This window comes from Cytobacillus firmus NBRC 15306 (assembly GCF_001591465.1).
In the GTDB taxonomy this organism is placed as follows: domain Bacteria; phylum Bacillota; class Bacilli; order Bacillales; family Cytobacillaceae; genus Cytobacillus; species Cytobacillus firmus.
Window position 1 is genome coordinate 1 of sequence record NZ_BCUY01000010.1, and the last position, 57,671, is coordinate 57,671.

Genomic DNA, 57,671 nt, shown 5'->3' on the forward strand with positions numbered 1-57,671 from the left:
GTTCTTACTGATATTTAAGAAATGGATTCGGAATAGGAAAGACCTTTAAAAGTCATGATTATAAGCCTCTAAACTAAAAGTCATCTTGTAATCAACTAAATGAATCTCTTTCAACATAGCTTTCAGCATATTTTCCATTTCGAGCATTTCGTTAATAATCTCCTTAAATGTGAAACAGTTTGTCATGTTGGAGTTATCAAAGCATAAATAATAATTTTCATTGTCTTCATAAATCGCAAAGCAATCATTATCCTTAAACACTTTCAAGGATTGACGTAGGAGATTATCGTTTTTCTCCAATTTAGGTATTCTAATGTCTACTGTATCTATGACGGTATAGTCATTTTCATTTCCTACTAGGCCGATTACACTCTTCGGAAGTTTAACTGTAAAACTATTCCAATCCAATCTTTTTTGAGGTAATCTTTCAAAATGGTCTTTTCCCATGGTTATCGCTCCCTTTTAGTTTGCTAAAGTCACTCTTTAGAGAGAGTTACCTCGCTTCGAAAATAGTAAATCAATTGTTTTTGCTTCCAAATAGTCTACTCGTTCAGAGCGTTTGTACATGGAACGCTATGAAGTTTTCAAAGAACATTTTCAACTGTATTTCTTGTTGATGGACTTATTATAATATGCAATAATATAGGTGTCTAACTACTTTTTTAGTCATTATAAATAGCATAAATGCATAAAAATATTCACTTTACATTCAAAATATCAATCAAATTTGTGGGTTAAATTAGCTAAAGGGGAGGGGTTGCTTTCGAGTAAGTTTAAGTAGTCACTTTTTATAGTGATAGCAATGATTCCAGCAGCTTTTGCTTTATATGACCAAAAATTTGTGAATAAATCCTAATTGTGAACATTTTGTGAACATTCATGAAGGAGTTTTGGAAATGAAGGAACAATTTGAAGACTTGAGGGCTTCGAAGAAGGAACGAATGGAAGCAATACAATCCATTATTCAAAAGCACGATGTTCGAAATCAGGAGCAGCTAGTGAATTTATTGAAAAAGATACATAAAATTTCGACAAACCAATCCGCTGTATCTAGAGATGTAAAGTCCTTGGGCTTAGTGAAGGATGAAAATACTGGTTGTTACGTTCTCAGCCAAGAATCTCGACAAAAGCAGCTTTTTAAAGAGCTTGCAGTAAAAGCAAGGGAAGCAGAGGTGGAAATATTTGATGGTCCTGTTGAAGGGTTGTTGTGTCGAACTTCTTCTCAAAAAATCGAATCAGCTCCTTTGATTGCATCATACATCGAAAAGATTTTCTCCACCGACCAAATCCCTGTGGCTGCTTTTTTTAACAATTCAGGTTATATTTGGTTAATCTTTCCGGAGAAGAAGAAGAAAATAATTCAAAAGAATCTTAAAAAGATTTTTCTATTGATTAAGAACGAAAAGGGATAATGCCCACTTAGCATTATCCCTTTTCACTTCCTTTTGATTTATTCGCTATACCTTGTGGTCAAATAGTGCTTGATGCTGTCATTGATGAACTTGGTGATTGACTCGATTTGATTTTGATGCTGAAGCATCTTGATGATTTGGTGAATGTTCTTTTCTAGATAGGTTGTTGTTCGTACATGTGTTTCCGAAAAGGATTGTTTTTGGGAATGCTGCTTTAACCTAAAAGGCTTTCCATCCAGCATAAAGTGGCTTTGTTCTTCTTGATTCAAATCCACACTCTTATCCGCTGATTGGCTATCATTCAATTCCTCGTCTTCATACTCACATTCTTCTTCAACTTCTTCATAACCTTCTTCCAGTTCCAACTCCTCTTGCTCCCAAGCAAGCGACGCAACGGGTTCGTTTGCTTTCTGAAACCGGCTTAGGTCAATGTTTCTTTTTCTTCTTGCTCCATAGTATCCCATGATTTTTTTCATCTCTATTCGTATATATATTTACGTTTACGTAGATGTTTATGTCTACATAAACGCATTATTTTATTGTTTTTATATCTGTGTGCTAAAGAAAAATAAAAAAAAAATAAAGTTTTATAGATGGAATGCTAATAAACGATTCCTGCCTGTTCACCTTTAGCATTGCAAACAGGCAGAAACTCTTCATCAGTAATCAGTTGGGAACAGCATCATCTGGCTTTGTCCGTCATCAATGCACCAGATGGTGCTCGGTATTGGAACTGTGTGTTTGAGTTCAATGAGCCATTGTTTACTATATGACGGTTGTTCTTGACGATGAAGAACAAGCTGTTTCTCATCCTCAATAAAAAGCTCAAACACTTGAAGGTAGTCTAGCTCATCTTCTTCCATTTTCCGTTCATCAATCAAGTTCCACAGACGCATGGCAATTTCCGGATGAATTTCTTTTGCAATGCTTCTCGTCATGTATCGGTTGCTAGTCTTATTAAACATTTTGTCTCTCCTCATCGTTTCAGACACTCTTCCATTCTCTGTTCTATGGTCCCTTCCAGGAAGAACACTATGCTCATTTCATGTTCATTCATCAGGCCTAGTCGGAAATACTTTCTATCGGCTGCGGTCTCGTATTCGACAAATTCTATTTTTAGTATTTGATTGGCTATGAAACTGGTATCCTGTTCATCCTCCAAATGATAGATGCAGGAATGTGTTGGTAATCGAAAGGCTATGATGGGTTCGCCATTACTTTCTGCCTCAAACCATTCGAAAAATTCCGTTTCGATGATGTTTAAGTAGGGAAGGGGAATAGTACTCCTTGACTTCAATTCTTCTATATCTGCTATACATTGGATTATTTTCATCAGGTTTCGCTTCCTTTTACAGTTTGTCTACGGCATTCTGCTTTTCCTGCCGTGTGGTTTGGATGTAAAACTTTGCGGTCATGTTCACTGTGGAGTGGCCAGTTAGCTTGCTCACAGTCGTCAAGTCTACCCCTTTCCGAAGCAGTCTTGTTGCGAAGGTATGCCGAAATAGATGAGGATGCAGCTTCATTCCTAGTTCCTCTGAGATTTTGGCCAGCCAATCCCGAACAGCATCTCGATGCAGTTTACTGGAACGCTGACTTACCAGCAGGTATTCACTATCACAAAACTTGGATTCTTTTCTGTCTTCTTGCTGGTAAGACTTTATTAGTTGGAGGACATCTTGACGGAGGCTTATTTCTCTAATCTTCCCACCCTTTCCCCGAACGGTTAGGGTAGCTGCCAGCACATCTATATCCGTTAGCTTGATGCTAACCAGCTCTGTTACTCTTACACCTGTATATAAAAGTAAGTAAGCGATGAGCTTGTTTCTTCGGCTAACCTTTTTACTGTCCTCCAGGAAAAAGAGTAGTTTCTCCACTTCCTCCTCAGATAAAGCCGTAACAACATGTTCACTGCCAGATGCAATTTTCACCTGGTCTCTTTTTAATTGGATATAGCTATCTTCCACATATCCATTTTTCAGAAGAAAGTCATTGTAGACTTTTAAACTGTTAATCTTTTTATTAATGGTTGCAATGGCAAACTGCTTCTCTAGCAGCTGCTGTTTATACCGAACGAACGAGAACCGGGAAAGCGGCTGGAGTTCCTCAACCGCCTTCTCCTTTAAAAAGTCATTGAATCCATTAACATCTCCAACGTAGGATTCAATTGTTTTTGGTGCTCGTCCTTCCTCTATTAACCATTTCTTAAATTCTTGTGCCAGGTCATTCAAAGAGTATCCCTCCAAAAACAAAAAGAGCTATGAACGCATTAACTTTGCATTCATAGCTCTTATTTCCTTATTAATTTAATGATGGTTTTTACTGTGCATCCAATGCAGAGGGCAATGGCATGAACAGGGGAAACACTTCAATTCCAAAACCTCCTTTTTCATTTTATTAATTACCACTCGTTAATTCTTTTACTACTTCTGCAGCTACTGCCACTAGAACCGTCACAATTACCTTTTCCCACATTTATTCTCACCTCCTTCAAATCACTCAACTCCCGACAGTTATATAATTATGACGTGAGTTATTAACCTACTAATTGAAGCAGTTTACTTGGCTTGATTGGATTTTCTAAAGTACAACTTAGGTTCTTTTAGTTTTGTCGTGAGTTTCAAACCAGCTTTAAGTAGTTTTGTCGTGAGTTCACTCGTGAGATTCGATTACAGCCTGCAGATAAGCAATATAGTTTTGGACCATTTCCCGTTGAAAGGAACTCGGAATGTAATTAATAGCTCGGTCGATTTCTTCCTCATCTATTTCAATTTCCGAGTCCACAGCTTCTTCTAGTAGCTGCTCAACCATATCTTCTTCAGTTATCATTTCGTTTTCATAGTAGCCTGTGCTTGGGTCAAACTCTCTGTACATTACCTCACCATTAATTGTGATTTTATGAAACTTCATTATTTATCATTCTCCTTCTCTACTAGTTTTCTAAGGACGGGTTCACCATCTTTTAAGACAACCTGTAAACACGATTCCTTTGTATCAGGATGGAGGGCTACTGCTCCTAACCACTCTGTACCTTCATTATCATAAAATACCATTGTTTCAAAAATTAGTGTTTCCGGCATGTTTTTGATTAGTTCTTGAGGAACCAGGGACTCGTCGATTTCATCTAAATGCAGTTCTGTTGATTCATAGCTGACTTCTTTCAAATGAGCGTTAACATTAAAATTAACTTTTAAAATGCTCACAAACCAATTCAATTGTTCCACCTAGCCAGCCTCCTATCAGAAGTAACCTTTTTCTTTAAGGGAGACATACTTTTCTTCACACACAACGAGATGGTCAATGACTTCAATTCCAATAATCTTTCCTGCTTCGACCAATCTTTTCGTTACCTCAATGTCCTCCGTACTTGGTGTAGGGTCTTGTGATGGATGGTTATGTCCTACGATGACAGATGCAGCATTAGAAAGGATGGCTGCCTTCATCACTTCCCTTGGATGTACGATACTAGCGTTTAGGCTACCAACATGGCAGATGTTGATTGCAGTTGGCTGATTTTTCGTGTCCAAGCAGACCACAACAAACCGTTCCCTATCGGATTCAACTAAAAATTCTTTCAATAGCTTATAAGCATCCTCTGGGGACGAAATTCTTCTTTTCTTGTACAAAATGCTAGATTCCCTTACTAACTTCAGGCTTACAATGTTGATTCGCTTTGCAGGCTGATTGAATGGATTCCCTTTCTCGAATAGCTCCATTTGCTTCTGTTTCTTAACCTCATACTTTTTCATAATGATTCCTCCTCAAATAGAAATAGCCCTAACTCCTCGGAAGGAATTAGGGCTTATGCTAATCTTAGTCACAATAATAATATAAGCTTATTTTTCTATTTGATTCGGTTATCTACTAAAAAGAAAAGCCCCGCAGAGATTTCTCTCCACAGAGCTTTCCATTCAGTCTAGGATTATTTGGATGAACAAGAAACCTATCCACTTGTCCCAATAGCCATATCAACTCAGTGTCTCTACTAAGCTTTCATCTTGCGACAAATTCTAGTAAACTTCGTGAGTTACAGGCACTCTCCTTATTACTCAGCAGTTACTTTACCTTTGATGTCAACACCATTTGATTTAAGGTCTGTTCCTGTTACTTCAATAGTAGTTAAACCTTTAACAAGTGTTGAAGTTGTACCCAATGTGATAATAGCAGATTCAGTACCTGAAGCTGTTGCTGTAGCATTTCCAATAGAACCACCATTAGCAAATAGGAAGTCTGCTTCATCAACAGTACCAGCTGTTACTGGTGCGTTAAATGTTAACAATACTTTCTCACCAGTATCACCAATACCATTGTTGTTAGCATCCAATAACTTAGCAGTTACTAGTTTTGGAGATACAGAAGCTGTTTGCTCAGTTCTGAAACTGATTGATTTTGCAGAATCAAGCGCATCTGCACCATATGCAGCTGTATTTTTAACATTAGTTGTAACTGTTACTTTGTAAACTGCATCTGCACTTAAGAACCCTACTGGTTTAATTACAATCTTTTTAGAATCTGCAGAATCTACTTCCACTGTGTAAGCTGAACCGTTAGTAGCAAGTGGTGTACCGTCTTTTTCAACAGTAATGTTTGCAGCTGTTACAGTAGATGCATCGACAGGTGTATTGAATGTCAATGTAAGTGGTGCATTAACCGCAACACCAGTTTGACCATCAGTTACTGAAGAACTGTCTAACGCTAAATCTGTAGCTGCAGTACCAGTACGGAAAGTAAATGTTTTAGCATCTGCAATATTTCCAGCTGCGTCTTTAACATTTTCAACCTTAACATCATACTCAGAGTTAGTTGCAAGTTTAGCACCAGTATTTAATTTATAAACAACACCTTGGTTGAACGTAACAGTTTCTGTATTTCCTAATCCAGTTACAGCTTTGTTCACAGTTACTAGATTATTAGCTGTGTCAACTCCTGTTACAACATATGTTCCAGCTAATGTACTGAAAGTAATGATATTACCTGCAGTAAATTTGGAAGCATCAGCTACCTCAAAAGTTTTATCAGAGTTAGAAAGAGCTGCTACTGCTGCAGTTGTTGTTGTTGCTTTCGTAGCATAGTTGATTGCATCAATGCTATATGGCGCAGCTGTACCGTCAGACTTTTTCACTACTTTAACATTATCAGCATTTAGTGACGCACTTTGTAAATCACTCTCAGTATCGTTGATAACAACTGCTAGATATGCTTCATCTACAGCTACACCAGTTGCAAAGTTAGCAGGTGAAGAAACTGTCGTATCAACTACTGGTTTAGTACCAGTTGTGAAAGTGAATTCAACTTTTTGTACATCATTTCCGTTTGCATCTTTAACTGATGTAGGAATTGTGATGCGGTAAGTTGAATCAGCAGACCATGCAGCTGTTTTATCAACTTCAATTGTTTTATTGCTATTTACTAATGAAACAACTACAGCCGCATCTGTTTCAGCAGTATAAGTACCATTTGCATTTAGTTTTTCAACTACAACTAAATCATCTAATACATAACTTCCAGCATCTGTTTTTAGTGCTTGGTCAAAGTTAAAGTAGAAGTTCGTAGTGTTTGCAGATGCAATATTTGTTACTCCGCTTTCACGAACGGTATTAGTAGTTGAATAAGCTGAACCAGATTGTACTTTAGTCAACTTAGTTGCCGCTGCTGCTTCTGAATTGAATAATACTTTATAATCTGCAGCTAATGTGTTAGCTGCTACGTCAGCTGCTGTTTTCTTAACAGTTAAACGGTATGTTTTGTTAGCATCTAATTTGTTAGAAGCTGAAGGTTTTACTGTTAAAGTTTTACCATCTTGGCTTAGTGTTGAAGTCCAGTTTGAGAAACTTGCTACTGGAGTATTATTATTTGAAACATCTTCAAGAATAACGTCTGTACCTAATACTAATTTAGCAGCATTCATTTTTTCACTAAAATTAATAGTGAATGTACCATCAAGTGCTACTCCATCAGCAGCGTTTGCCGGTGTTGAAGAAACGATTGTTGGTGCTGTGAAATCTGAAGTTGTAAATGTAGTAACAGATTTAGTCACTTTAATTCCTTTAGCAGTTTTCACTCCATCAATTGTTACTTCGTATTGATTGTTTTCTGCTAAATCAGCACGTGGAGTAACGATAACATAACGTGAACCTTCTTCATAGCTCACTGTAGCATCTACAGTTGAACCAGTTACTTTATCAACAAGTTTAACAGTTGTTCCATTTACAGTTGACGCATCAACTGCTGCTGAGAATTGTGCACGATATTTGAATGCATCATTTCCACCAGAAGATGTGATTTTGTTATAAACAGTTGTAGCACCATTTGTTGGAGTAATATTTTGAACTCCTACTGGAGTGATTCCATAGAAAAAGTTATATGAAGTAGCTGTAAGTTTGTTTCCAGCTAAATCAGCAATCCCAGCGCCAACTTCTAAGCGATAATCATTGTCTGCTACAAGATTCGCAGAAGGAGCAACAGTTACAGAAGTTGCCGTAATTCCTGATAATGAAACAGCTACATATTCTTCTTTAGTAATGTTATATAATTTAACATTAGAAGTTGATAATGTATTTGTATCCAAATTTTTATTGAAAGTTAAAGTAATTGCTTCAGTTGCAGTATCAACAACCGCACCCTCAATATTAGTTGTTCCAGTTACCCCATGAGTAAATGTAGCGTTTGTAATAATTGGGTTTGCAGAAACAGTGAAGCTAGTAGTAGACTTTTTAACTGCTACTCCCTTAGCATCTTTAACTCCATCAACTGTTAGTACGTATGATTTACCAGGAGCAAGTGTGTTACCAGCAGAAAGCTCTACTGTAGCAACTTTTTTCTCGGAATCATAAGAAACAGTAGCAAGTTGTTTTACTCCATCTTGTGTAAGGTAAACAGTGCCTGTAGTAACAGTAGCAGCGTCAACTGCATCACTAAAGTTCACTTCAAATTTAGAGTTAGCAAGTACGTCTGTTGCCGGAAGTGATTGTTTAACATCATTAGCGTTAATCGCACAAAAGCAACCTGAAAAATCCGAGTTTCTTCCATAATGTAAGTCCATGCGGCTCAAGGAGTTTCCAACCCTACATCAAGTCATCCATAGTTGCTCAATACAGAAGAACGAGAAAGTTTTCGCATAAATACGAAATCAATACAGACTCAATCATGACGGAATCAATAGAAATCTGTGTTGCTAAGAGATGTCCGTTCCCCCAGTTCCCATTCACCCCCGACAACTAAAACCTCACGCATCCGATGGGAGCCAAGCAATCCCCAAAATTCCCTAGTTCCCCTAGCATAAAAACAGAGAGATAAAAAAAATAAACCCTCTCCATAAAAGGTAAGGGTGTTGTCCAACTTCCTCCTGGACAGGATTTTGTGTAGAACCTCGAATTTTCTCTGTTCCGCTCTAATAAGCCACTTGGATTATCCTGTCAGCAATTCAGGACGCTTCACTAAGAAATAGAGTTTACCTAATGTATTATCGGCCTGCTGGAACATCCACTTTTTGTCGTCTTCCATAATTAGCTTCCACAATAATTGACCATAGAAAAACGCTGATGTTTGCTTATCTTGTATCAGTTCATAGATAGGATAAAATACGCTGCCTTTCCAATGTTTTGGTGGGAGATAGCTGGAATTAAAGACTTCCTCATTCTCAATAATATTTGTTAAATGGTCAATGATTAAGCCTAGCTTCACCTTATCCATCTGCTTGTAATAAAACAAGAACTTGTCATTGTGAGGTACTTTATCCATTCTCTTTCCTTCAATTGAAAACAACATTAGAATCCCTCCATCAGCATGTAATTGGTAATCCTTGCAATTTAAAGATAACACAGGTATTATAATATGTAAATAGATGTGATTACATGTGATTGGAGTGTTTGAGATGATTATTGAAAAAAATGTATGGATACTACGTCCAATGCCACACAGCATTAACAGAATGAAACAATTCTTGGATGGAGGCTTCATTGCCATTGGTTATCCAGCTGGAAAGTCCTTTAATGGAATGAGTTACGATGAATTAAAGGATATACTAGACCAAGAAAAATGGTCTGAGGGAATCGGTAATGTTAACTTGTTTGTGCTCATGATGAAGGTTGGGGACTATGTCATTGTTCCTGATGATAATAAAAAGGATGTCTATATTGGTGAAATTGTTAGTGAATATTACCATGACCCAAAGGTTGATAAACCAAATCAAGGCTCTTATCCTCATCAACGAGAAGTAAAATGGTTCTTTGATAAGAAGCCATTATTAAGAAGCGAATTGCCAGAGGAACTTAAAGGCTCGTTAAGATATCCAGGAACCATTGCTAATATCACTAAACATCGTTCCATTGTTGAGAAACTAATAAATAATGAATCAAATACTATACAAGACGAGAATAGTAGCCCTCTCCTAAATAAAGCCATCCATGTATTAGAGGAATTACTCGATGATTCCAATACAGAAATTCGATTAAGAGCTGCGGAAGCAATTGTTAAGTATTATTCAGAAAAAAAGTAAATCCAAATATCAAAGAACCAAACAAAGAGAGAACGTATATGGATAACAACCTTACTCCTTATAAACCAACTGCTAAGATACTAGCTCACACAAAATATGGTGGGGGAACTGGGGGAATAGCCGAAAGCCCTTGTCCTGCATGGATTTCGCTTCCCCTCGGCAGTGGGACGATGAACGGGGGGCGGGGGAATAGAAAAACAGCTAGCCATTTATTAGCTAGCTGTTCGTTTTGAGTAAGCTTTCTATTTCGTATTCAAACCCATATTTCTGAAAGAACTCGATGACTGCCACTTCAAACAACTCCCGCTGCTTGATGTTGCGTTGGTTGCAGTATTCCACCGCCATATCCTGCAGGCTCTCTGACATTTGTATCGTTTTACCGCTTGTTCTTCCTGGAATGATGTAACGGGGAATCGTATCACTTTGCCCCATTGGCATGACTAGCTCCAGCAACTTCTCCTTGTTCTTCTCTAGCATGTCAAACAGCGGGAGATAGCTTTGCAATTTATTTATAACGTCATCGTTCACTTGCAGTTCTTTTGTTTCCACTACTTCAAGCTTCACTTCCTGAACAGGCGGGACTTCAACCTTTTTAGGTTCTATTCTATCTACATGCCCTGTCTTCTTTTTATAATTTTTATCATCTGGTGACCATTGATAGCCTTTTGCCGTCATGTATTCGGCTAACTCCTTGTAATCTTTGAATCCAGCTTTCTTACAAATTTCCTCAATCATAAAGTCAGGTTCTTTCATCATGTCGATGACAATGGTTGCTTTCGTGTGTGGCATGGCTTTGTTTTTATATTCTTTTGCTGATGGCAGTTTTGGGACATATGTTTGCTTGGTACTGTCCCATGTGAAATTTTTTCTCCGCATGTACATATCAACGCTTTTATAATTCGTGTGTCCGAACATCTCTGCTAATTCATCCCTCGTTAGTCCTGCCGCAAGTCCCTGTAGGATTTCATTGACTCTTTCATCGTAAATTGGCTTCTCTACTTCTTGTGTTGCCATGGTTATCATCCTCCTATTATATGGTTCCAACAAAGGGAGAGGTTGTTGCCCCTCTCCCGCTACAATAATTGTATAGCTTGTGCCAGTTGCTCCTGATTCGCATGGACATACACCGAAGTTGTCTTCAGGTCGGCATGTCCTAGCAGCTTCTGAATATGAACAATGTGAACATCATTTTTCACCAAGTTGGATGCGAAGCTATGTCGCAATACATGGCAAGTGATTGTCTTTTTCCACCCTAACTTTCGAGTCGTTTCATGGAGAACACGATTCACATACACATCTGACACCCTGCCGGTTTTTGCTAAGGCAAAGAAGTAGTTGCTGTCTGTTTTGGGTCGAATGGTTTTTAGGTATGTTTTCAGTATCGGCATTAGCTTTGGGCTAATCGGTACTTTTCTTTGCTTATTGCCCTTTCCATGTTCGACAAAGATGATTTCTTTATCCAGGTCAACATCTTCCAATGTTAGCGAAAGGCATTCCGTAATACGAAGCCCTGTGTAAAAGAGGAACTGAATGACCGTTTTTATCGTTGGATGCTGGACCGCTTGGACTAGTTCCTCATACTCTTTCACATCCATGTATGTCCGCTCCTTCTTTGGTGCTTTTAATTGGTCAATAGGAGCCACAACATTTTCCTTTGTCCATCCTTTACGAATGGCAAATTTATAGAATGACCGTAATGTATTTAGATGGCGGTTCACACTCGCTGGTTGATAGTTTCGTTCGACACGCAGCATCGTCAAGTAGTCTTCTAAATCCTGCGTTTTTATATCATCCAGCATCACAAATCCGTTATACTTCTGTTCTAGGAAGCGGTTGGTCATCTCCAAATCCTTTGTATAGCCGCTCAATGTTTCTGGACTGGCATTTCTAGCTGCCATACCACGAATAAATTCTTTTTTATAATCATAAAACCATTTACTCATGTTCTTTTCCCCCTTTTATTTACGAGGAAAAGGATGCAGCTCCTTTTCCTCGTCTTATTTCATTACTCTCAATCTAGTCGGTTCAATTGTGGGTATGCTTGGACTTTCTTTTTGGTGTGTATTGATAACGTGATAATTCTTCCTCAGATATAATTTTACGTATGCCGTAGTTCTCAGCTAACTCTTTATTCATCATGACCGTATATACTTTATCTCTTCCTTTTGAGTCAGGAGTAGTTGGTAAACCGCTATTTGCTCGTACCTGTGAATCGATTGGTATTTTGCCTCGATTCGTGTATTTGCCGCTTTCTGTTTTTAAGTAGCCATTTTCTTTCCACTCTTTGCAGATAACCTTCGGGTCTGCGTAATTGCCCTCTTTTAACAGTTGTTTGAACTTATGCGGGAAGATGGACACCTCTACCTCATCGTCCCGAAAGTTTATCCTACCCCAGCATTCGTTTCCATTGAATGCTTGTGTTTCAATGATGAAATACTTGCTGTGCTGCATGACTCTTTCAATCACATATTCATACGATTTATCAGCCATTTCTCGTTCGGCAGCTGATTCTTCTTCTACCTCATGTAGTATCTTCATCATGCTTTCGATATCTAGTGATAGGTTAAGAGATTCGTTTATCATTTCCGCTGTTGCTAGAAGGATGCCGAACTTCTCTGATACTCGTGAAAGGAAGTCTGTTTGTGGCAGGTTTTCTTCACAGTAAGCCTTCCAACGCTCACACCGTTCAACTACTTTTTCCACTCCAAGCTTAATTAGGTATTGAACAAATGCAATGCCCGCATGACCGTAGTTGTCAAGCAATCCTGTCTTTAGGTTGTTGGAGTTCTCTGCTGAACTCGTCCAAGTGATATTGCCAAACTCGAACGCCCGCATTCTCAAACCCGCATTTTCATTGGTCTTTTCAAAAAGCGAATGCTCAGCGGTGGAGATAATGGTGGTTGACCAGCTGCGTTGTTTTCGTAACTCTCCTTCTTTGTTCATCCGTTCTTTTTCTCGATTTTCTGCAAACATATAAAGGAGCGATGTGTAATCCTTCATCGTGTTCATAGATGCTTCATCAAGTACAATTGGAATCCCATAGTTGTCACGAAGCAATGCCACAATCGCATTATGGGTTGCACTCCAGCTTTTAATTAGTCCCTTTTCATTTTTGCTAGGTCTTCCGAATGGTGATACAGCTAATTGAGCAGCGGTTGTTTTGCCTTGCGTACTATTACCATAGATATGGACAATGAGTGTGTCCATATCTTTTACTTTTGAAAGCAGTCCAACAACTGGTGCAGAGAAGCCGAATGCTAGTGCTAGCTCAAGGTGATGGTTCCCCATGACTTCGGATTGGATGATATCTAACCAGCCTTGCAGCGTTCCTTTTGGCTCAATGTTGTAATCACCGCTATAGATAGAAGCAGGAGGATTCTTCCCTATTATCGAGTGATGCTTGAAGTAAAGTTGGTCTTCTTTATCTGCCCATCCCATGTGATTGTGTACCGTTTCATAAGGAGCCGAGTCTTCCTGTACTCGCAGGAACTGCACCATCGGCTTGACGTTGCTGTGAATCACATCGATTCCTTTACGGCTCAGCTTTTGAAATTCATTTGGTTGTAGGATTTGGTCTCTCAGAATATCAATGGTTTGATATTGACCTTTATACAAGTATTGCAGGGTTAATGTTGTATCATTGGTTTCAGCTACTTGCCGAACGTTGAGGACTTTTATGAACTTACTTACAAATTGCCATTTCGTATTTCCATCCTTGTCTTCCACTTCTACATACAGCTTGTCTTTTGTAAGCATCCACTCGCTATTTCTCCCATATGTTTCTGCCTTTTTCTTCTGTACCATGCCCTTTCCTCCTATGAATATCAATTTTCTGCAAACAAAAAGACGCCCCAGCATACAAAGACTTCATAGAATCGGGCATACTTCTCCCAGTTCTCATTGAAATCTTTGTTGCTAAGGCGTCTAGTATCAGGCTACTGCCTGTTATTGACTTGAGTTAGCTTGCACACGGACATAGTCCAGCAGAGGCTTCCTTGTTTGCAACAATCAAATAGATTGCTATTAAATTGTATCCATATCTTAAATTATCCATATTATATTTGTCAACTATTTTATTTGAAGTCCCATAGCCTACAATCGGCTATGGGACAATTAGTCTCAATTTATATCAATAAATATTTATTGATTACGTTCTTGGTATTGGTTCATTAGATATTCTGTTACACTATCATTTATGAATTTGGTTATAGACTCAATCTGTCCCTGCTTCTGTAGCATACGTATAATTTGATGCACGTTTTTCTCAAGGTATGTCGTGATTCTGACATGAGTTTCATTGAAAGATTGCTTTTTTGGCTGCTGCTTAACATGAAAGGGCTTGCCGTTCAGATAGAGCTGCTCTTGGTCTGCTTGGTCATTGTCAAAATGAGAATCCCATTTATCCGATGATTCGCTTTCATCAACCTCCACCTCTTCTTCCCCTTCTTCGAGTTCCTCTCCATATTCCATTTCTTCCTCTTGCTCTTCATTACTTTCCCAGTGTAGACCAGATGATGATTCTTCATTTCGGAACCTGCTTAGGTCGATGTTCCTCTTTCTTCTCGTTCCATAGTAACTGCCATGATTCATTGCTTTTACTCCTCTCACCCTTTTTTATCGATATCGACTCTACATCCACATCTACCCTGACGTAGACCCATTATTTTATTGTTTTTATCTGTGTGAGGTTATAAAAGGTAAAAAAATCGAGGGTATTACGTTTGTATTCGGATGAATGCTTCCTGCTTGTTTGCGGGTGTATTCGCTAAACAAGCAGGAGTCACTCATTAGTATTCCTCTGGGAACAACATGATTTGTCCCTCTCCATTATCAATGCACCAGATGGTACTCGTTAGCGGCTCTGTCTCTTCCCATTGAACCATCAACTGCTCCTTGTAAGGAGGTTGCTCTTGACGATGAATGATGAATTGCTTGCCATTCAGTTCCGAAAGTTCAAAGACTTGGAGATAATCCACTTCCATTTCCTTCTCTTTTAATCTATCAATCAAGTGCCACAAGAATAGAGCCATTTCAGGATGTATGGCTTCTGCAATTCCTCTTGTCATGTATCTTTCATTTTGATTCTTAAACATCTCTTACTCCTTCATGTTTATTGGTCTAGCCATCTTTCAAATCTTTGTTCGAGTGTTCCTTCCAGGAAGTACACAAGATTCATCTGGTGGTCGCTCATGAGTCCAATGCGAAAGTAAACACAATCCTCCAATTCTTCCTTCTCAACGAACTCAATATTTAGTATTTGATTGGATAGAAAAGTGGTATCGTTTTTATCTTCCAAGTGGTACATGCAGGCGTGTTGTGGCATTTCGAACTCTATTAGCGATTCGCCTGTTCCTTCTGCCTCAAACCAAGTCACAAATTCTGATTCGATGGCATTGACGTATTCGAGAGGAATCCTACCCAATTCTTTTAATCTCTCTATTTCTGCAATCTTTCTTATTCTAATCACCAATGATGACTCCCCTTTACAATTTTTCGACTGCGATTTGTTTCTCCTCTCTAGTTGTTTGGATGTAAAACTTTGCGGTCATATTCACCGTTGAGTGACCAGTCAATTTACTGACCGTTGTCAGGTCCACTCCTTTTCGCAGAAGTCTAGTTGCGAATGTGTGCCGGAACAGATGAGGATGAAGGTTCATGCCTACCTCATCGGAAATGTTGGCTAGCCAGTTCCTAACCGCATCTCTGTGCATCTTATTCGCTCTTTGGCTGACCAACAGGTATTCACTTTCACAGAAGCGGGAACTTCTTCGTTCTCCTAGCTGATATTGCTTAATTAGTTGCAAAACGTCTTGCCGCAAACTGATTTCCCGAACCTTTCCACCCTTTCCATGAACAGTTAGTGCAGCTGTTAAAGCATCGACATCTCCTAGCTTGATGTTCACTAACTCAGTTACTCTGACTCCTGTGTAAAGTAGCAGATAGGCGATTAGCTTGTTCCTTTGGCTTACTTTTGTATCATCCTCCAGGAAGAACAGGAGCTTTTCCACTTCCTTCTCTGATAGAGCAGTGACTACATGTTCACTTCCAGCAGCCACTTGAACCTTATCTCGTTTGAGTTGGATGTAGCTGTCATTCACTACTCCTTTTCTTTGAAGAAAGTCGTTGTAGACCTTTAGGCTATTTATTTTCTTTTGGATGGTGGAGATGGCAAATTGATTGTCGAGTAGATATTGCTTGTATCGGACAAAAGAGAAGCGAGAGAGCGGCTGTTGTTCGCTTGCCGCTTTCTCTTTTAGGAACTGTTGGAACCCTTTTACATCTCCAACATACGATTCAATCGTTTTTGGTGAACGTCCTTCTTCAAAGAGCCACTGTTCAAACTCCTGTACTAGCTCATTCATGTCTTTTCCCTCCAAACGAAAAAGAGCCATGAACGCTTTTATCTGCATTCATGACTCTTACTTTTTGATGATTTCGATTATCTTCTTAATTGTGCAGCTACTGCAAGGTTGGCAACAGCACGAGCATTGGAATACTTTCATCTGCTTTCACTCTCCCTTTCTTTCTACCTCTGATTACTACTTATTTTTTGTTACTTCCTTTGCGACTTCCACAGCGACAGCTACAGCGATTGGAACAATTACTTTCCACATTTCTATTCACCACCTTTCAAGTCCAGTCACGACAGTTATATAATAATGTCGGGTGTTTTTCTCTAATGAAATTATCGCATTTCTATTCCCTACAAAGGTTCTTCCAAACCTTGTTTAAGCCTTTTGGGTTTTGTCGTGAGATTAAGGATAGAATTGTCGTGAGCCTACTCGAAAGATTCTGCTAGCCTGTCCAAATAATCAACATAATTCTGGACTAGTTCCCGCTGATATCTGTCGGGTATATTGGAAATGGCTCTCTCAATCTGCGCTCTATCCACTTCGATGACTTCCTCGACAGCCTCTCCCATTAGTTGCTCCACCAATTCCTCCTCCGATAGGGTTTCCTCTTCATAGTATCCAGTCGCCTCATTGACTTCCCTGTATCGAACTTCCCCATCCATGACTATCTTATGAAATTTTGACATTTTTCTTCTCTCCTGTTCATTATCAAATGTACAATTCGTAAGCAATTGCCTCTCCGTTCTTTATCCAAACTTCATATAGTATTCTTCTTGATTCCTTCTCCAGTACAAATCCAGCTATCCATTCAATTCCCTTTTCATCCACGTAACTTAGTGTTTCAAAGAGAAGTGGATTCGGTAGCCTTTTCAGATGCTCCGCAGGTACTAGCAGGTCATCCAGTTCTTCATGATAAAAATCATAGGCTTCATAGCTTACTTCATCATGTGAGACCACGATATTAAACGTCTTTTTCAGTCTCACTACGAACCAATTTACAAATGCCATTTTCTTTCCTCCTCAAATAGAAATAGCCCTCACTCCTATAAAGCAGTAAAGGGCTAAAGATATCTGTATCATTAAAATAATATATATTTATCATTCTATTTGATTCGGTTTCTAGCATAAAGAAAAGGCCCACAGAGATTTCTCTCCATGGAGCCTTTTGACAAACTTCGGATAGTGACAGGCACCTATCCTATTAGTTTGTAGTAAAGTTTGTAATTACAATCGGAGTTGTAACTGCAGTTAATTTGTTTCCAGCTTTGTCAGTTGAAGATGCTAAGTCAGTATCAGCAACAGTTGCAAGAGTAAATCCAAGAGTACGGTCAGCATCTCCTAAATCTGTTACAGGGATTTCAACTGATAAACCATCAGTTGAAAGAACTGCTGCTCCAAGAGTGATTCCCGCTGCTGCTGTACTTGCATCTTTTTTACCAGCAAGTACATAATCAGCTGCTGCTGTAGCAGAAAGTGCTTCAGAGAATTTAACAGTTAACTTGTAACCAGCTGTAGCATTTCCAGTAATATAAGAATCTTTAACTACTGGTTTAGTTGCATCTACAACAGCTACTGGAAGACTAGTTAAAGATAATGTAGCTCCAGCAACATTCTTCACACCGCCAACTGAAATTGTAGCAGTACCACCATTTCCAAATGCAGCATATGCACCAACTAAATCCTTAGCTTCAACTTCAGAAAGGTCGATAGTAACTGTGTCAACAACTACAGCAACATCTGAGCTGTCTCCATCCTTATTTAAATCTGCTCCAACTACTACCTCAGATACAGTTTGGTCATTGTTAAATGTAACCTTAGCTTTTGTTGGAAGTGCTGCACCATTGATTGAGTAAAGTGCTTTGTTGTCTGCACCATCTACATATAGGTTACCAGTTGCAGGGTTGATTCCAGAAAGAACATCATTTTTATCAAAAGTTACAGTAACTGTTTTAGCTGCAGAAGTTACGCCAGCAGTTTGGATGTATGCTGAAATTGGTGCAACAGGAGTAACAGTTTCTTTATCATTTGTAAGAGTTAATACTTGAGCAGCATTATTATTTGATGATACATCAGAAACTTTATTTACACCTAGTACTAAGCTATAGCTTCCATTTTTCAATGAGCTTCCAAGGCCTAATTTATACTTATTAGTTCCAGCAACTGGAGTTACAGATGTAACTGTTGTAGCAGCTGTACCATCAGCTTTGTTTACAAAGAAATCTTCTTTCTCAACACCTGTTACAACTTCAGTGAATTCAACTTCGACTTCATTAGCTGCAGTAAATTTAGCTTCTTTAATAGCTGGTGCTGCAGTGTCACGAACAAGTGTTACTGAAGTAGTTTTAGTTTCAACTACGTTACCAAGCTTATCTTGAAGAGCCTGTACAGTCACATCAAGAGTTGCAGTGTTCACAGTTGCATCAGCAAATGGAAGAGCAGCGAGGTCAACTACAAGTGTACGTTTGTCATCTTTGAATGCTGGTAAGGATTTAAGTGCAACAGCATTACCCTTAGAATCTTTAACTTTAATTGAATCAACTGCTACTGCAGTGCTCATATCTTTATCAAATTTAACTTCGAATGTTTTTGGTCCAACATTGTTAATAGAGAAGCTTGGTTTAACAGCATCTTTAGTAACTACGATTGAACCACGTTCTGGAGTTCCACCTTTGTTACCAGCTAAGTCAGTCAATCCATAAACTTCAACTTCATATGATTTACCAGCTTCTAGTTCTTTACCAGATACTGTATAAGTGTAATCATCAACTTTCGCAGCGCCTAGGATAGAATCTCCAACTTTAATAGTTGTAAATGATACTGGCTCAGAGAATTTAAGAGTAAATGAATTTACCTTGTCATCCTTTGTTGTTGCAGTTGCAGAAGCAATTTTTGGAGCCACAGTATCTTCAACTGTAATATCTTTTACATATGAAGGGAACTTAGCACCTGTATCAGTTTTCAAGTTAGAAACATATACAGTGTGGTCAGATTTTTGTGTTAAAGCAGATTGAAGAGTTAATGTAACTGTTTTTCCATCTTCTGAAACTACAGCAGTATCAATAATTGCACCTGTTACAGCGAAGTTAGATTTAACAGCAGTATCTTTGTCAACTACTTTGTTAAGTTTAACTTCAACTTGTTTAAGGTTAATCGCACTTACACTCTCAACCTTAGGAACTGAAAGCTCATCGTATTTCTTTTCAGCAGCTTCAACTCTTTCAAGAAGAGCAGCACCAAAATCAGTGTCAGCGTCAAGCTTTTCTACGAATTCAGCGATTTTTTTCATTTTCGCTTCAGCTTCTTCTAATTTACCTTCTTCAAGAAGCGCATCGATTTGATCATAGTACATTTTTACAGATACTTCGTTAATGATGCTGTTGCGAGCTTCTTGAGCATCAGCTTTGAAAGAACCTCTTAGAAGTTCACGAGTAGTTTTACCGTATACGCGGTCAAGGATAACTGTACGAGTGTTTAGCTCATAAGAGATTGCATGATATTGCTCTTCAGCAGCATCCCAATCTTTTTCTTTAAGAGCATCTTCAAGAGCAAATTGCTTGTCTTGTAGAGTAGTAGCATAGTTGTATGCATCGATGTATGTGATAACACGCTTAGCGATGAAATCAGCATATGTATCTTCTAATGCAGCAAGATGCTTATCTTTGTCAGCACCGCCAGCTTTGTTTACAAGTGCTTTTGCGTTAGCGTAAGCTTTTTTCGCAGCGTTGTACTCTTTGTACACGTCAGCGATTGGAGCAAACTCACCATTTGCAGTTACATCACTGTAAGTGTGGTATGCCTTTTTCATTTGTGTTACAGCTTTACTTACTTCGACAGCAACATTGCTTGCAGCGTCAGTTTGTGCTGGAGCAGCAGCAACGAATGCAGATGCAGCAACCGCGGAAGCAGCAGCTAATTTGATAGCTTTCTTTTTACTCATGTTTCGTATTTCTCCCTTCGAATATAAAAAGTAGTACAATGATCCGCCAGACTTTTACATCTGTTTTTAAGCTTATCGGCTAATGCTAATCATTGCCTAGCAAACTTAACGAGAATTATACTAATCTTCTATGGAAATATCAACCTATATGTCTATTTCCTTCTAAAAAATTAGTAGAATTGTGTCAGAGGACTATATAACTGGTTTAATTACCAGCGCCTCTCACATTTCCTATAATAATACATTTTTAGAGGAAATTCTAGGCTTTTCTTGTGTATATTTGCAGAAATTGGTTAGTAATTATTTCCTCCAAAACCACAAATAACAATAAAAGCACACTTTAAGATTATATTCTTCCGGACTATGATTATGTCATTTTTATTGTAATCCCATCACAAACACTTATATACCAACGTTTTATATATTTTTTTAGTAACACCTTTGTAACATTACTGACTTATTAAAAAAGGCGGATTATTAAGTATGGTCCTTTTTGACTATATATTGTTTTTGTTAGCATTTTCAAGGAAAATTTTATCTTTTATCAGCCTAAAAGGTATAGTTCGACTCAGTTTATTTTTCTGAAATTTGAATATATAAGCTTTTGTTCCTTATTTAAAAAAAGGAACAAAGACTAATCCAAATTAAGGTAGAATAATATTTGTCTGATTCTAACGAAGGGGGTTATGTATTTTTGAAGTCAAAGTGGTATTTTATTAGTTTTCTATTTATCTTGTTTTTATGTGCTGGGACGGGGGAAGTTTCCGCCAAAACACTTGTGGATGCACCGCATATCAGGCAGATGCCAGAGCTGCCGAGGGGCTGTGAGGTTACAAGTCTGGCCATGCTTTTGGAAAGCCAGGGAGTTAACGCTCCTAAAATGACGCTTGCCAAAGAGGTCCGCAAGGTGCCTTTTAAGCAGAATGGCCTTCACGGCAATCCGTATGACGGGTTTATCGGCAATATGTATACATACAGCCAGCCGGGACTTGGTGTTTATAATGGACCCATCTATGATCTGGCCAACAAATATCCGCCTGGGAGAGTGGTGAATCTGACTGGCTCCAATGCCAGTGCCATTTATCGTGCACTAGATAATGGAAGCCCGGTATGGGTTATTACGAACACAGTGTTCAAACCGCTCTCCAGCAGCTATTTCCAGACGTGGCAGACATCAAGCGGGCCGCTTCGCATTACCTATAAAGAGCATTCCGTTTTAGTGACAGGCTATGACAGCCAGTATGTCTATATCAATGACCCTCTCTACTATGGAAAGCACCGAAAGATATCACGCAAGAATTTCGAGGGTTCGTGGGTCCAAATGGGGCGGCAGGCCATCACTGTTGTGCCAAAGCCGAATTGGGATGCAGAACTGATTCCGGGGCAGACCGGGAAGCTGACAGTCCTTAAGCCGATTACACTTTGGAACCGGACAGGCAGCGGGCTTTCCGCAGCAAAGGTGCTCCAGCCGTTAGAAGGATTAAAGGTGTGCGGATATGACAGCAAGCATGGCGGACAGTATAAAATCTGCAACGGCGGTTATGTCACAAACATGAGCGGGTATATCCGCTACGAGACCCCATCCTCTGCTGTATTGAATAAAGCCAATATCGGATTTGCTGAACGTGATCTGAAAACAGCGATCTCTTATGCAGGCAGCCTTAAATGGGAAATTCACATTAATTACCGGAAGGATAAATATCCGGGAAAAGTGACGGATTACCCGAATATGACGTATTTTAATGGTACGAAGAAGTACATGAATTCTGCTCAAGTAACCATTAACCGCATTTCGGACAAGGCGAAGAAAAATGAATTGCAGACGTCCCTTAACACGAATGTCGTCGTTCATTATAAACGGGCACAGGGGTATATTGATGCTGTTACATCCGGCAAAAAGCTGCTGGCCATGACAGATGAACTTCAGAATACCATGAGTGCTGATCCGCTGTCTGACACAGGAGAAAGCCTCTTCCATACGCTTTCTTATGAAATTAAAAAGAATGCCGTGCTTCTTTACAGAGTTTATGGGCAGTCAACAAGAGAAGCGATCCTTGCTTCCTATAAAGCACCCGCTGAAAAAGAAATTGAGAAACACCGATTTGCGATTTCGGCTAAAATGAAAATCGACGAGCTTGAAGAATTGAGCAAACAGCCGGTTTCTGATGAAGAGTATAATACTAGAGTCGCAGAAATAGAAAAACTGGTCAGCCAGATACCGGATGCTTCGGTAAAAGCTGCTTATGTAGAAAAACTAGCTGAATTTAAGCAATAAATCGAGTAGGAGGGGGTGACTAACCCCCGACCTCTCACACCACCGTACGTACCGATCGGTATACGGCGGTTCATTTAAGTATGACGCAAATGGTTGTATCGTTCCAATAAGCTTTTCAGTTTTTGCTCTCGCCAAAAACTTAGATTAAGGGTTGTGTGTAAAATAGGACTATTCGAGATGCGCCAATATTTCTTGCGGGAATTTCCCCACTCATAGGCTTTTTCTTTGGAAACTCCCAAAGAAATAAGCCTTTTTATTTTGGTTTTTGGTTGTTTCCATTGTTTCCACAGGCACATCCGAAGCCTTCTTCGAATCATTTCATCCAGTTGTTTAAAGGGAGTTGGCGTATCGGCCAGCGCAAAATACCCACACCATCCCACCAGGTACTTATTCAGTTTCTCAATGCGTACGTCCAGTTGAATCGGCTTCGACCTTGAAGTGAGTTGTTTGATTCTACTTTTGGCTCTCTTGATACTCTCTTTCGCGATACGGACTTTAGGGGTACGGTGCGCGGTGAAGCTAAATCCAAGAAACTTACGTTTCCAAGGTCTATCTACCGCACTTTTCTCTTCATTCACTTTTAGCTTAAGCTTTTTTTCAATGAATGTAGTGATGGAATTTTTGACACGAAAACCAGCTTTCTTGGTTTTCACATAGATATTGCGGCAAGTAGACCACTGGAACCTCCCCAGTAGCCTCTCTCAGAACCGGACGTGAACCTCTCAGCTCATCCGGCTCCCATTATTCAGCCGTAGGCTTAATACCTAATTCCCAATGTTTAAAGAATTTGGGATTTTGATTTGCAATTCTACCTAAGAAATATTCTGCTCTTTTCTTGTGACGAGCTAGCCTTTTGTATTTCTTCCTTGCCCACATTATTAAGGCTTTATTGATGTGCCTTAATGTTGAGTACATTTCTGATTTGTAGAACTTGCCATAGAAGTTTATCCAGCCTATTATCTTTGAGTTGAACATATTTGATAGGTCCGTAAGGTCCTTTTCTACTTTCAACTGTAATTTCCAGTCCCTTACTTTTTGTCGAATTGATTTCTTAGATTTGTTACTAATCGCAGGTGTAAAGTTAATAAAATGCTTTCCCCATCTATTCTTAGATCGTCTTGGTCTGAACGTATATCCTAGAAAATCAAACGAGATATTTTCGTGATTTTCTTTCCTATCATCATCTTTACAATATACAATTCTTGTTTTGGTTGGATGTAGTTCAAGCTTACATTCGTTCATCCTTTTGCTTAATGATTCAAGCAATCTTATTGCCTCAGCTTCTGACTTGCAGTGGATGACTGCATCATCTGCATATCTAGCAAATGGATTATTAGGATGGTTAATAGTCATCCATTTATCAAATGTGTAGTGTAGAAATAGGTTCGCAAGAACAGGACTTATGACTCCACCTTGCGGTGTGCCAGAAGTGCGTTCTTTTACACCTTCTTTCGTTTGAAAAGGTGCCTTTAGCCATCTTTCAATATATAGCTTTACCCATTTAATATTTGTGTGCTTTTCCACTGCTTTCATTAGTAACCCATGATCAATGTTATCGAATAAGCCTTTAATGTCAAATTCTAGAACCCAGTTGTATTTCCAACACCTTTTACGGGTTATCTCCAATGCTTGAATAGGACTTTTGTTTGGTCTATAGCCATATGAGTCCTCATGGAAGAAAGGTTCCACCGAGGGTTCAAAATACAGTTTCACAACCATTTGTGCAATTCTATCTGTAACAGTTGGAATTCCTAATGTCCTAGTCCCACCAGCTTTCTTCGGAATCTCAACAGCTTTAACTGCTGGTGGAAAGTAACATCCTGAGGACATTCTGTTCCATAGTTTATACAGATTATCCTTTAGGCTCACTTCGAATTCTTCTATTGACTCTTGATCAATTCCAGCTGACCCTTTGTTTGCTTTTACTCTTAGAAAGGCTTCATAAACCACCTTTTTAGATATTATATATGGCTTTGTTTTATCCATAAGTTCCTCCCATTTAGATGGTTGACTTGCTAATAAAACTGAATAACATAACCCCTTTGCTCCACCTCCGTTAGGAGGTTTCATAGCTACTACGAGTTATTCCGCCCCTATACATGGCATTGGTACTCTGATTCTTGTGGGGCTTCCACTTGAAATCTCTCCCTTGGCATCCATGTCGTAGGTTCCCACGTTCCACACTCAAGCCTATATTAAGTTCACGCCGCCTTTATACCGGTCACCGAACGGACAGTAAACAGGTTTCCTCCGAACTTATCCTGAGTTAACGACTCCCCCTCAGTTTTGATGACACCTATACGCTTTCGATACTTCTTCAGCGGTTCAATGGTTTTCGTCTCCTTAATACATACCTGACAGAGTCTCGCTCTGCCTTTTCCTTAACGCTCAGTACCATAGCTTTTGACTACAGCACCTTAAGGTGGTTTGCAATCTCTACCTGTATAGCGATTGCGAGAGGCCTACTCTCATCTTGAGTGCAGCATAGCTTCCTTAGTGTGCTTACGCACACTTTGGTTGCTTTCGTGGCACACAATCGTCTGCGTACCGGACAAACTTATGCCCTCGGCTTTCGAGTTCTTTGTCTAATTCATCTAACATGATGTTCGACAACAGAGGACTCAATGGACCACCCTGTGGTACGCCTTCTTCACTAATCACTTCCAGCCCATTGATCATGACTCCTGATTCTAAGTATTTTCTAATTAACTTTAGAATCGTTTTGTCCTTGACTCTTTTGGCTAAAAGCCCCATCAGCCGATCATGATTCACCTTATCGAAGAACTTCTCTAAATCCATATCTACTACCCATCTGTGTCCTTCTTCTATATATCCTTGTGCTTTCTTCACAGCGTCATGTGCTCTTCTTCTAGGTCTGAATCCATAACTATGCTCGGAAAAGAATGGATCATAGATTGGGGTTAGTATTTGGGCGATTGCTTGTTGGATGAACCGATCTGTCACGGTAGGAATGCCTAGTAACCGTACGCCGCCATTTGGTTTCGGGATTTCGACACGTCTGACTGGCATAGGCTCATAGGTTCCAGCCTCTATGGAATGTCGGATTTCTTGCCAATGCTGCAGAAGATGCGCTCGCAGGAATTTGACGGGCATTTCATCTACACCATGACTGCCTTTATTCTTTTCGACTCTTTGTAGTGCCGACAGAAGATTTTCCCGCGACAGTAGTCGTTCCATCATATTGATACAATCCTTTCGCGTGAATAGTCATTCTATTTGTGCCACTGTTTATTCCACCCTCTTAAAGTCCCCCGTGGGATTCACCACTTCCTCCTTTAAGTAAGTCCTGTCGGATTGTCTGTGTCATCATAAACAGTGAACGCCTAGTGTCTATTCTTCCTAAATGTTCAGTCCTTCCCTGGCGATCTATAGCTCGCCAGGTACTATGACCTCTGCTGACTTCTGATTGTTCAGCTCCTCTTCTCAGAGAAGGTTACCGAGTGTGCTCGGCTTTTCAACCAGACCTCCCCGGGTAAGAGTGCAATCTTTCCTTCCATCTATCTGCTTCATTTACTCTGTATCACCTTTGGCAGAAAGGACTTTGTTTTGTTTTGCAAACTTATCCAATGATACCTAGCCTAATATGAAGTTCGTGTCCCTCAGACCGGAAGTTTGCCGCCCGCTTCCTTCAGATTCCGCGTCACCACGGACACCCTTGCGTTAAGCTAACCGCTACTTCTGCCTTCACGGTTCGGGACTCGCACCCTAAAGATTACACCCATGCCGGGCGCACAAAAATGGCCGGACCCTCATCAAGAGAGTCCGGCTATTTTTCCTTATCTTATTGTGTGCTTAACACCCAAGCTGTCCCATTAAACGTTGCCTTAACAGTTCCGGCAAGCTTATTTCCTGCCTTATCAAACAATTCCTCATCGTCGTAAAGAACCGTATCACCCGTCACGGTACCTTCTGTTGCAAATGACCACTTATGCTGATCAGCATTGACAGTTGCAGTTTTCAGTTTCCCTGCTCCTGTGTAAGTAAACAGGGCATTGGCCTGAGTTTCGTCAAGCTCAGCGCTCTTAATCGCTGTAAGCTTTCCGGCTGAGTCCTTGTAATAAAGAGCTTCAGATGCTGTGATCACTGGAGCGCCCGCCGTTCCTGAAACCGTTAATGCCGGCGCTGTTTTATCGATCTCAAACTTAAGAACACTCTTGTTGCCGGCAAAATCTATTGCGGTTACTTCATACATTCCTTCATCTGATAAAGGTGTGGCTAATGTATATCCAGTTATGGCTGTACCATTTTTGGCTGCTGACACAGAAGCTACATCGGCTGCTTTTGTGGATACCGTTACGGCCTGATTCACAGCAGATTGATCAGCAGCACCCTCTAAAACAGGAGCCATTTTATCAAGTGCAACTGGAATTGATTTCACGATGCCGTTTATTTTCACAATCAGGGAAGCTGTATCCCCGTCTTTCCCCTTCACGGTGATGTTTTCACCGCTTGCTGTGAAGACAGACTCTTGGCTGGTAAACAGCTGGGCATTTACACTTTTCAAATCCGCTTCATTTCCATATTGATCTTTTGCCGTGAAGTATCCTGCATCAATTAAGCTGTCAAAATCAGTGTCACCGCTTAAGAGAATCTTTGTTTTCCCGGAAGCCAGTCCAAATTCTGCAACTGCAGAAGCAGATTTCACTTCGATTGGAAGCTTATATTCCATTTCGTTCCATGTCACGATTAAACTAGCCTTACCAGGTGCCACAGGCGTAATTTTCCCGGATGCGTTCACGACGAACTTTGTTACATCAGAAGATTTAAACGTTATGCCAGGGAACTGGCTTAGCTTTAGTTCTTCGTCTTTTCCATCACCAATGATATCTCCGTTTAGTGTCATCGCCTCAGACGGTGTGAACTGATAGGTTTGCCCAGTTACTGTATAGGCAGCATCCTTGCCTTCAGCGTTTACGATTTTCCCTTTTTCCAGGCTGTAAAGCTGAGTTCCGTCTTTCACCTCAATTGTCTCTTCCAGAATTAATTCGTTTGTGTCACGGTCGAACAGCTGGATTTTAACAGGACCTGTTTCTTTAAGACCGTCTTTTGCATATGCCGGTGCAAGAGATCCAAGGTCTGTGAAGTACCCCTTGTCATCTTTAATGATAAAGTCATTTTCCACACCATCGATAAACAATTCATTTCCTTCACTGTCAAAGAAGCCAATCATATCATATGCTGTCATTCCAGGCAGATTGGTTACATAATAAGCATCTTCATAAAACCCGATTTCAACTACATCTTCAAGGCCATCCGTGTAAGAAGCGATGATCTCTCTGTACCGGTCTGACAGCAGGTCATAGAGCTCCTCATTATCAACATACTCCAGCCACTCATTTACATTTTTATCGTGCTTTGCCACCTGGTCAAAATCTTCCTTCTCCAGTGCCGCTTCATATCGGTCCAATTCGATGTGAATGCTTACAGGGTAAAGGGCCTGAAACTTCGCATCCTCTGCAGGCGCCTTGTAGGTATCTAGAATGGCCTGTCTTGTAGACTGTCCATACACACGGTAAAGAATGATTGCCTGCTTCTTTATTTCATATGAAAGTTTATGATAAGCAGCTGTTGCTTCTGCCATTTTTCCTTCTTCCAAATACTTCTCCATTTCACCAGTGCCTTTTAGAAGTTTATTGCCGGAAGAAATGGCATCAATATAGGCAGCTGTACGGTCAATATAAAGCTTTACCGTATCCAGTCTCGCGCTTAGCTGTACTTTCTGCTTTCCTGATAATTTATTGACTGCTGCTTTAGCTGCTGCGTAATCTTTTTTTGCCTTGTTATAAAGAGTCCATGGCTGTGTAACGGCATCGGCATCATAGTCCACTGATGTTGCACGGATAAGAGGCACTTTGCTTTGTTCTGCTTTTAAGACCAGATTCTCGGCTGCAGAAGCTGCATCTGCCTGAGCAGGATTAACGGCTGCAAAAGCGGTTGCTGCAATGGCTGCTGCTCCTGCCAATTTAACTGTCTTTCTGATTTTTTTACCCACTTGTTTATTCCACCTTTTCTATGATTTTTATAAACTTCCAAAATTTTTATAAACTTCCAGAATGTCTTTATCATAATTTGTAATTATGATAATTTCATTATGATAATATTGGTAATTTTATTATTGAACCGTTACTTCTAAGCAGATGCCTTCATTCATCTTCCGGTCATTTAATCCTTTCCAGTTTGGATGGATGATCAGCAGGTATTTTCCTTTAGAAGCAAGCGGTTTCTTCGGAATGATTTTAATCGTTTTTTCGTCAGAGATTTCCACTTCTATGTCTTTTTCACCGCCGCCAAGCTGGATCAGCTGAACATCCCCCTTCTTTAAGCCGTCCCATTGCATGCCGGCATTCATTTTCACAGTGAAGGTCTTGGTGACTGGGACATTTTGTAATGCCGGCAGCTTCCTGTATCCCTTAAGGCCGCTTACCAGCTGATCACGGTGTGAGATGAACAGTTCTTCGCCTGCAGCTGTCTCAATGTTCGGAGCAACGCCAATTTCATGGACTGGAGATCCCTTCGGCGAGAAGAATTTGGCGGTGGTCAGTTTAAGAACACTCTGATCACTCAAGGTAAACAGTGATTGCATGGATCCTTTCCCAAATGTGTTCTGGCCGTATAGAACAGCTCCTTTTTGTTCCTTAACGGAAGCGGAGACCATTTCAGAGGCACTGGCACTGTTTCCATTGATTAAAATATGCACTGGTGAGGTGAAGCCCACAGGCTGCTGAATCGCCTGATAAACCTGTGCCTGATTTCCTTTGTATCTCAGCTGAAACGCTTTCGTAACTCCGGGAAAAAAGCCCGCTGTCTCCTGAGCTGCAGAAACATAACCGCCGCCATTATTGGTGATATCAAAGATCCAGCCATTTGCCGGCCCAAGCTTCTGAATGGACGCGGCAATCTCCTCGGACGCATTCATAGAAAAGCTGTTTAAGCGGATATAGCCAATATTCCCGCCGAGCATGCGGGATTCCACATTAGGAAGCTTAATCACCTTGCGCGGAATGGTTATTGTCTGCAGGCTGCCGGTTTCACTATTGATAAGAGTAAGCGTAACACTGGTGTTTTCTTTTCCGCTTATAAGTGAAATCGCGGTCTGTACGGACTCACCAGCAAGACTGGTTCCATCCGCCTTCACTAAGATGTCCCCCGGTTTCAGTCCGGCTGCTGCCGCAGGGCCTTCCGGTATAACTGACATGATCCGGATCCCATTTTCACTCTCCTCTAAAACCACGCCAATGCCGACCAGCTGCTGTTCAATGGCATTCGTAAATTCCGCAAACTCTTCAGATGACATGTAAACTGAATATAGATCCAGGTACCGGACCATTTCCTTAATCGAGGGCTTGGCCAGGACCCAGTCCGGCAGCTCCTCCACATAATAATCCCGGATGAGCTCCCTTGCTTCTTCAACCGGCCCTGCCGATGCTGATGCAGCAGGGACATTAACTAATAGAATCAGAGCCAATAAAACAGATAAATATCTTTTTAAATGCATGCTTGTCCATCCTCTCTAGATTGAATTCTACTTATCTTATCGGATGAGAGGGTGATATTCTGCAGTGAAAAAAGCCCTCTCATAAGAGAAGGCCCCATCCATTTATTACTGTACTTTAAACCAAAGCTCATCTTCCCAGCCGCGATTCCAGACGATATAAGGATTGTCATTGGCATCCACAACAAACGGAACCCATCCTTCAGTCTGGCCGCCTTTATAAAGCTCCTGGAGTTCAGGGCTTGGAGGTACAATGCCGATGTAATGATCATTCAGCGTCCCTTTTTGTGTGACCGTATCAAACATGGCCTGACTGACTGACCAGGAGTCAAATGTCTTTCCTTCAAACTCAATTAATTTTATTTTGAATTTAGCAAGAATATACTTCTTTCCTGCCGGCGGAGGAGAATTGAACATATTTGCCTGCTCGATCATCTTCCACGCCTGATTCGCATCTGTTACGGCTTCTGTCATTGTAATCTGGTATTTCTTTTTGCCATCCATCCAGTCATTGGCCGTCATGTCCCAGGTAACGCCAACTGTGGTTGGGTTGCCCTTTTTTCCATAAGGATTATGGATGCATTGAGCTGCTCTTAACTTCGTTTTGCTTGGCGTTTCATATTTTACCTTTGAGTCGCGGTCCACATAATAGCCGCCCCCTACACTCAGCTTGCCTGGCTTAAAGGCATATATACGGTAAAACTCACCTTTCTTCAATGTGCGGGAAGGGACTTTTTTCTCTCCCTGAAGTTTGTAAAGAGTTGTGTCTTTAAGGACCGTCAAACGTCCAATCTGGCCGGACTTTAATTCCACTCCGTCCCACCAGATCTTCTTTACACCTTTGTACTGATTGCAGAACGTATTGCTTTCGGCCGCGCTTGCCGCAGGTGCTGTAAATCCGAACAGCATTAAGAAAGATAGAATAACAGTTAACCATTTTTTCACTTTTTTGTACCATCCTTCCATTTTTTATCAAGGTTATTATACTGTAAATATTTCGGCGCAGGTAATAGTAAGGTGATAGATTAGAAAATTTGAGACAATAGTCCTTATTTTACAGTTGTACGATTAGTCTGAAAGTTCTATTTGCAGAATTCCTTTCTCTATTTGCAGGTATGGGATTCCATTTGCAGTTGCTGACCTTCTATTTGCCAAAATTGAAATCTATTTGCAGAATTCTGCCTGCTATTTGCATTGCTCACAATTACCCGTTAAAAAAGCTCCCGTATAGGAGAGCCTTTTCATAGAAAATGTTTATATAGGTTTTTATTTAATGCTCTTTAACATCGATTCAATTCCAGCCCGCACATAATCCGCATTGCCCTCAATGGAATAATTAATCTGCAGGAGCCGGCCATTGTGGTTTATGACCATCTCATACAAGTAAAACCCATTGACAGCAGTATGAACATGATAAAGAGTATCTGGAAGCAGTTCTTCCTCCACGTCCTTCACTGGTGTGCCGTATGATTGCAGTGCCTCAAGCCTCATGGCTTCTATATCTGTTCCCTGTTCAAGCGTTCTGAGGCTTAAGTGTCCGGTCGGATCACATATGACTGTTCCCTTTATTGGGTCATCAATCAAACAGCTTTCGTCTCTCGGAATATAGACTAAGCCATTGCCATGGTCAAAGAGTGTGAACGCCCCTGCCACATCGATTGAGTAGCCATAGTCAGTGTAATAGGTTCCGCTTTTAAAGCCGCTTCCGTATTTGAAAGCCCCGATTCCCAGATTTGCGTAATAAGATTTTGTTTCACCGGAGAGGTTTGTAACATCGACTTTAAAGCGGAAAGTGCGGCCAGGAGCTCCGTCATTCTCTTTTAGAGTTGGGTCGGGCAGCTTGAAAAGCTCAGATTGAGATAAATCTGCTGAAAGCCGGTCAGCTTTTTCCACTGAGTGAATTTTTTCAGTGATTTCTTCTCCATTCATCTCCCTGGTAACATATACAACTGCTTTTTTTGCTGGTGCAGATAAATGTAATTCCAATGATTCGAGCGGATAGGCATCTGTCAAACTCAGCATCATGGTATGGTTTTTACTGATCGTCAGGCGGGTTCCTTCACTGCCTGAATAACGTACAAATGCCGACTCCAGCGTTACTTCTTTCTGCTCCCATTCGCTGATCAGCGTTTTATATTCTTCGTATGTTTTCATTAAAGTCTGATAGATGGCTGAGGAAGGCAGCAGATTTCCTGTCTTTTCCCCATTAACAAATAAAGCATATGTTTCATCCAGATATCTTTTGGATTCAGGTAAATTTCCGCTGTCTATACTTGCTTTTACTTTATCTAATGCCATTTTAATGGAAACGGGATAAAGCGCCTGTCCGCGCACCTGCTCGGCCGATTTTTTAAAATGCTGCCGAATTAAGTCACGGGTGGTCAGGCCGTATACTCTGTCCAAGAGATACGATTGCTTTTTAAGCTCCCATGACAGATTATGATATAACCTTTCTGTTTCATCATTTATGATATTTTTGTCCAGCTGGTTTTTCAGGGAGAGTTTTGCTTTCTCTATTTTTGCACCTGCATTGATCGCATCGATATAAGCGACTGCCCGGCCTGTCTTGCCAGGCTGCACACTGATATATAAGTTCACATTTTTCTCCAGGCGATTTAGAAGCTCCGTTTTCTTTGCACTTTGCGGAAGGCTCCCGACTGCCTTTTTTGCATTAGCATAGGCTGCCTTCGTTCCATTATAATAACCCCATGGTATAGTCTTGCCATCACCTGTTCCTTCAATAGATATGGCCCACTTAAGAGATCCTGCATAACTCTCCGATTGCCTTACGAGCTTTTCAGTGTATGCTGATGATGCTGCGGCTTTAGCAGGTTCTTCTCCGCTTGAAAAAAGTACCGCTGAAAAGATGGCTGCTCCTGCAAGACACGAGATCACCTTTCTGGCAGGTTTCATATAACTCTCCTCCTTTTAACTGAACTGATAATAAATTCCATTTGATTATATTCCCGGATTTCTTTAAATTCTATAGGTAAATAAATACAATTTTAAGTACAGATAATACTTCTGCTGAGGGGACATTCAGGATAGTTCTTTTTCATTATAATTGTGGTATTATCGATCTAGGATTTTAATTTGAGGTGAAATCATATGGCTGCCAAAAAGGGACGAAAAAAGTGGACTCTTGTTATCGCGCTGTTTTTTATTACATTGCTATTAGGTGCTGGCGCTTATGCTTTTTATGTATATGACTCTTTGACTTCTGCTGTTGATACCATGCAGGAGCCGATTCAGCGGGAAAAATCGGAGAAGCGTGAAGAAACGGTCACCTTGGAAGAAAGAGAGCCTTTTTCGGTCCTAATGCTTGGAGTGGACGAGCGCCAGGGAGATAAAGGCCGATCGGACACGATGATTGTGCTGACTGTTAATCCCGACCTGAAATCAGTAAAAATGCTGAGCATTCCCAGAGATACACGGACCGGCATCATTGGGCAAGGAACGGAAGATAAAATCAATCATGCCTATGCTTTTGGCGATGTCGAGATGGCCATTAATACGGTAGAAGATTTCCTGGATATCCCGATCGATTATTATATTAAAATGAATATGGACGGATTCAAGGATATTGTGGATGCTGTCAACGGGATTGATGTAACCAACGAAACAGACTTCAACATGGGAAAATTCCACTTTAACGAGGGAAGCATTCACCTTAACGGAAGCGAAGCATTGTCGTATGTGAGGATGAGAAAGAATGACCCGAATGGAGATTTTGGCCGCCAGCAAAGACAGCGCCAGGTCATCCAGGGTGTTATTAACAAAGGGGCGAGCTTCAGCTCCCTGACTCGTTTTGATGACATCTTTGCAGCGCTCGGCAAAAACGTGAAAACTGATATTACCTTTAAAGAAATGATGGGTATTCAAAAGAATTATAAAGACACAAGAAATAACATTCAGCAGCTGACCATAGAAGGCGATGGCCAGTATATCGGAGACATCTGGTATCTGATAGTGCCTGATGAAGAAAGGCAGCGGGTGCAGGGTGAGCTGAAGGGACATTTAGGGTTATAACTAATAAACAGTGCATTCCTGATGGGGGATGCACTGTTTTTTGTATGAAAACATGCAGGGAGGGATTGATCTGCAGAAGCTTTCAAGAAGATAAAACTGGAGCGTTAGAAGGAAACCAAATTACATAGCTACTGCCTTCCCCTGTATCATCTTGCCATATGCTTCAGAAAGGTTCTTCAGGCATTCCTGTCTTAACCTTTCATGACAAGAGAAGTCATATAGCAGTTCATTTTCAAGTTCAGATGTAATCTTTTTCAGCCTTTCGAGTTTTGATTCCTTTAAGCGATTATTTGCCACGTATGCTTTAATCTCTTTTTCAAAGTATTCCACCGTTCCAAATATTACACCCAATAAATTCTCCTCCTATTATTAGATTTTTCAGTCATTAATTCGTTTCCCTATCTAAACATTAACAAACCTTTAAACAGCAAAGAGGCCTGTCAAAGGACAGACCTGATTTCCGGTTACAATGAGTTTGGGGTCTAGTTTCCGGCCCCAATAACACCTGCAACCCGACTATCATAGTCCATGACCTTAGACTCGTGGCTTTGCGTCCTTACTTTTCAATAAGTTTGCCGAATATTTGTTTTTTGTTACTATTATAATAAGACTTTTCGGCTATTTATTTCAACAATTTTCGATAAAATCTTAAAATAATATTACTTTTGTTTTATAAATATGTCCGGCAGTTATGAAACTTGTGCTCTATTTACAAGTTTTTCTCTTCTATTTGCAAGATTAAGACTGCTATTTGCAAGATTAGATATCTAATTGCAAGATCATGCTGGCTATTTGCAGTATCATGAAATCTATTTACTTGATAGTACAAGGTCCTCATCAGGTTATAATATTTCGCCGGGCATAAAAAAAGCCTGCACCCTTTTCTGAATGCAGACCCTTCAAACAAATTCTATTAAAACCGCCCTTTATGTTCCTCAAATACCTTCTTCACTTTCTCCACGACCACTTTCGATCCGCCGCTGTCTTCAACGCCCTCTATCATCATCGCGATCAGCAGCTTTGGAGATTGCGGATTATAGGCAACAAACAGACCATTTTCCTGGCCTTTTTCATCCGCACTTTTCTTCAGTTCTGCTGTTCCGGTTTTCCCGGCCAGCGGGTAATCCTTCATATAAGCTGCACGTCCAGTTCCGCCTGGATCCTGGATGACTTTAGCCATCGCGGCTGCCACCGTGCTGGCTGTTTCTTCGCTCATTACGCCTTCCTTCAGCACCTGTCCCTTTTCCTCTTCTTCCAGGAGAACAGGTTTGATCATGGAGCCTTTGTTGATGAATGGTGTGTAGGATGCTGCAAGATGGACAATGCTCATTTCCACCTGACCCTGGCCGTAGCCGGAGTCAGCGAGCAGGATCTCCGTGTCCAGGCCGCCAATCTTGGATTGTTCCAGCGGGAATGCGTATGGAATTTCCTCTTCAAACGCGAATTTCTTGAGTCCGGCTGAAAACTTTTCTTTTCCCAGCTCTAGGGCCTGCTGGGCAAAATAGATATTATCCGAATACATCATCGCTTTTTCAAAGTTAACCGGTCCGCCCGGATCTTTGACACGAGTGACTTTATATCCGCCCCATGAACTGTCCTTCTGCCATTGGAGGCCTTTGACATTAATGGTTTCATCAAGGGTTAATGTTCCCTCTGTCAGTCCGATCACGCCTGTCAGCGGCTTCATCACGGAACCCGGGGCATAGGTTTGCTTGAACCGTGTCAGAAGGGGCATGTCCTTATTCGCTTCAATCGCCTTCCATTCATCCGCGGTGAAACCTAGTGAAGCCTGGTTCGGGTCGAAGCTCGGGCTGCTGACGAGCGCCAGTGTATTTCCGGTTACCGGATCGATCGCTGAAGCAGTTCCTGGTTTTCCTTCCAGTTCAGTGTAAAGAGATCTCTGCAGATTCATATCAATGGTAAGCTGAATTGTTTCACCGTTCTCTACCGGCTTTTCAGCGAGAACAACTTCAGAACCATCTTTCTTCTGAATACCGATTTTGATTCCATTCTTCCCTTTTAATCGTTCTTCCAGAACCTGTTCCATCCCTCTTTTTCCGATTATATCGGTGCTGGAATAGCCTTCCCGCTCTTTCATTTCATCAGCTGTGATCGTTCCGACATAACCGATTAGATGGGCCGCTGATTCCCCCATCGGATAGACTCTGCCTTTGACATCCTGCTTCAGAACGCCATTTAGAGTAAACACCTTGTTAAGTGTTTCCTGATCATCCGGTGAAACCTTTTTAATTGGCACAAAGTATCCCGGCTGCACCCAGCTCGCATTCAAGCTTTTATTAATCTGCTCTTCTGACATTCCCAAGGCTGCAGACAACCCTTTGATGGTCTGTTCCTTCTGGTCACCCATCTGTTCAGGCACGACACCGATTTCATAAAGGGTGCCATTTAAGGCAAGCGGGTCACCTGTCCGGTCCACAATATCCCCGCGCTGTGCCGGAACAGTGGAATAGCTGATTTTATCCTCCGGCCCCAGCTCCGGGAAAATATAAGTCGTATCCCAGGCAACAAACCAGTTGTCTTCTTCTTTCGCTTCTTCCTTCACAAGCTTGGCATCATGTGTAAACTCAATCTTGCCGGCTGCACTGTCCATGCTTGCTGAAAAAGGAAAACTTGCCTTCTCTTCTTTTTTGTATTCCTTTTCCATATCCGGCTTGTATGTTACCTTCAGATTATCTATCTCTAAATCCTTATAAACCTTTTCATAACGGGCTGCAAAATCCTTTTTGCTGATCGACTGCTTCGCATCCTCCGACAGGAATTCATACATCTTTTCAAACTCCTGCTTATTCCAGTGCTCCACATACTGCGAAAAGCGATCCTGCGGCTTAATCTCCTTATTGCACCCGCTCAAAGCGGCCAAAACCAGGGCTGCAAAAACAAAAAACAAAACCTTCCTCATACATCACCCTCCCTGTTACTATATTATCATTTAAATGGAGAAATTTCCTAGTGACAGGTACCACCCGAATTTTGTCGAAAAACCAAGAAAGGGGACTCCACATCAAAGTGAAGTCCCAATAATAACCAGATTAAGAAAATAGTTTAATAAGGAAGCTCAATAAAATCCCCACAATCCCAAAGTCCGAGTCTCCAAAGGTAGTTCCTTCAAATCCAAGTGATCCAAGAACCGGAAGCAATAAGGCCGGAAGGAATGAGATTAATAGACCGTTTGCGAACGCTCCGATCATCGCTCCCCTTCTGCCTCCAGTCGCGTTACCGAATACCCCTGCCGCCGCACCTGTGAAGAAGTGCGGAATCAGGCCTGGCACAATTATCTTCAGCCCTAATACTGGAAGAAGAAACATGGAAAGCAAACCAGCTACGAAGCTGAATAGGAATCCGATAATAACTGCATTTGGCGCAAAAGGGAACACTGCCGGACAATCAAGGGCAGGCTTCGCATCTTTTACCACTTTATCAGCGATTCCTTTAAAAGCTGGCACGATTTCTGCTATCAGCATCCGTACACCGGCAAGGACCACATATACACCAGCTGCAAACGTAATGGCCTGCATAAGCGAGAATACAAGGAAGTTCACTCCGCCGCTCAGTTCAGATTCCACATAGCCTTTTCCGGCGATCGGCGCCACAACCAGGAAGAGAATCGTCATTGTCAGAGACATCGCAACAGATGTATCGCGCAGGAATCCAAGTGATTTTGGCACTTTGATATCCTCTGTCGATTTGGATTTATCTCCTACACGCTTTCCAATAAAGCCGGAAACAAAGTAGCCGAAAGATCCAAAGTGGCCGACAGCTATGCTGTCATTGCCAGTGATTTCGCGTACATACGGCTGGACAAGCGCAGGCATGAATACCATTAATAATCCCAGAATAATAGACCCGATAATGATCAATGGAAGCCCTGTTACTCCGCCAGTTGCAAATACAGCAGAGATCAGGCAGGCCATGAATAAAGTATGATGTCCGGTAAGGAAAATATATTTAAATGGTGTGAAACGGGCTATTAAAATGTTCATGACCATCCCGAAAAGCATGATCATCGCGGTTTCTTTCCCAAATGTCTGCTGGGCAATCGCTACGATGGCTTCGTTGTTCGGAATGACACCCTGGATATGGAATGCCTTTTCAAACATTTTTCCGAAAATATCAAGCGAGCCTATTAAGATGCTTGCTCCTCCATTGAGGATGAGAAAACCCATGATCGTTTTGAGCGTACCTGATATGACATCGGCTATTCCCTTCTTCTGCAGAAGCAAGCCAAACAAGGCGAATAAACCAACCAGGATGGCGGGAGTGCCCAGTATATCATTCATGATGAAATCAAACATAATTACCCCTCCTTTTTAAATCCTCTGTATCTATCTATCAATCCAGTTTTCAGGTTATACTGTATTTGTTCTTTTTATTTTTTTCAGCGGGCGAGTCTATCGCCTGCTCTTTCTCTATTATGATAAATGTGATTCCAATGCCGCTTTTAACTCGTTTTGATCAAGGATGTTTGTCAAACCAATGATTGTTCTTGTTCCGTCATCCAAAGTGGAAATCAAGTCTTTAGATCCCAGGTAGATATCCGCTTTTTCAGATTTAGCCGTTGTTAAATCGGTATGTGAAACATCTGCTTCCACTCCCAGTTGGCTTAAAACTGTTTTCACGTTCATTTCTACGATAAAGCTGCTTCCAAGTCCGTTTCCGCATACAACTAGAATTTTTTTCATTTTTATTTCCTCCTTAGTCTTGTGAATATTGATTAATAATTTCTAATACGTCAGCTGCTGTATCCACATTCTGCAGTTTTTCAAGGTTATCGCTGTCAGACAGCATTTTGGACAGCTGGGATAATGCTTTTAAATGGATTTCATTATCGATGGCTGCCAGTACAAAGAGTAACCTTACCTGATGCTCGGGCTTTTCAGAGAAAGCACAACTTTCCTTTAATTGCAGAAAGCTCATTCCCAGCTTGTTCACGCCAGCTTCAGGGCGGGCATGAGGAAGGGCAATTCCAGGCGCGATGACGATATATGGCCCCATTTCATTCACGTTTTCAATCATGGCATCAATGTAATTCTGGCTGATGGATTGATCGGCCAATAGCGGCTGCGACGCCATTTGCAGTGCTTCCTGCCAGCTTGCAGCAGAATCTGCAAATTGAATTTTATCGGCGGTGAGAACTTCATTTAACATTGGCTTTTGATCCACCTCACTTTTTGCTTCTTTATTTGATTGATAGTAAACTTTCAATTCCTGGATCAGCATGCTTTCGTCTTTTATATCTGCATGCTTCCGGATAATGTCCATCAATGCCTCTATGTTTTCTGTTTTCGGCCTTTTTTCTGATGCCTGAACCTGCTTAAGCAGAGATTCCTTCTCAGATGGGTTAAGAATCGGGTTTACAATAAACACCGGTACATGTTTCCGAGATACTGGCGTGGTCGAAATGACAAAATCCAAATCAGCCAGGGACGCTTTCTCATATTCACGGACGGTGTATACATGCGCCACATCGACAAACGGCATGAGATCTTCAATTTGCTTCTGAAGGATTCGGGATGTGCCGATTCCGCTGGCACATACCACAGCTGCTTTTTTGCGGGCTTCCACCCTGACTCCTTCTTTATCAATCCAGCCTCCAAAGTGCATCGCAATATAGGCCGCTTCATCATCCGATACTTTTTTGCCAAGCACGTATTCAAAATGATGAACCACTTTTTTGGTTAGAATAAACAAATCCTGAAAGGACTCCTGTACAGATTTGGATAATGGATTCTCCAGTTCGATCCCATATTTGATTCGAAAATAAGCCGGCTTTAAATGAATCAATAGATTCCGTTCAAGTTCCTTCCGATTTTGAAAAAAAACACAGGCATACTTTTGAAAATCATCGACCATTCTTACTGCCATTGATTTGAGGATATCAAGGTCCTGATTTTCCAGCTCATGTGTATCATAGTCGCTTATTTTCGCACCTAACAGGTAGGTTGCAAGATAGCAGGCTTCATCATCAGGGACCTCAATCCGGAAACCGCTTTCAATTTTCCGGCAAATAAATCGAGCAGCGATGTACTCTTTTGTTTCTTTAATGACCTGCTTTTCAACAGGATCCATCTTGATGTATTTTCCCTGGTTGAATCTTTTGATGAGCATAAATATATGGGCGCTTAGCGTCTCCATCACTTCATCTGTGTAATGAACGCCGGAAAATGATTCACTTTCATTCAGAATCTCATAGATTGTTTCTAAATCAGTACGCTGAAACATTTCAGGTGACAGGCCAGGCGCGCCATGAATGGTTAACTGAACTTCGGATAATAGTTCGTTCCATCCGTGATTGGTTAAAACCTGTGTAAGAAAGTAAATCAGCATTTTCCGTTTATCCTGCTCTTCGCCGGCTATATAGTAGCCAGAAGGTTTATGGAAATTCAATTGAACCTGGAACTGGTTTAGCTGCTTTTTTAATTCCCTGATATCTGCCAGAAGCGTACTCCTGCTTACACCCAGCTTATCCATCAGATCCTGCAGATAAATGGTTTTCTCGCGGGTAAGGATGAGGATGGCAGTCCAGGCCATTCTTTCATTGCGTGAAAACTCATAACTGCCAGCTTTATCAAACGAATGCAGCCGCTGTTTAATCTGCTGCTTTTCTTCTTCATCGAGAAAAAATCCAGCAGCACGAACATACTTCAGTTCATCTAAACCCTGGTCTTTCAGCCAGCTATTAATTTTGTCAACATCATAATAAACAGTCCGCTTGGAAATCTGTAATTCTTCCATCAGCTCCTGCGGAGAAACATGTGTAGGCGCATGGACCATTTTCGTCAAAATCGCCATGCAGCGCTGGTCAAGAATCATCGGGAGCGCTCCCTCCTTTACCTGATTCTAAAATAGTAAGTTTGCAAAAGTCAGACTCTAAATTCATCGAATTGTCTGCTTACTACGTATTATACTCCTGTATTGCACAAAATGAAGTCCGAATTATGTAAGGGGGTTTTTGCAAAGACTGGACTCAAGGAATAAAAAAACTTCCTAATAGAATAGGAAGTGGGGGTTATACTTATTCATTTCCCTTAACAATGCGGCCTTCTGCATCATAAACAGTAACCTCAACCGGCAGTTTAATTTCATCTTTCTCGAAAACAGCATACCAAACCCACAAGTTATCCCGACCCAAAAAGCGGGATGGCTGGATATTGCCTTCACTGTTAATTATGATGGTCTTCGCATCATCCTCCGCAAATCCAAATGGGATGTGGCGGGTACTTTCTGTTTTGAGGGTGGAATCTGTCCCTTCATCCCTTCGTGACAGGCACCACCCGAAATATGTCGAATGTGAACTTTGCAAATTGGGCAGTAGAACTTGCAAATAGAATGGCGGTTTTGCAAACAGAAGGGGGTTTTGTGCAAATAGAACCGGTAAATTGCAAATAGCTACCTGCTTCCTGCAAATTGAGAAACCGTGGAATTGCCCGCGATCTACACTTGCTAATAGAGTTGGAGATTCTGCAAATAGATCAAGAAAAATCACAAATAGACTCCCATCTAAAAGAGGTATATAGACATCTATATCGAAAGTAACTAAGTAAACACAGAAAGGAGAGGCATACTTGATTAGTAAAAGCCTGAAAGTCCCCGAATTGAACCTCCAGCTTGAGGCATTGTTAAGACGAATCCCCGAACAGCATCCCGCACGTGAGAAAGTAATCTCAGAATACAAAAAGAGAAGCGCGGGCTTTAAGGGAGAAGAAAGATTATTTTATTACTTAAGCTTTCTGGAACCTAAAAAATATTGGATTTTTCATGATTTGCGGTTATCAAACGGATCGCAATTTTTCCAAATAGACGCATTGCTGCTCACGGCAAATTTTGGACTCATATTGGAAGTTAAAAATTGGACAGGCACCTTGATTTTCAGCCCTCATTTTCAGCAGGTTATCCGCATCCATAACGACAAAGAGGAAGGATTTCCAGACCCCATTTCACAAGCCCGGCATCAGACGAACCAGTTTAGAAACTGGCTTGGTCTTAATGGTTTTCCTGATATTCCACTGGAATTTTTAGTTGTAATCAGCCATCCTTCGACCATTATTAAGGCAGAGACAGAACCGCTGCAAATATCTAAGGTAGTCTTACACTCCCATCACCTTTTATCCAAAATGAATGGCATTGAAAATAAGTTCCCTCAAGAAAAAACTGACTCTAAGGAGATTCGGAAGCTATGCCGGACTTTGTTAAAAAAACATATCCCTGCACAATCCGATATTCTCGAGCACTTCAATGTTTCAGCTGAAGAAATTCTCACTGGTGTCAGCTGTCCTAAATGCACTTCCCTTCCGATGATTTTCCATTGGGGGAAATGGCACTGCCCAATGTGTTTATTTTCCTCTCCCTTAGCACATGAGGCTGCAGTCCAAGATTACTTCCGGCTTATTAAACCGTCAATTACCAACTCACAATTCCGCTCATTCACCCATATACCATCCCCCTATACGGCTTCAAGATTACTCTCCAGGATGAATCTTTCATTTAAAAGAAATAAAAGACACCGAATTTACGAAAAATCCCCTGAACAGTGATACAACTCACAAGTTTTTCCAATAAATTAATTTATAATCAGGTTGAATTGAGGTGCTAATATGGAAAAGAACTGGTCTATTTCACTTGAGCATGATAATTTTGCTAGTGATTTGGAGCTTCTGATCAACGATGCGATGGCGGCAGTCAGCCAGACAGCTAAAGGGTACTATGTCAATATAGTCACACCAGCTGATTTAGGAAATCCCGATAACTACCTAACTGAAGCACTGCTCATATACTTCGGAAATAAAGTGGACTCTCAATTTATCGATCAATGCGGGTGCGGGGGGTATGTTTTGAGGGTATGGAAAAACAAGTGAAAGATCTGACTATTTTGTGTGACTATAAAAACCGGCATGTCATTTTGAATTATTATTATGAAGAGGAGCTTATCGATCGGGATGGAATCAGCTTTAATGAGATTTATGTGCATCATGGAAAGATTTATTTTATCAAGAATAGAAAACGAATCGTAACCATCAACTCGAAGAAGTATCGTAATATATTGATAGGCGAGGATTTTCAAAATTACTATATTATGCGGAGAGATAAGAATCGTCTGGAAATCTATTTTCCTTAATACGCAGAGCTGTGAAAGCACTGAATAGGCTTTTGCGGCTTTTTTATTTGGTGAGGGTACGGTTTTGGCGATCTGTGGTTCAATTATAGGATGAGGAATGATTTCTATTTGCAGGTTGCAGGCGGTTATTTGCAAATTCCCCATTCTGTTTGCAGAATCTCCAATTCTATTTGCAATTATTAATCCTAAAAATTACCCCGAATCTTCTATTTGCAGGAAGCTGCTGGCTATTTGCAATTTCCCCATTCTATTTGCAGAATCTCCATTCTATTTGCAGCTCCAATAAATCTATTTGCAAATTTTCCAATCCTATTTGCAGAGTTCACAATTGCCCTCCTCCACCTCCACCTCAGCAGCAGCCAAGCCTTATCCAAATATAAAACAGACCCGCCAAACCTGGCGGGCCCCTCACATTTACTCCACTTTAAACCTCTTAATAGAATCCAGCAGTTCCTCCGCCATCCCCGAAAGCGAAGCAGCAGATGCCGCAATTTCTTCCATGGATGCCAGCTGCTCTTCTGTAGCGGCAGATACGTCCTGGCTTTCGGCAGTCGTGACAGCGGCAATTTCTTCGATTGCGCTGACAAGTTCCACTACCTGGTCGGCTCCTTCGGCCATGTCCCTGATGGATGATGACACTTCTGCGATCTGGCCCGAAACGGTGTCGGCAAATTGCTGGATGTGGCTGAAGGCATCTCCGGCATTATTCACCAGGTCAATTCCTTTTTCTACTTCAGCCGTGCCCTTTTCCATGGAAGAGATGGCTTTGTATGTATCCGTCTGGATCGTTGAGATCAGCTCGCGGATGCTTTCGGTTGACTTGGACGATTGTTCTGCGAGCTTGCGGACTTCATCGGCCACAACGGCGAAGCCTCTTCCGTGCTCGCCTGCTCTTGCTGCTTCAATGGCTGCGTTGAGTGCGAGCAGGTTCGTCTGGTCGGCAATGGCAGAAATAACATTAACAATCTGGCCAATCTCCTCCGAACGCTTCCCTAATGTATGAACAATTGAACCCAGTTCTGAGACTGTTACATTTATATTTTTCATCTGGTTTGTTGAAAGGTCGATGGCTTCATTTCCTTTTACAACCACTTCATTTGTCTCATTCGCCGTTTCGGCAACAACATTTGTGTTACGAATAATTCGCTGAATGCGGCCGGACATTTCTTTGACGACAGAGGTGCTTTCTTTCACTTTTTCTGTCTGCTGCTCAGTTGCAGAAGCTACTTCCTGGATGGAATTGGCCACCTGTTCGGTTGCCATATTGTTCTGCTCCGAGCTTGCCGTCAGCTGTTCTGATGATGATGCCAGGTGTACTGCTTTTTCGCTCACCTGGTTGATTAATTGCTGAAGCGAGGCGACCATCTTATTGAAGCTGATGCCCAGCTTGCTGATTTCATCGTTATTTTTCACCTCAAACTTCTGGGTCAGATCCCCTTCGCTGACTTTATCGGTTGCCGCGATGAGCTGATTGAGCGGGCGTGTAATCGAACGGACAATAAAATATGAAATAAGCGCACCAATAATTACGAAAATGGCTATGAATATAATTGTCGACATTAAGATGGGCTGTACGGCTGTTGTTACTTCTTCCAGATTCATTGTGCCAAGCACCTTCATACCTGTCAGCTCGTTGGTGGTAAAGTGCGTTTCCTTCTTTTCTCCATCAAGAGTGTATTCTACCTGCCCTTTTTCCTTTTCCAGGACTTCCGGCAGCCAGCTGCCTTCTGCCTGTGTGCCCGGCTTCTCCTGCGGGTGTACTAAAAAGCTTCCCTCTGCACTTAAGATGGCAGGAAAGCCCTCTTTTCCAATTTTAATATTATTGGATAGCTCACTAAGAGCTGAGAGACTTAAGTCAATCCCAATAACACCTGAGCTGTCGCCAAGCTTTTGGGCTACTGTAATTAGGATATTTCCACTTACAGCGTCAACATATGGCTCTGTGATGAAGGCTTTTCCCTCTGCCTCCATGGCTCCCTGGTACCAGGGGCGTGTGGTTGCATCAAAGTCAGCAGGCAAATCAGCACGCGGATAGATGACTAAATCGCCATTTTCAGAGCCTGCATAAATAGCGACAGCCTCCGGATGAAGCTCTTTATACTGGCTAAAAGCATTTGTTGTATTATCTATTTCTTCCTCAATATAAAATTCTTTTTTAATTCGTTTGGAAAAATAATTTGTATCCTCCATCTTAGGTTTAATAAAGTTCATAATAAATTGATCAAGAATTTTAACATTTTCATCTGCACTCATCTCAATCTGGTTCTTTATCTCATCATGTGCTTTCTGATAGGATATGTAGCCGATGGAAATAGAAGGAATTAATAGAATAATAATAAATGAAAGCAATAATTTCTTTCTAATCGTAAATGAAAACAGCGACCCTTTTTGTTTCTGTCTTTTCTTTTTCATAGTTTTACCCCTTTTAGTAATTTACTGCCTGTACCTGCGAGATGGCGCCTTCAAGTTTCTCGTCAACAACTCTGGCATCGTCAATATGCCTCTGAATCAGTTCGTTCACCTGGTCAAAAACTGACTTTGTATCCGTAATTTCACCTGCCACCTCCTGGGAATATCCCTTCTGAATGTTGATCATTTCAATCACTTCACTGACTTCGGTTTCAACTGTATGGATCAGGTTCGTGATCGAATCAATTTTGCTGGTAGTTTGGCCGCTGATGGACATGCCATCTTTAATTAATTCGGTGCTTGCGACTGTTGAATTCAATGTTGCTTCAATGTCGTCCTGAATATTTTTCGTCAGGGAGCTGATATTCGCGGTGCTCGTCGCTGTGCTTTCAGCCAGTTTCCGGACCTCATCCGCCACGACTGCAAATCCTTTGCCCTGTTCGCCTGCGCGTGCTGCTTCAATGGATGCATTCAATGCCAGGAGATTCGTTTGCTCTGCAATATCCTTAATGACCTGAACAATCATCTCGATTTCTTTTGACCGTTTGCTCAGCGCCTCCATTTTCTGTGAATTCACTTCCAGCTGCTCTCCCAGCTGCTTGATCAGCTGCTCAGACTTGCTGACGGATCCGCGGCCTTCCTCCGAGCTTTTTACCATCTCTTTTGCAGATTGAATCAGGTTTTCCCCTTTATCCGATAGAGTGAGGCTGTTTGAAAAAGTAGCTTCGCTATGTTTTTTTACATTTTCAAAACCGTCTTTTATTTTCAGAACCAGATCTCCCAGCATATAATGCTGACCATTAACTATTTCATGCTGGCTTACTGTTGTTGTCAAATCTTCATTAAATGAATGAATCAGTGTCTGATAATAATTTTCCTTGCGCTGAAACTCTTCTTCAGCAAACTGGAGTTTTTCTTCCAGTTCCCGTTTTTCCTCTTCCAGCTGCTTAACCTTTCCTTTTCCGAACATCATTGATCTCCCCATCTCTTATATACTCCTTTATTATATCGACAGAAAACGCGAAATTTTGTGACCTTTTTCACTCTTTTTTAAAATATCTGGGTCTATGTGTCCAAAAAAAGAGACACCTGCCTTTTATGGCAGGTGTCTCTTTGGTTGTTTTCATAGAAAAACGGGACATGGGGACAGGTTAACTGTCCCCAATGTTATTTGGGACAATGAACCTGTCCCCTCGTCCCGCTTACCAGCGTGCAGTCAGCATCTTTCTCCTCGTATAGAATTCCACTCCATCCGTTCCGTTTGCGTGAAGGTCTCCGTAGAAGGAGTTTTTCCAGCCGGAGAATGGGAAGAAGGCCATTGGCGCCGGTACGCCGATGTTGACGCCGAGCATGCCGACCTCGATATTTTCTCTGAAGTAGCGGACGCTGCTTCCGCTGTCAGTGAATAGGCATGCACCGTTTCCAAAGTCGGATTTGTTCGTAAGCTCGATTGCTTCTTCAAGATTATTTACACGCACAACAGAAAGTACCGGTGCGAAAATTTCTTCTTTCCAGATTTTCATTGATGGATCTACATGATCAAAAATCGTTGGTCCGATGAAGTAGCCGTTTTCGTGGTATGCTTCGTCTTTGCGGCCATCACGGACAAGTTTTGCTCCTTCTTTTTCGCCAATTTCAATGTAATTGCTTGTGCGTTCCTTGTTTTCCTGGCGGATGACTGGGCCAAGGAATACATTTTCATCCAGGCCGTTACCGATTGTCAGCTGACTCGCCTGTTCATTCAGTTTCGCAACCAGCTCATCTGCAATGGTATCGACAGCTACAACTACAGAGCAGGCCATGCATCTTTCGCCCGCTGATCCGTACGCAGCCGCAATGATCTCTTTCACTGCGCCATCAAGATCGGCATCCGCCATAACAATGGAGTGGTTCTTGGCACCAGCCAGCGCCTGGACACGCTTGCCTTTTGCTGTAGCTGATTTGTAAATGTACTCGGCTACAGGCTGGGAGCCAACGAATGAAATTGCCGGTACATCCTTATGGTCGATCAGGCTGTTTACCACGTCATGGGCACCATGAACAATATTGAATACTCCAGCAGGAAGGCCCGCTTCTGTAAACAGCTCTGCCAGGCGATTAGCAAGGATTGGCGTTCTTTCAGATGGCTTTAACACAAATGTGTTGCCGCACGCAATTGCAAGCGGGAACATCCAGCAGGGAACCATCATCGGGAAGTTGAATGGCGTGATGCCGCCAATAACACCAACCGGATAGCGGTACATGCCTGATTCTATATCTGTTGCAATATCCGGAAGCTGCTTGCCCATCATGAGGGATGGGGCACCTGCAGCGAATTCTACACATTCTATTCCGCGCTGCACCTCGCCATAGGCTTCTTTATAGTTTTTGCCGTTTTCCTGTGTAATCAGCTTTGCCAGCTCGTCCCAGTTATCAATTAAAAGCTGCTGGTATTTAAATAGAATTCTGGCTCTCTTTGGCACCGGTGTTTTGCTCCAGGTTTTAAAAGCTTCCTTGGCTGCCTGTACAGCATGATCGACATCTTCGCGTGTGGAAATCGGTGTGCGGGCAAGCTCCTCGCCCGTTGCAGGGTTTGGCACTACTTCAAATTTATCTGTATTGGCATCCACCCATTCACCATTGATAAAGTTTTTTAATACCGTTGTTGTTGTCGCTGTCATAGTAATAATCCCCTTTCGAAATTAAAAGATTGAATATAAGAATATTGCCAGGAATAGTACAGCCGTTGGCATTGCTACACTTAGAATGAAAATTGGCCAATAGGAGCGTTTATGGGTTTCTCCGCATATCGCCCGGATCGTTGTTACGACATATCCATTATGCGGCAGTGAGTCCAGTCCGCCGGAGGCAAGCGCTGAAATTCTATGCATGGCACCTGGGTCCAGTCCTTGCGACAGATACATTGGCGCCAGAATCGGCAGCGCAATGCCTAAGCCGCCGGATGCCGACCCGGTAATACCGCATATCAAAGTAACCGCAATCCCCAGTCCCATCAGCGGGGGCCCCGGGATATTTACCAGTGCATCTACAAAGGTATCAAATGCAGCAACCTGGGCTGCAACACTTCCGAAGCCTACAACCGCACATGTATTAGCTGCGGCAACTAAAGCATCCTGGGCACCCTTGGCAAGCGCCTCCCAGAATCCGACTAAATATTTCATCATCAGCACACATGCCAAAACGATGCCGCTGGTCAGGGAAATCAATGCGGCCGCCGTCGAAGACGTAAAGTTGGCAGCGGTATTTAAAATCGCAATCACTGATGCCAGCGGTAAAATGGCCATGATCACATTCGGATAGCCTTTCCCTGCCGGAGCAGCATTCAGCCTTTGCATTTCCAGCTCCGATTCAAGAGCTGCTGCCGACTCATTGGCACCGGACGGCTGATTAGGCAAGGAGAATACCTCCCCATTTTGGACCGCTTTTTTCACCATCCGGCTAAGCAGAATACCGCCTATTACCATGATCAATAGGGCCATTAACACCCCGATGATTCCGCCCGCTGTCGGCTTTGTTCCAAAAAACTCTGTCGGAATCAAATTTTGGATTTCCGGCGAGCCCGGTGCAGTCATCGTAAAGGATATGGATCCGAACACCAACGCCGCCGGGATAAAACGATGCGGCAGATTGGCCACTTTAAATAGGGAAACAGCAATTGGGTAAACGGCGAAGCCTACAACAAACAAGCTGACGCCTCCGTAAGTCATGATGGCTGCTGCCGCCACGACTGCAAATACCGCTCTTGATGGCCCAAGTGTATCCTTGACCCAATTCGCAATGCTGTCAGCCGCTTTGGTTACCTGCATGATTTTTCCGAATATGGCGCCCAATAAAAAGATGAGGAACCATGAGTAAAAATAACCTGTAAAGCCTGTCATGTAATGCTCTGTCAGGGCTGTCTCAAGGTTAAGCCCTCCTGTCAGAGCAACCACAACTGCACTGATGATGGCGGCAATAATAATATTTACGCCTTTCATAGTTAAATACATTAATAGAAGCAGTGAAGCGATTAACCCCAGCATTCCAATCATCTGTATGTCCCCCTGTTACACTTTCTCGGTTTCAGAGGAAAACTGATAATCGTAGCAAACATGGTAAAGCTCTTCGAGTTCGCTTTTAGCCGGAACTCTTGGATTGTTGCCCGGGCTGCCGCTGTCGATGGCGTCGTCTGCCATTTTACCAACCGCATCCGAAAAGGCTTCCGCGTCTATTCCCCAACCTCTTAAGTTAGGAATATTTAATTTCCTGCAAAGCTCTTTGATGGATTGAACAGCCACTTCTGCAGCTTCTTCATTGGTAAGGCTTTCATTATCAGGCTGAAAAACTCGGCCGATATCCGCCAGGCGGTCCACACATGCTTCCTGGCTGAACTCAAGAACAGCCGGCAGAAGCATGGCATTTGAGATTCCATGAGGAACATGGAATAATGCACCGATTGGACGGCTCATTCCATGGACAAGGCATACAGATGCGTTTGAAAACGCCATTCCAGCCTGCAGGGACCCAAGGCTCATTGCCTCCCTGGCATCGACATTGTCCCCCTCATTGTAAGCGGTTAAAATATTTTTCACGATCAGCTTCATGGCCGATATCGCTATTGTGTCTGTCATCGGATGTGCCATTTTGGAGAGATATGCTTCAACTGCATGGCTTAGGGCATCAACCCCGGTTGCTGATGTTACATTCTTCGGTGATGAAAGGGTAAGCAGCGGATCCACAATTGCCACGCTCGGCATAAACGCAGGCTGTTTGATCATCATTTTGACATCATTGGATGAATTTGTGATGACGGTTACATCTGTCGCCTCAGAGCCAGTCCCGGCTGTTGTCGGAATCGCTATGTGAGGAACCGGTGCATTCTGTGCCAGTTTCTTTCCTCCCATATACTCGCCGATATAGCCGCCATTTGTTGCTAATACCGCAATGGCTTTTGCTGTATCGATACAGCTGCCGCCGCCTACTGAAATAACCAGGTCACATTGCTGCTTTTGAAACAGCTCGAGTGCTTCTGCCACATACTCGTCAGTCGGCTCAGATGCTACCCCCAGATAGATCTCACTTTTTACCCCCGCTTCTTGGAGATATATTCTGCATTCACTTACATATCCAAGCTGATCCATTATTTTATCACTGATAATTAATGCGTTTTTCCCTCTGAGCGCTGCTTCAGCACCAACTTTTTCGGAAGATCCCCTTCCATAAAAGATCGCTTCCGGCACCCGGAAAACTGCTGGCTTCTCCATTGGACATTCCACCCCTTTTGTTCTATTACTACTTATACTTGCAAGGAGCGTGCCAACTTTGAAATCCAGTAAAGTCAGTGCTTTCTTTCGGTGAAAGTGTAGTCACTACACTACAGTTGTAGATTTTTTGTAGCGAAACCACTACACTCATTCAGGTTATTCTATGCTTTTTCAGTTTTTGATAGAGAGTTGTCCGATGAATTCCAAGCAAATCTGCAGCTCTCGATTTATTTCCGCCTGCACTTCTTAATGCATCCAGAATAATTTCAGACTCTCTTTGGCTGCCCAGTAATTTAGCTTCCTCAATTGACCCTGCAGCTGGATTCTCCTTTTTCAAGACGGGTTCCGGCTTTTTCAGCATCTCCGGCAAATGATGATAGTCAATGACCTTCCCATCAACCAGTGTCACCAGCTGTTCCACTGTATTCACCATCTCGCGGATATTCCCTCTCCACGGATGCTGGACAAAAGCGTTCACCGCCTCAGATGTAAATAGTTTTCCAGGTACCTGGTACCGCTCACAGATTTCCTTCAGATAATGGACCAGCAGGACAGGAATATCCTTTTTCCGTTCCCGCAGCGGAGGGATATGGAGCTGGATGATGTTCAGCCGGTAATAAAGATCCTCACGGAATTCCCCGGTTTCAACCATGTGCATAAGGTTGCGGTTTGTTGCGGCAATAATTCTGACATTAATCTGATACTTTTTCACACCGCCGACTCGTTCTGCTTCCTTTTCCTGCAGGACCCGCAGCAGCTTGGTCTGCATGACAAGCGGCATCTCTCCGATTTCATCGAGAAAAATCGTGCCATTGTCTGCAAGCTCAAACTTCCCCGGCTTGCCGCCTTTTTTCGCCCCAGTAAAGGCGCCTTCTTCATAGCCAAACAGTTCAGACTCGAATAAATGCTCCGGAATGGCCCCGCAGTTGACACTGATGAAAGGCCCGGTGGAAAAAGGGCTGAGGTGATGGATGCTCTTGGCGAACATCTCTTTTCCCGTCCCGCTTTCCCCTGTTATGAGGACAGTGGCCACAGTCCTGGCCGCCTTCCGTGCCAGCCTCTTCACTTCCGTAATCCCTTCACTTGTCCCAATGATTTGGTCAAGGGTAACCCGGCTGTCATTTTCCTTTTTCTTTGTGAAAAGATCCGGCTTGGCATCTTGGTTTTCCTGCAGCTTTTCATAGATTTTATAAACTTCTGTGACTCCCTCAAAAATCAGCATTCCGATGGCGCCGGCAATCCGTCCTTCCTTCCAGAGGGGGATCCGGTGCACCACCATGTCATGGCCCTGGATGTTCTGGAGAACCCCCCGTTCAGCTATCCCGGTCTTTACCGTTTCATGAAGATGTGTGTTATCAATGACCTCTGTGACATGCCTGCCAATCGCATCCTCCCGCTTTATGCCGGTAAAACGGCTATAGGCCTCGTTAAATTCCTGCAGAATGCCGTTTTCATCGACAACCGCTATTCCCTCATAGGCACTTTCCAAAATGGCGCCAAGTGCACCCTCGGAATTATGCTGCTGCCTTAGCTTATACAGGTATTTGGAGAGCCCATCCAGAATATCTCTGGCTGTCAGAATGCCAAGCAGCTCGCCATCTTCGCCCGTGACAGGAAGCTGATCGTAGGGAAGCGACATAATATCAAGAATGGAATCATCCGGCCGGACAGCTGCCTGATTCGATTTGGGAATGCTGCCAATTAAAGCATCACCCGGGTTGCCCTGGGCAAAGTAGTTAAGCAGCTTCCTGGAAGTGATCATTCCAACCAAGCGATTGCTTTCATCAGCGACAGGCAGGCTTTCCAGATGAAGGCTCGCCATCATTTTTGAAGCTTCTGCCAGTGTCTGCCCCGGCTGAATACAAAACGGGCTGGGTGTCATCCAGTTTTTCACTTTTAGCAGCTCATCATTTAGTAAGTCCTCTTTCTTATCAGAAATGGATTGAGGCATACGGAACCCCTCCGGTAATTTTAATTTTCTAAATTATAACACTTTTGAAGAGATAGATAGGTTCCAGGGTGGTGCCTGAGTGTGAACATTACTAATAGGGATGGGAAACCTGCAAATAGAGTGGACCATCTTGCAAATAGACCGGGTGAATCTGCAAATAGCATGGCCACTCTTGCTAATAGGGATGGTAATTCTGCAAATAGAGCAATCCCGCTAAGAGGATGCTGCCGATTTTCATAAAAAATAACTCTTTTTAAAAGCTAAGCTGATTCCAGTTTCGGAGTTTTGAACATTACTAATAGAAACGGGAAATCTGCAAATAGAGATGCTTATTTTACAAATAGACCGGGTGAATCTGCAAATAGCGTGGCCCTTCTTGCAAATAGTGAAGGTAATTCTGCAAATAGAGCAATCCCGCTAAGAGGATGCTGCCGATTTCCCTAAAACACTTTTAAAAAATAACCTGATTCCAGTTTCGGAGTTTTAATAGAAATGGGAAACCTGCAAATAGAGATGTACATTTTGCAAATAGACCGGTTGAACCCGCAAATAGCATGGCCGATCTTGCAAATAGTCCCAGAAATTCTGCAAATAGCGCAAGCCTGCACAGCGGATACCGCCCCGATTTTAATAGAAAGAAAGACAGAGAGCCTGAACCTCTCTGTCTTTCTGATAAGCACTTTAGAAAATCGAGAATAAAATGACCGCTAAAATAACACCAAGTATCGGCACAATCTGATACGGCTCCCCATACATTCGTGAAATACTTACGGTTAAGAAAATAAGTTGCAAAACAGCCGCTCAATAAGGCAATAATTAAGGCTGACTGTGCCAATGAATCATGGGAAATAAATGAAATGACAAGGACGACCACTAGGGGAATCATACTTAATAATGGGCTTGGCAAGTTTTCACGGATCAGTGCAGTATCTGTTTCTCTTGCCTCAAATTTTTCTCCATTGCGTATCGCCTTATTAATCATTTTCTTCAGCCACCAGTATCCGAATGCCATCATAAAGATTGCGACAATGAAGCTGACTTCCCAGGCGGCATATGGGGAAGTGCCTAGGAACTCAATCGGAATCCAGTTTTGGATCTCCGGGGAACCCGCAGACGTCATGGTAAATGTAGTCGAACCGAAGGCAAGAGCTGCCGGAATGAATCTTCTTGGCAGATTGGCTTCCTTAAATAGGCTCAATGCCATTGGATAGACGGAGAAAGCAACAACAAACAGACATACACCGCCATAGGTTAAGACCGCACAGGCAATGACAACAGCTAACGCCGCCCGCTTCATGCCAATTTTATCGATAATCCATTTGGAAACACTGTCTGCTGCTCCGCTGTCTTCCATAAGTTTTCCGAAAATGGCCCCGAATAAGAACATCAAATACCAGGATGTAATAAACCCCGCAAATCCATTCATATAGTTAGTCAGAAAATTGACCTCTCCCTCGCCTGCCAGCTGAGGGAAAATCGGCAATCCACTGAATATTGCAACAATAAATGCTGAAAGAGGGGCAGCAAGCAGCAGATTCATCCCTCTCATCGTCAAATAGATGAGAAGCCCGATCCCCCCAAGCAATCCGATCATACTTAGCATAAAAAGCCTCCTATCCCGAAAACCCACACCTTCTCTCCATTAACTTCTGTCCGCTACGGATCCTCTTTCCACCAAATGGCCTTCTAATCTTTGGATTTCAGGGGTGTCCGTGTCCCCATTAATATGCTCCAAAAGGAGGTTAATCGAATAATCGACCATTTCGTCTACCGGCTGGTGCCAGGTGGTTAATTCATAAGATGCCCAATCTGACATAGCCACATCGTCAAAGCCTACTACAGATATATCCTCAGGGATTTTGATACCCTGTTTTTTCAGATAATCCATTGCGCCGAAAGCGGATATGTCATTTGCACAGAAGATGGCATCTATCTTTTTACTGCGTTCCAGCAGTTTTTGGGCTGCTGTAAATCCTCCTTCATATGAATAAAGGCCGTTTTCGGTTAATAAGGAAGAGATGCCGTGTTCTGCCAAAGCTTCCTGGAAGCCATTTTTTCGATCAACTGTTGTTGATGTATTCATCGGTCCGGAGATAAAGGCGAGATTTTCATGTCCCTTTTCTATCAAGTAGTGCCCAATCCTTTTCCCGGCAGCAAAGTTATCGCATACAACAGCACTGCTTAAGGAATCGTTTACATATCGGTTAAACAGGACGACCGAGATGCCATTGCGGGTAAACTTCTGTACAGTCGAAGAGGTCAGTAGCGCATCTGTGATGATGGCTCCCTCGACGCTGTATTCAATTAAATGGCTCACTTCATCCTCTTGGATCTCGTTATTCTGGGAGTTGATAAACATCACCTTGTACCCTTTTTCAGCCAGCCTGCTGTAAAACTTATCAAGGATTTCCGGATAAAAAGGGTTCTGGATATTTCGCATGACAACGCCGATGATGCGGGACTGATTGGTAATCAGGCCCCGTGCTATGGCATTCGGCTGATATCCAAGCTGTTCGGCAGCATCCAGAATTAGCTTTTTCTTTTTTGATGAGATACTTGAATTTTCACTAAAAGCCCGGGATACGCTCGATTGGGAAACGCCTGCCAATCGGGCGACATCCATTGCTGTCACTTTTTTATTTTTCAACGCGTGTTCCTCCTGCCCGAATCTAGACAGAGAAATTATAACAGATTTTGCTTACTACACGAGACTGCTGTAGCGTTTTACACGAAGATCAGCCTGTGCCTGGTGGCCTTTAAAGCCTTCAAGGTCACATAGACGGGATGCATATTCACCGATTTTCGCACTCGCTTCCGGAGTTGTTCTCTGGTATGTGCACGTTTTCAGGAATTTACCCACCCATAATCCGCCTGTGTAGCGGGCTGCCTTTTTCGTTGGAAGTGTATGGTTTGTTCCGATTACTTTATCACCGTAAGCCACATTCGTTTCAGGCCCAAGGAAAAGTGCACCGTAATTTGTCATGTTTTCAAGGAAGTAGTTCGGATCTTCAGTTAAAACTTCCACATGCTCATAAGCCAATTTGTCCGCTTCCACTAGGGCTTCTTCCAGGCTGTCTACTAAGATGATGGAGCCGTAGTCTTCCCATGCCGCTCCTGCAACATCTGCTGTTGGAAGAGTCTCCAGCTGGCGTTCGATTTCTGCCACTGTTTCATTCGCTAATTTTTCAGATGTTGTAATTAGACAAGCAGGAGAGTTTGGTCCATGCTCAGCCTGTCCTAAAAGGTCTGTTGCAATTATTTCTGCATCGGATGTTTCATCCGCTATGACAAGAACCTCAGTTGGGCCTGCGAACAGATCGATACCGACTCTTCCATACAATTGGCGCTTCGCTTCCGCCACAAACGCATTTCCTGGCCCAACAAGCATATCAACCGGCTCGATGGTTTCTGTTCCGATTGCCATTGCACCCATCGCCTGGATTCCGCCAAGCAGGTAAATCTCGTCAGCGCCGGCAAGATGCATCGCCGCAACCGTTGCAGAAGGAATTTCTCCTTTAATTGGAGGTGTGCAGGCAATTACGCGCTTAACGCCCGCTACTTTCGCCGTCAACACACTCATGTGAGAAGAAGCAACCATTGGGTAGCGTCCGCCGGGAATATAGCAGCCGACACTGTTTACTGGAATGTTTTTGTGTCCAAGGAACACGCCAGGCAATGTTTCGACTTCAATGTCCTTCAGTGCTGCTTTTTGATGCTCGGCGAAATTGCGGATCTGCTCTTGTGCAAACTTGATATCATTGATCGTTTGTTCAGGTACAGATGCCACGATCTCCCAGATTTGCTCTTCAGATAGTCTGAATTGCTCCGGTGACCACTTATCGAACTGCTCGGAAAGCTTGCGAACCTCCGCATCTCCGTTTTCTTCAATATTTTTAAGAATGGCGCTCACCGATTCTCTTACTTTTACATCTGCTTCCTGTACCTCTTGATCATTTTTGCCTTGTTTTAAGAAAGTTACCATTTTGATATCACTCCTGTTTTTATTTTTTGAATACGTATGCAAAGTTAAGGAAAAAAATTTAAATGGCTGTCCAGCCGCCATCTACTTTTATTGTATCGCCTGTAATGAACTTTGATAGATTGGAAGAAAGGAATAGAGTTACGGCCGAAACATCCTCGGCATCCGCAAGTTTTCCAAGCGGAATTCTGCCGTAGACTTCCTTTTCGAATTCCTTGTCTTCGAACATTTTCGAAGTCAGCTCTGTTTCAATAAAGGTTGGAGCCACTGCGTTTACATTGATGCCATTTGAAGCCCACTCAACCGCGAGCGCTTTTGTCAGCTGCACCATGCCTCCCTTGCTTGCACAATAGGCCGCCCGTTTGTAGTAGCCGACAAACGCCATCTGGGAAGCAATATTGACAATCTTGCCGGATTGATTCGGAATCATATACTCGGCTGCTTTCTGGCTGCAGAAAAACGCTGCCTTCAAATTGGTATCAAGCGTCAGGTCCCAGTCCTCTTCCGTCACTTCCATGGCAGGCTTGGCCCGGTTAATTCCGGCGTTATTAATCAGAACATCTAGTGAGCCCATATAATCCACTGCTGCTTCTGTCATTCTTTTAATCTCTGAGACATTATTTAAATCAGCGGAAACATAATAGCTATTGTTGTTTATTTTTTTCAGTTCATCGGTTGTCTGGCGGAGTGCCTCTTCATTTCTCCCCACGATCACAACCTTCGCTCCGTTTTCGGCAAAGGAAATGGCGATATCCCTGCCGATTCCTTTGCTTCCGCCTGTCACAATTACTGATTTATTCTCCAGGTCAGGAAAGTTCTTCATGCCATTCCTCCATCAGAATTATTGAATTCCCAGATCCTTTTTTAAAAAACGGATGAGCTCAGCTTCCCTTTTCTGATTGTACTCTTTGGAAAAAGCCTCATCCCATTTGTAGTAGCCTTC

General features: G+C 42.2%; 49 protein-coding genes, 2 pseudogenes and 1 riboswitch (1 of these 52 running past the window's edge). Of the genes and pseudogenes, 7 read left to right on the plus strand and 44 right to left on the minus strand.

Annotation, left to right across the window (positions count from 1 at the left end; translation table 11 throughout):
* Positions 1–45: 45 nt before the first annotated feature.
* A complete protein-coding gene (locus tag BFI01S_RS04745; RefSeq protein ID WP_035327658.1) occupies positions 46–447 on the minus strand; it encodes a hypothetical protein in 402 nt (133 codons plus the stop codon).
* A gap of 449 nt (positions 448–896) precedes the next feature.
* On the opposite strand from BFI01S_RS04745, the gene BFI01S_RS04750 reads away from it, so the two are divergent.
* A complete protein-coding gene (locus BFI01S_RS04750) occupies positions 897–1,412 on the plus strand; it encodes an arginine repressor (RefSeq protein ID WP_061791579.1) in 516 nt (171 codons plus the stop codon).
* A gap of 38 nt (positions 1,413–1,450) precedes the next feature.
* Here BFI01S_RS04750 and BFI01S_RS04755 read toward each other — a convergent pair whose 3' ends face one another.
* The 9 genes from BFI01S_RS04755 to BFI01S_RS04795 all read right to left on the minus strand — a co-directional run bounded on the left by BFI01S_RS04755 (position 1,451) and on the right by BFI01S_RS04795 (position 9,176).
* Positions 1,451–1,777: a hypothetical protein gene (locus BFI01S_RS04755; protein ID WP_142753067.1), complete on the minus strand. Its 327-nt coding sequence runs from the start codon at positions 1,775–1,777 to the stop codon at positions 1,451–1,453.
* 294 nt (positions 1,778–2,071) lie between these two features.
* Positions 2,072–2,377: a DUF960 family protein gene (locus tag BFI01S_RS04760; protein ID WP_061791581.1), complete on the minus strand. Its 306-nt coding sequence runs from the start codon at positions 2,375–2,377 to the stop codon at positions 2,072–2,074.
* A gap of 11 nt (positions 2,378–2,388) precedes the next feature.
* Positions 2,389–2,745, minus strand: a complete 357-nt coding sequence (locus BFI01S_RS04765; RefSeq protein WP_035327665.1) for a hypothetical protein — start codon at positions 2,743–2,745, stop codon at positions 2,389–2,391.
* A gap of 16 nt (positions 2,746–2,761) precedes the next feature.
* Complete coding sequence (locus tag BFI01S_RS04770; RefSeq protein ID WP_035327668.1) at positions 2,762–3,640, minus strand: tyrosine-type recombinase/integrase; 879 nt, start codon at positions 3,638–3,640, stop codon at positions 2,762–2,764.
* Between the two features lie 421 nt (positions 3,641–4,061).
* A complete protein-coding gene (locus BFI01S_RS04775; RefSeq protein ID WP_061791582.1) occupies positions 4,062–4,319 on the minus strand; it encodes a hypothetical protein in 258 nt (85 codons plus the stop codon).
* On the minus strand, positions 4,319–4,633 hold the full coding sequence (locus BFI01S_RS04780; RefSeq protein ID WP_061791583.1) for a hypothetical protein: 315 nt from the start codon (positions 4,631–4,633) through the stop codon (positions 4,319–4,321). The genes BFI01S_RS04775 and BFI01S_RS04780 overlap by 1 nt, the downstream gene beginning before the upstream one ends.
* Positions 4,634–4,648: 15 nt before the next feature.
* Positions 4,649–5,158 carry a JAB domain-containing protein gene (locus BFI01S_RS04785; protein WP_061791584.1) on the minus strand — a complete coding sequence of 170 codons (510 nt, stop codon included), beginning with the start codon at positions 5,156–5,158 and terminating at the stop codon, positions 4,649–4,651.
* A gap of 296 nt (positions 5,159–5,454) precedes the next feature.
* On the minus strand, positions 5,455–8,451 hold the full coding sequence (locus BFI01S_RS04790) for an Ig-like domain-containing domain (protein ID WP_235831104.1): 2,997 nt from the start codon (positions 8,449–8,451) through the stop codon (positions 5,455–5,457).
* A gap of 365 nt (positions 8,452–8,816) precedes the next feature.
* Positions 8,817–9,176: a hypothetical protein gene (locus BFI01S_RS04795; protein ID WP_061791586.1), complete on the minus strand. Its 360-nt coding sequence runs from the start codon at positions 9,174–9,176 to the stop codon at positions 8,817–8,819.
* A gap of 106 nt (positions 9,177–9,282) precedes the next feature.
* Between BFI01S_RS04795 and BFI01S_RS04800 the strand changes: the two genes are divergently transcribed.
* Positions 9,283–9,906: a restriction endonuclease gene (locus tag BFI01S_RS04800; RefSeq protein WP_061791587.1), complete on the plus strand. Its 624-nt coding sequence runs from the start codon at positions 9,283–9,285 to the stop codon at positions 9,904–9,906.
* Positions 9,907–10,122: 216 nt separating this feature from the next.
* Here the strand turns inward: BFI01S_RS04800 and BFI01S_RS04805 are convergent, their stop codons facing one another.
* The 10 genes from BFI01S_RS04805 to BFI01S_RS04850 all read right to left on the minus strand — a co-directional run bounded on the left by BFI01S_RS04805 (position 10,123) and on the right by BFI01S_RS04850 (position 20,196).
* Positions 10,123–10,920 carry a hypothetical protein gene (locus BFI01S_RS04805; RefSeq protein WP_061791588.1) on the minus strand — a complete coding sequence of 266 codons (798 nt, stop codon included), beginning with the start codon at positions 10,918–10,920 and terminating at the stop codon, positions 10,123–10,125.
* Positions 10,921–10,979: 59 nt separating this feature from the next.
* Positions 10,980–11,849: a tyrosine-type recombinase/integrase gene (locus BFI01S_RS04810; RefSeq protein ID WP_061791589.1), complete on the minus strand. Its 870-nt coding sequence runs from the start codon at positions 11,847–11,849 to the stop codon at positions 10,980–10,982.
* Between the two features lie 82 nt (positions 11,850–11,931).
* A complete protein-coding gene (locus tag BFI01S_RS04815; RefSeq protein ID WP_169799725.1) occupies positions 11,932–13,734 on the minus strand; it encodes a DUF927 domain-containing protein in 1,803 nt (600 codons plus the stop codon).
* A 312-nt stretch (positions 13,735–14,046) separates the two neighbouring features.
* Positions 14,047–14,496: a hypothetical protein gene (locus BFI01S_RS04820; RefSeq protein ID WP_061791591.1), complete on the minus strand. Its 450-nt coding sequence runs from the start codon at positions 14,494–14,496 to the stop codon at positions 14,047–14,049.
* 197 nt (positions 14,497–14,693) lie between these two features.
* Complete coding sequence (locus BFI01S_RS04825) at positions 14,694–14,999, minus strand: DUF960 family protein (protein WP_061791592.1); 306 nt, start codon at positions 14,997–14,999, stop codon at positions 14,694–14,696.
* Positions 15,000–15,016: 17 nt separating this feature from the next.
* Positions 15,017–15,328: a hypothetical protein gene (locus tag BFI01S_RS04830; protein WP_142753069.1), complete on the minus strand. Its 312-nt coding sequence runs from the start codon at positions 15,326–15,328 to the stop codon at positions 15,017–15,019.
* Between the two features lie 61 nt (positions 15,329–15,389).
* A complete protein-coding gene (locus BFI01S_RS04835) occupies positions 15,390–16,268 on the minus strand; it encodes a tyrosine-type recombinase/integrase (protein WP_061791638.1) in 879 nt (292 codons plus the stop codon).
* Positions 16,269–16,684: 416 nt separating this feature from the next.
* The gene (locus BFI01S_RS04840) at positions 16,685–16,945 is read right to left on the minus strand and encodes a hypothetical protein (RefSeq protein ID WP_061791594.1); all 261 of its coding nucleotides are present in this window, start codon (positions 16,943–16,945) and stop codon (positions 16,685–16,687) included.
* A gap of 22 nt (positions 16,946–16,967) precedes the next feature.
* Positions 16,968–17,267, minus strand: coding sequence for a hypothetical protein (locus BFI01S_RS04845; RefSeq protein WP_061791595.1), 300 nt, complete (start codon positions 17,265–17,267; stop codon positions 16,968–16,970).
* Between the two features lie 193 nt (positions 17,268–17,460).
* Complete coding sequence (locus tag BFI01S_RS04850; protein ID WP_061791596.1) at positions 17,461–20,196, minus strand: hypothetical protein; 2,736 nt, start codon at positions 20,194–20,196, stop codon at positions 17,461–17,463.
* Between the two features lie 694 nt (positions 20,197–20,890).
* Here BFI01S_RS04850 and BFI01S_RS22280 point away from each other — a divergent pair.
* A complete protein-coding gene (locus BFI01S_RS22280; RefSeq protein WP_235831101.1) occupies positions 20,891–22,471 on the plus strand; it encodes a C39 family peptidase in 1,581 nt (526 codons plus the stop codon).
* A 74-nt stretch (positions 22,472–22,545) separates the two neighbouring features.
* Here BFI01S_RS22280 and BFI01S_RS04860 read toward each other — a convergent pair.
* The 7 genes and pseudogenes from BFI01S_RS04860 to BFI01S_RS04890 all read right to left on the minus strand — a co-directional run.
* Positions 22,546–23,133 (minus strand): annotated as a pseudogene (locus tag BFI01S_RS04860) (group II intron maturase-specific domain-containing protein); the annotation flags it as partial.
* A 79-nt stretch (positions 23,134–23,212) separates the two neighbouring features.
* On the minus strand, positions 23,213–24,457 hold the full coding sequence (ltrA, locus tag BFI01S_RS04865; protein ID WP_061791597.1) for a group II intron reverse transcriptase/maturase: 1,245 nt from the start codon (positions 24,455–24,457) through the stop codon (positions 23,213–23,215).
* A 546-nt stretch (positions 24,458–25,003) separates the two neighbouring features.
* Positions 25,004–25,672, minus strand: a pseudogene (ltrA, locus tag BFI01S_RS04870) (group II intron reverse transcriptase/maturase); the annotation flags it as partial.
* A gap of 601 nt (positions 25,673–26,273) precedes the next feature.
* A complete protein-coding gene (locus BFI01S_RS04875; protein ID WP_061791598.1) occupies positions 26,274–28,484 on the minus strand; it encodes a hypothetical protein in 2,211 nt (736 codons plus the stop codon).
* Positions 28,485–28,604: 120 nt separating this feature from the next.
* Positions 28,605–29,987, minus strand: a complete 1,383-nt coding sequence (locus BFI01S_RS04880) for a S41 family peptidase (protein ID WP_061791599.1) — start codon at positions 29,985–29,987, stop codon at positions 28,605–28,607.
* A gap of 105 nt (positions 29,988–30,092) precedes the next feature.
* A complete protein-coding gene (locus BFI01S_RS04885) occupies positions 30,093–30,929 on the minus strand; it encodes a hypothetical protein (protein WP_061791600.1) in 837 nt (278 codons plus the stop codon).
* Positions 30,930–31,250: 321 nt separating this feature from the next.
* A complete protein-coding gene (locus BFI01S_RS04890) occupies positions 31,251–32,897 on the minus strand; it encodes a hypothetical protein (RefSeq protein ID WP_061791601.1) in 1,647 nt (548 codons plus the stop codon).
* Between the two features lie 195 nt (positions 32,898–33,092).
* Between BFI01S_RS04890 and tagU the strand changes: the two genes are divergently transcribed.
* Positions 33,093–34,013: a polyisoprenyl-teichoic acid--peptidoglycan teichoic acid transferase TagU gene (gene tagU / locus BFI01S_RS04895; protein WP_061791602.1), complete on the plus strand. Its 921-nt coding sequence runs from the start codon at positions 33,093–33,095 to the stop codon at positions 34,011–34,013.
* Between the two features lie 120 nt (positions 34,014–34,133).
* Here the strand turns inward: tagU and BFI01S_RS04900 are convergent, their stop codons facing one another.
* From BFI01S_RS04900 to BFI01S_RS23650, 6 genes are all read right to left on the minus strand, one after another.
* Positions 34,134–34,364, minus strand: coding sequence for a hypothetical protein (locus BFI01S_RS04900; RefSeq protein WP_035327695.1), 231 nt, complete (start codon positions 34,362–34,364; stop codon positions 34,134–34,136).
* A 152-nt stretch (positions 34,365–34,516) separates the two neighbouring features.
* Positions 34,517–34,600, minus strand: a riboswitch (cyclic di-GMP riboswitch).
* Positions 34,601–34,926: 326 nt separating this feature from the next.
* A complete protein-coding gene (locus BFI01S_RS04905) occupies positions 34,927–36,933 on the minus strand; it encodes a penicillin-binding transpeptidase domain-containing protein (protein WP_061791603.1) in 2,007 nt (668 codons plus the stop codon).
* Positions 36,934–37,063: 130 nt separating this feature from the next.
* A complete protein-coding gene (gene ulaA / locus BFI01S_RS04910; protein ID WP_061791604.1) occupies positions 37,064–38,326 on the minus strand; it encodes a PTS ascorbate transporter subunit IIC in 1,263 nt (420 codons plus the stop codon).
* Positions 38,327–38,443: 117 nt separating this feature from the next.
* A complete protein-coding gene (locus BFI01S_RS04915; RefSeq protein WP_009332100.1) occupies positions 38,444–38,713 on the minus strand; it encodes a PTS sugar transporter subunit IIB in 270 nt (89 codons plus the stop codon).
* Between the two features lie 13 nt (positions 38,714–38,726).
* Positions 38,727–40,844, minus strand: coding sequence for a BglG family transcription antiterminator (locus BFI01S_RS04920; protein WP_061791605.1), 2,118 nt, complete (start codon positions 40,842–40,844; stop codon positions 38,727–38,729).
* A 202-nt stretch (positions 40,845–41,046) separates the two neighbouring features.
* The gene (locus BFI01S_RS23650; protein WP_174521682.1) at positions 41,047–41,517 is read right to left on the minus strand and encodes a hypothetical protein; all 471 of its coding nucleotides are present in this window, start codon (positions 41,515–41,517) and stop codon (positions 41,047–41,049) included.
* Between the two features lie 79 nt (positions 41,518–41,596).
* Here BFI01S_RS23650 and BFI01S_RS04930 point away from each other — a divergent pair, with 79 nt between their 5' ends.
* The 3 genes from BFI01S_RS04930 to BFI01S_RS04940 are packed head-to-tail and all read left to right on the plus strand — an operon-like array spanning position 41,597 to position 43,146.
* Positions 41,597–42,565, plus strand: a complete 969-nt coding sequence (locus BFI01S_RS04930; protein ID WP_061791606.1) for a nuclease-related domain-containing protein — start codon at positions 41,597–41,599, stop codon at positions 42,563–42,565.
* Between the two features lie 60 nt (positions 42,566–42,625).
* On the plus strand, positions 42,626–42,886 hold the full coding sequence (locus BFI01S_RS04935; RefSeq protein WP_061791607.1) for a CGCGG family putative rSAM-modified RiPP protein: 261 nt from the start codon (positions 42,626–42,628) through the stop codon (positions 42,884–42,886).
* On the plus strand, positions 42,871–43,146 hold the full coding sequence (locus BFI01S_RS04940) for a hypothetical protein (RefSeq protein WP_061791608.1): 276 nt from the start codon (positions 42,871–42,873) through the stop codon (positions 43,144–43,146). Before BFI01S_RS04935 ends, BFI01S_RS04940 begins: the two co-directional genes overlap by 16 nt.
* A gap of 414 nt (positions 43,147–43,560) precedes the next feature.
* Here BFI01S_RS04940 and BFI01S_RS04945 read toward each other — a convergent pair whose 3' ends face one another.
* The 11 genes from BFI01S_RS04945 to BFI01S_RS04995 form a co-directional block, all read right to left on the minus strand.
* Positions 43,561–45,558: a methyl-accepting chemotaxis protein gene (locus BFI01S_RS04945; RefSeq protein ID WP_061791609.1), complete on the minus strand. Its 1,998-nt coding sequence runs from the start codon at positions 45,556–45,558 to the stop codon at positions 43,561–43,563.
* Positions 45,559–45,571: 13 nt separating this feature from the next.
* Positions 45,572–46,540 (minus strand): methyl-accepting chemotaxis protein, encoded by a 969-nt coding sequence (locus BFI01S_RS04950; protein ID WP_235831102.1) that lies wholly within the window; start codon positions 46,538–46,540, stop codon positions 45,572–45,574.
* A 217-nt stretch (positions 46,541–46,757) separates the two neighbouring features.
* Positions 46,758–48,215: a CoA-acylating methylmalonate-semialdehyde dehydrogenase gene (locus tag BFI01S_RS04955; protein WP_061791610.1), complete on the minus strand. Its 1,458-nt coding sequence runs from the start codon at positions 48,213–48,215 to the stop codon at positions 46,758–46,760.
* A 21-nt stretch (positions 48,216–48,236) separates the two neighbouring features.
* Positions 48,237–49,586 (minus strand): GntP family permease, encoded by a 1,350-nt coding sequence (locus tag BFI01S_RS04960; protein WP_061791611.1) that lies wholly within the window; start codon positions 49,584–49,586, stop codon positions 48,237–48,239.
* Positions 49,587–49,601: 15 nt separating this feature from the next.
* The gene (locus tag BFI01S_RS04965) at positions 49,602–50,798 is read right to left on the minus strand and encodes an iron-containing alcohol dehydrogenase (protein WP_061791612.1); all 1,197 of its coding nucleotides are present in this window, start codon (positions 50,796–50,798) and stop codon (positions 49,602–49,604) included.
* Between the two features lie 151 nt (positions 50,799–50,949).
* Complete coding sequence (locus BFI01S_RS04970; protein ID WP_061791613.1) at positions 50,950–52,749, minus strand: sigma 54-interacting transcriptional regulator; 1,800 nt, start codon at positions 52,747–52,749, stop codon at positions 50,950–50,952.
* 451 nt (positions 52,750–53,200) lie between these two features.
* The gene (locus tag BFI01S_RS04975; protein ID WP_235831103.1) at positions 53,201–54,352 is read right to left on the minus strand and encodes a GntP family permease; all 1,152 of its coding nucleotides are present in this window, start codon (positions 54,350–54,352) and stop codon (positions 53,201–53,203) included.
* 39 nt (positions 54,353–54,391) lie between these two features.
* The gene (locus tag BFI01S_RS04980; RefSeq protein WP_061791614.1) at positions 54,392–55,396 is read right to left on the minus strand and encodes a LacI family DNA-binding transcriptional regulator; all 1,005 of its coding nucleotides are present in this window, start codon (positions 55,394–55,396) and stop codon (positions 54,392–54,394) included.
* A 54-nt stretch (positions 55,397–55,450) separates the two neighbouring features.
* Entirely contained in the window at positions 55,451–56,731 is a 1,281-nt protein-coding gene (gene hisD / locus BFI01S_RS04985) for a histidinol dehydrogenase (protein WP_061791615.1), read from the minus strand.
* Between the two features lie 58 nt (positions 56,732–56,789).
* Entirely contained in the window at positions 56,790–57,551 is a 762-nt protein-coding gene (locus BFI01S_RS04990) for an SDR family NAD(P)-dependent oxidoreductase (protein WP_061791616.1), read from the minus strand.
* Positions 57,552–57,569: 18 nt separating this feature from the next.
* Positions 57,570–57,671: the 3' end of a 3-hydroxyacyl-CoA dehydrogenase family protein gene (locus BFI01S_RS04995; RefSeq protein ID WP_082804471.1), read on the minus strand. 834 nt of this gene lie beyond the right edge of the window; the window shows 102 of its 936 coding nt (coding positions 835–936); its start codon lies beyond the right edge, outside the window; it ends in the stop codon at positions 57,570–57,572.

Excerpts from the sequence above, each read along its gene's own strand:
- BFI01S_RS04960 (WP_061791611.1), bottom strand. The coding sequence starts at position 49,586 with ATGATTGGAATGCTGGGGTTAATCGCTTCACTGCTTCTATTAATGTAT.
- BFI01S_RS04945 (WP_061791609.1), bottom strand. The coding sequence starts at position 45,558 with ATGAAAAAGAAAAGACAGAAACAAAAAGGGTCGCTGTTTTCATTTACG.
- ltrA (WP_061791597.1), bottom strand. The coding sequence starts at position 24,457 with ATGGATAAAACAAAGCCATATATAATATCTAAAAAGGTGGTTTATGAA.
- BFI01S_RS04850 (WP_061791596.1), bottom strand. The coding sequence starts at position 20,196 with ATGAGTAAAAAGAAAGCTATCAAATTAGCTGCTGCTTCCGCGGTTGCT.
- BFI01S_RS04775 (WP_061791582.1), bottom strand. The coding sequence starts at position 4,319 with ATGAAGTTTCATAAAATCACAATTAATGGTGAGGTAATGTACAGAGAG.
- BFI01S_RS04785 (WP_061791584.1), bottom strand. The coding sequence starts at position 5,158 with ATGAAAAAGTATGAGGTTAAGAAACAGAAGCAAATGGAGCTATTCGAG.
- BFI01S_RS04820 (WP_061791591.1), bottom strand. The coding sequence starts at position 14,496 with ATGAATCATGGCAGTTACTATGGAACGAGAAGAAAGAGGAACATCGAC.
- BFI01S_RS04990 (WP_061791616.1), bottom strand. The coding sequence starts at position 57,551 with ATGAAGAACTTTCCTGACCTGGAGAATAAATCAGTAATTGTGACAGGC.
- BFI01S_RS04890 (WP_061791601.1), bottom strand. The coding sequence starts at position 32,897 with ATGAAACCTGCCAGAAAGGTGATCTCGTGTCTTGCAGGAGCAGCCATC.
- BFI01S_RS04845 (WP_061791595.1), bottom strand. The coding sequence starts at position 17,267 with ATGGCATTTGTAAATTGGTTCGTAGTGAGACTGAAAAAGACGTTTAAT.
- BFI01S_RS04760 (WP_061791581.1), bottom strand. The coding sequence starts at position 2,377 with ATGTTTAATAAGACTAGCAACCGATACATGACGAGAAGCATTGCAAAA.
- BFI01S_RS04765 (WP_035327665.1), bottom strand. The coding sequence starts at position 2,745 with ATGAAAATAATCCAATGTATAGCAGATATAGAAGAATTGAAGTCAAGG.
- BFI01S_RS04920 (WP_061791605.1), bottom strand. The coding sequence starts at position 40,844 with ATGATTCTTGACCAGCGCTGCATGGCGATTTTGACGAAAATGGTCCAT.
- BFI01S_RS04970 (WP_061791613.1), bottom strand. The coding sequence starts at position 52,749 with ATGCCTCAATCCATTTCTGATAAGAAAGAGGACTTACTAAATGATGAG.
- BFI01S_RS04795 (WP_061791586.1), bottom strand. The coding sequence starts at position 9,176 with ATGTTGTTTTCAATTGAAGGAAAGAGAATGGATAAAGTACCTCACAAT.
- BFI01S_RS04935 (WP_061791607.1), top strand. The coding sequence starts at position 42,626 with ATGGAAAAGAACTGGTCTATTTCACTTGAGCATGATAATTTTGCTAGT.
- hisD (WP_061791615.1), bottom strand. The coding sequence starts at position 56,731 with ATGGTAACTTTCTTAAAACAAGGCAAAAATGATCAAGAGGTACAGGAA.
- BFI01S_RS04840 (WP_061791594.1), bottom strand. The coding sequence starts at position 16,945 with ATGTCAAAATTTCATAAGATAGTCATGGATGGGGAAGTTCGATACAGG.
- BFI01S_RS04905 (WP_061791603.1), bottom strand. The coding sequence starts at position 36,933 with ATGAGGAAGGTTTTGTTTTTTGTTTTTGCAGCCCTGGTTTTGGCCGCT.
- tagU (WP_061791602.1), top strand. The coding sequence starts at position 33,093 with ATGGCTGCCAAAAAGGGACGAAAAAAGTGGACTCTTGTTATCGCGCTG.
- ulaA (WP_061791604.1), bottom strand. The coding sequence starts at position 38,326 with ATGTTTGATTTCATCATGAATGATATACTGGGCACTCCCGCCATCCTG.
- BFI01S_RS04965 (WP_061791612.1), bottom strand. The coding sequence starts at position 50,798 with ATGGAGAAGCCAGCAGTTTTCCGGGTGCCGGAAGCGATCTTTTATGGA.
- BFI01S_RS04750 (WP_061791579.1), top strand. The coding sequence starts at position 897 with ATGAAGGAACAATTTGAAGACTTGAGGGCTTCGAAGAAGGAACGAATG.
- BFI01S_RS04940 (WP_061791608.1), top strand. The coding sequence starts at position 42,871 with ATGGAAAAACAAGTGAAAGATCTGACTATTTTGTGTGACTATAAAAAC.
- BFI01S_RS04975 (WP_235831103.1), bottom strand. The coding sequence starts at position 54,352 with ATGCTAAGTATGATCGGATTGCTTGGGGGGATCGGGCTTCTCATCTAT.
- BFI01S_RS04825 (WP_061791592.1), bottom strand. The coding sequence starts at position 14,999 with ATGTTTAAGAATCAAAATGAAAGATACATGACAAGAGGAATTGCAGAA.
- BFI01S_RS04955 (WP_061791610.1), bottom strand. The coding sequence starts at position 48,215 with ATGACAGCGACAACAACAACGGTATTAAAAAACTTTATCAATGGTGAA.
- BFI01S_RS04745 (WP_035327658.1), bottom strand. The coding sequence starts at position 447 with ATGGGAAAAGACCATTTTGAAAGATTACCTCAAAAAAGATTGGATTGG.
- BFI01S_RS04950 (WP_235831102.1), bottom strand. The coding sequence starts at position 46,540 with ATGGGGAGATCAATGATGTTCGGAAAAGGAAAGGTTAAGCAGCTGGAA.
- BFI01S_RS04790 (WP_235831104.1), bottom strand. The coding sequence starts at position 8,451 with ATGGACTTACATTATGGAAGAAACTCGGATTTTTCAGGTTGCTTTTGT.
- BFI01S_RS04915 (WP_009332100.1), bottom strand. The coding sequence starts at position 38,713 with ATGAAAAAAATTCTAGTTGTATGCGGAAACGGACTTGGAAGCAGCTTT.
- BFI01S_RS04880 (WP_061791599.1), bottom strand. The coding sequence starts at position 29,987 with ATGCATTTAAAAAGATATTTATCTGTTTTATTGGCTCTGATTCTATTA.
- BFI01S_RS04835 (WP_061791638.1), bottom strand. The coding sequence starts at position 16,268 with ATGAATGAGCTAGTACAGGAGTTTGAACAGTGGCTCTTTGAAGAAGGA.
- BFI01S_RS04800 (WP_061791587.1), top strand. The coding sequence starts at position 9,283 with ATGATTATTGAAAAAAATGTATGGATACTACGTCCAATGCCACACAGC.
- BFI01S_RS04805 (WP_061791588.1), bottom strand. The coding sequence starts at position 10,920 with ATGGCAACACAAGAAGTAGAGAAGCCAATTTACGATGAAAGAGTCAAT.
- BFI01S_RS04810 (WP_061791589.1), bottom strand. The coding sequence starts at position 11,849 with ATGAGTAAATGGTTTTATGATTATAAAAAAGAATTTATTCGTGGTATG.